This window comes from Pseudomonas sp. PA27(2017), from assembly GCF_001945445.1.
Classification (GTDB): Bacteria; Pseudomonadota; Gammaproteobacteria; order Pseudomonadales; family Pseudomonadaceae; genus Aquipseudomonas.
This window is the reverse complement of the sequence record NZ_MSXW01000011.1, coordinates 1-54,076: the sequence shown is the minus strand read 5'-3', so window position 1 is coordinate 54,076 and position 54,076 is coordinate 1. Positions and strand designations below refer to the sequence as shown.

58 protein-coding genes and 1 pseudogene (1 of these 59 cut by a window edge) are annotated in these 54,076 nt (G+C 62.5%); 24 read left to right on the top strand and 35 right to left on the bottom strand.

The window, feature by feature from the left end; all coding sequences use genetic code 11:
• Both BVH06_RS04950 and BVH06_RS04945 read right to left on the bottom strand, forming a co-directional pair.
• On the bottom strand, nucleotides 1-468 hold the 5' portion of the coding sequence (locus tag BVH06_RS04950) for an alkaline phosphatase family protein (RefSeq protein ID WP_075933402.1). It extends 339 nt beyond the left edge of the window; the window shows 468 of its 807 coding nt (coding positions 1-468); the start codon lies at nucleotides 466-468; its stop codon lies beyond the left edge, outside the window.
• A gap of 114 nt (nucleotides 469-582) precedes the next feature.
• The gene (locus tag BVH06_RS04945; RefSeq protein WP_027904654.1) at nucleotides 583-1,641 is read right to left on the bottom strand and encodes an ABC transporter substrate-binding protein; all 1,059 of its coding nucleotides are present in this window, start codon (nucleotides 1,639-1,641) and stop codon (nucleotides 583-585) included.
• 294 nt (nucleotides 1,642-1,935) lie between these two features.
• Here BVH06_RS04945 and BVH06_RS04940 point away from each other — a divergent pair, with 294 nt between their 5' ends.
• Both BVH06_RS04940 and BVH06_RS04935 read left to right on the top strand, forming a co-directional pair.
• Nucleotides 1,936-2,652 (top strand): UTRA domain-containing protein, encoded by a 717-nt coding sequence (locus BVH06_RS04940; protein ID WP_075931888.1) that lies wholly within the window; start codon nucleotides 1,936-1,938, stop codon nucleotides 2,650-2,652.
• 494 nt (nucleotides 2,653-3,146) lie between these two features.
• Nucleotides 3,147-4,337, top strand: coding sequence for a sugar transporter (locus tag BVH06_RS04935; RefSeq protein WP_075931887.1), 1,191 nt, complete (start codon nucleotides 3,147-3,149; stop codon nucleotides 4,335-4,337).
• A 17-nt stretch (nucleotides 4,338-4,354) separates the two neighbouring features.
• On the opposite strand, the gene BVH06_RS04930 is transcribed toward BVH06_RS04935, so the two are convergent.
• A complete protein-coding gene (locus tag BVH06_RS04930; protein WP_075933401.1) occupies nucleotides 4,355-4,900 on the bottom strand; it encodes a GNAT family N-acetyltransferase in 546 nt (181 codons plus the stop codon).
• 66 nt (nucleotides 4,901-4,966) lie between these two features.
• Complete coding sequence (locus BVH06_RS04925) at nucleotides 4,967-5,554, bottom strand: NAD(P)H-dependent oxidoreductase (RefSeq protein WP_075933400.1); 588 nt, start codon at nucleotides 5,552-5,554, stop codon at nucleotides 4,967-4,969.
• 153 nt (nucleotides 5,555-5,707) lie between these two features.
• On the opposite strand from BVH06_RS04925, the gene BVH06_RS04920 reads away from it, so the two are divergent.
• Both BVH06_RS04920 and BVH06_RS04915 read left to right on the top strand, forming a co-directional pair.
• Nucleotides 5,708-6,013 (top strand): putative quinol monooxygenase, encoded by a 306-nt coding sequence (locus BVH06_RS04920; protein ID WP_075933454.1) that lies wholly within the window; start codon nucleotides 5,708-5,710, stop codon nucleotides 6,011-6,013.
• Between the two features lie 83 nt (nucleotides 6,014-6,096).
• On the top strand, nucleotides 6,097-6,681 hold the full coding sequence (locus tag BVH06_RS04915) for a DUF4157 domain-containing protein (protein ID WP_075933399.1): 585 nt from the start codon (nucleotides 6,097-6,099) through the stop codon (nucleotides 6,679-6,681).
• A 7-nt stretch (nucleotides 6,682-6,688) separates the two neighbouring features.
• On the opposite strand, the gene BVH06_RS04910 is transcribed toward BVH06_RS04915, so the two are convergent.
• The 6 genes from BVH06_RS04910 to BVH06_RS25700 all read right to left on the bottom strand — a co-directional run bounded on the left by BVH06_RS04910 (nucleotide 6,689) and on the right by BVH06_RS25700 (nucleotide 9,670).
• Complete coding sequence (locus BVH06_RS04910; protein WP_075931883.1) at nucleotides 6,689-7,045, bottom strand: DoxX-like family protein; 357 nt, start codon at nucleotides 7,043-7,045, stop codon at nucleotides 6,689-6,691.
• Nucleotides 7,038-7,463 (bottom strand): thiol-disulfide oxidoreductase DCC family protein, encoded by a 426-nt coding sequence (locus BVH06_RS04905; protein ID WP_075933398.1) that lies wholly within the window; start codon nucleotides 7,461-7,463, stop codon nucleotides 7,038-7,040. Before BVH06_RS04905 ends, BVH06_RS04910 begins: the two co-directional genes overlap by 8 nt.
• Before the next feature lie 48 nt (nucleotides 7,464-7,511).
• Nucleotides 7,512-7,997 carry a hypothetical protein gene (locus BVH06_RS04900; RefSeq protein ID WP_075931881.1) on the bottom strand — a complete coding sequence of 162 codons (486 nt, stop codon included), beginning with the start codon at nucleotides 7,995-7,997 and terminating at the stop codon, nucleotides 7,512-7,514.
• A 67-nt stretch (nucleotides 7,998-8,064) separates the two neighbouring features.
• Nucleotides 8,065-8,643: a hypothetical protein gene (locus BVH06_RS04895; protein WP_075931880.1), complete on the bottom strand. Its 579-nt coding sequence runs from the start codon at nucleotides 8,641-8,643 to the stop codon at nucleotides 8,065-8,067.
• 14 nt (nucleotides 8,644-8,657) lie between these two features.
• Nucleotides 8,658-9,266 carry a hypothetical protein gene (locus BVH06_RS04890; protein ID WP_075933397.1) on the bottom strand — a complete coding sequence of 203 codons (609 nt, stop codon included), beginning with the start codon at nucleotides 9,264-9,266 and terminating at the stop codon, nucleotides 8,658-8,660.
• Nucleotides 9,263-9,670 (bottom strand): hypothetical protein, encoded by a 408-nt coding sequence (locus BVH06_RS25700; protein WP_168172885.1) that lies wholly within the window; start codon nucleotides 9,668-9,670, stop codon nucleotides 9,263-9,265. Before BVH06_RS25700 ends, BVH06_RS04890 begins: the two co-directional genes overlap by 4 nt.
• On the opposite strand from BVH06_RS25700, the pseudogene BVH06_RS26225 reads away from it, so the two are divergent.
• A pseudogene (locus BVH06_RS26225) lies at nucleotides 9,564-10,445 on the top strand (PAS domain-containing protein); the annotation flags it as partial. The gene BVH06_RS25700 and the pseudogene BVH06_RS26225 sit on opposite strands and share 107 nt — an antisense overlap.
• Nucleotides 10,425-10,982: a methyl-accepting chemotaxis protein gene (locus BVH06_RS26220; RefSeq protein WP_371915266.1), complete on the top strand. Its 558-nt coding sequence runs from the start codon at nucleotides 10,425-10,427 to the stop codon at nucleotides 10,980-10,982. The pseudogene BVH06_RS26225 and the gene BVH06_RS26220, both read left to right, overlap by 21 nt.
• 36 nt (nucleotides 10,983-11,018) lie before the next feature.
• Here BVH06_RS26220 and BVH06_RS04880 read toward each other — a convergent pair whose 3' ends face one another.
• Nucleotides 11,019-11,456, bottom strand: coding sequence for an Lrp/AsnC family transcriptional regulator (locus tag BVH06_RS04880; RefSeq protein ID WP_075933396.1), 438 nt, complete (start codon nucleotides 11,454-11,456; stop codon nucleotides 11,019-11,021).
• Between the two features lie 130 nt (nucleotides 11,457-11,586).
• Between BVH06_RS04880 and BVH06_RS04875 the strand changes: the two genes are divergently transcribed.
• The gene (locus BVH06_RS04875; RefSeq protein ID WP_075933395.1) at nucleotides 11,587-12,486 is read left to right on the top strand and encodes a DMT family transporter; all 900 of its coding nucleotides are present in this window, start codon (nucleotides 11,587-11,589) and stop codon (nucleotides 12,484-12,486) included.
• A 24-nt stretch (nucleotides 12,487-12,510) separates the two neighbouring features.
• On the opposite strand, the gene BVH06_RS04870 is transcribed toward BVH06_RS04875, so the two are convergent.
• Nucleotides 12,511-14,514: a U32 family peptidase gene (locus BVH06_RS04870; protein ID WP_075933394.1), complete on the bottom strand. Its 2,004-nt coding sequence runs from the start codon at nucleotides 14,512-14,514 to the stop codon at nucleotides 12,511-12,513.
• Nucleotides 14,515-14,697: 183 nt separating this feature from the next.
• Here BVH06_RS04870 and BVH06_RS04865 point away from each other — a divergent pair, with 183 nt between their 5' ends.
• Nucleotides 14,698-15,345, top strand: a complete 648-nt coding sequence (locus tag BVH06_RS04865) for a YecA family protein (protein ID WP_075931874.1) — start codon at nucleotides 14,698-14,700, stop codon at nucleotides 15,343-15,345.
• A 90-nt stretch (nucleotides 15,346-15,435) separates the two neighbouring features.
• On the opposite strand, the gene BVH06_RS04860 is transcribed toward BVH06_RS04865, so the two are convergent.
• From BVH06_RS04860 to BVH06_RS04840, 5 genes are all read right to left on the bottom strand, one after another.
• A complete protein-coding gene (locus tag BVH06_RS04860; RefSeq protein WP_075933393.1) occupies nucleotides 15,436-16,257 on the bottom strand; it encodes an HDOD domain-containing protein in 822 nt (273 codons plus the stop codon).
• Between the two features lie 149 nt (nucleotides 16,258-16,406).
• Nucleotides 16,407-17,441 (bottom strand): GGDEF domain-containing protein, encoded by a 1,035-nt coding sequence (locus tag BVH06_RS04855; RefSeq protein ID WP_075933392.1) that lies wholly within the window; start codon nucleotides 17,439-17,441, stop codon nucleotides 16,407-16,409.
• Between the two features lie 217 nt (nucleotides 17,442-17,658).
• On the bottom strand, nucleotides 17,659-18,747 hold the full coding sequence (locus BVH06_RS04850; protein WP_075933391.1) for an SMP-30/gluconolactonase/LRE family protein: 1,089 nt from the start codon (nucleotides 18,745-18,747) through the stop codon (nucleotides 17,659-17,661).
• Between the two features lie 238 nt (nucleotides 18,748-18,985).
• Nucleotides 18,986-19,333, bottom strand: coding sequence for a cupin domain-containing protein (locus tag BVH06_RS04845; RefSeq protein ID WP_070886495.1), 348 nt, complete (start codon nucleotides 19,331-19,333; stop codon nucleotides 18,986-18,988).
• 101 nt (nucleotides 19,334-19,434) lie between these two features.
• Nucleotides 19,435-20,292: a DMT family transporter gene (locus BVH06_RS04840; RefSeq protein WP_075931871.1), complete on the bottom strand. Its 858-nt coding sequence runs from the start codon at nucleotides 20,290-20,292 to the stop codon at nucleotides 19,435-19,437.
• A 274-nt stretch (nucleotides 20,293-20,566) separates the two neighbouring features.
• On the opposite strand from BVH06_RS04840, the gene BVH06_RS04835 reads away from it, so the two are divergent.
• Nucleotides 20,567-21,232 carry a DUF2076 domain-containing protein gene (locus BVH06_RS04835; RefSeq protein WP_075933390.1) on the top strand — a complete coding sequence of 222 codons (666 nt, stop codon included), beginning with the start codon at nucleotides 20,567-20,569 and terminating at the stop codon, nucleotides 21,230-21,232.
• Here the strand turns inward: BVH06_RS04835 and BVH06_RS04830 are convergent.
• The gene (locus tag BVH06_RS04830; protein WP_075931869.1) at nucleotides 21,229-22,401 is read right to left on the bottom strand and encodes a GGDEF domain-containing protein; all 1,173 of its coding nucleotides are present in this window, start codon (nucleotides 22,399-22,401) and stop codon (nucleotides 21,229-21,231) included. The genes BVH06_RS04835 and BVH06_RS04830 overlap by 4 nt on opposite strands.
• 164 nt (nucleotides 22,402-22,565) lie before the next feature.
• On the bottom strand, nucleotides 22,566-23,228 hold the full coding sequence (locus BVH06_RS04825; protein WP_075931868.1) for an ion channel: 663 nt from the start codon (nucleotides 23,226-23,228) through the stop codon (nucleotides 22,566-22,568).
• A 250-nt stretch (nucleotides 23,229-23,478) separates the two neighbouring features.
• On the opposite strand from BVH06_RS04825, the gene BVH06_RS04820 reads away from it, so the two are divergent.
• A complete protein-coding gene (locus tag BVH06_RS04820) occupies nucleotides 23,479-24,222 on the top strand; it encodes a class I SAM-dependent methyltransferase (protein WP_075933389.1) in 744 nt (247 codons plus the stop codon).
• Between the two features lie 123 nt (nucleotides 24,223-24,345).
• Here BVH06_RS04820 and BVH06_RS04815 read toward each other — a convergent pair whose 3' ends face one another.
• The 3 genes from BVH06_RS04815 to BVH06_RS04805 form a co-directional block, all read right to left on the bottom strand.
• Complete coding sequence (locus BVH06_RS04815) at nucleotides 24,346-25,374, bottom strand: hypothetical protein (protein WP_075933453.1); 1,029 nt, start codon at nucleotides 25,372-25,374, stop codon at nucleotides 24,346-24,348.
• A 266-nt stretch (nucleotides 25,375-25,640) separates the two neighbouring features.
• Complete coding sequence (locus BVH06_RS04810; RefSeq protein WP_075933388.1) at nucleotides 25,641-26,159, bottom strand: hypothetical protein; 519 nt, start codon at nucleotides 26,157-26,159, stop codon at nucleotides 25,641-25,643.
• Nucleotides 26,160-26,340: 181 nt separating this feature from the next.
• Entirely contained in the window at nucleotides 26,341-27,033 is a 693-nt protein-coding gene (locus BVH06_RS04805; RefSeq protein ID WP_075933387.1) for a GNAT family N-acetyltransferase, read from the bottom strand.
• 132 nt (nucleotides 27,034-27,165) lie between these two features.
• On the opposite strand from BVH06_RS04805, the gene BVH06_RS04800 reads away from it, so the two are divergent.
• Together BVH06_RS04800 and BVH06_RS04795 are read left to right on the top strand one after the other, a co-directional pair.
• On the top strand, nucleotides 27,166-27,501 hold the full coding sequence (locus tag BVH06_RS04800) for a hypothetical protein (RefSeq protein ID WP_075931864.1): 336 nt from the start codon (nucleotides 27,166-27,168) through the stop codon (nucleotides 27,499-27,501).
• A complete protein-coding gene (locus BVH06_RS04795; protein ID WP_027911249.1) occupies nucleotides 27,485-27,685 on the top strand; it encodes a DUF1289 domain-containing protein in 201 nt (66 codons plus the stop codon). Before BVH06_RS04800 ends, BVH06_RS04795 begins: the two co-directional genes overlap by 17 nt.
• A 99-nt stretch (nucleotides 27,686-27,784) precedes the next feature.
• Here BVH06_RS04795 and BVH06_RS04790 read toward each other — a convergent pair whose 3' ends face one another.
• On the bottom strand, nucleotides 27,785-28,315 hold the full coding sequence (locus BVH06_RS04790; protein ID WP_075931863.1) for a transposase: 531 nt from the start codon (nucleotides 28,313-28,315) through the stop codon (nucleotides 27,785-27,787).
• Nucleotides 28,316-28,480: 165 nt separating this feature from the next.
• On the opposite strand from BVH06_RS04790, the gene BVH06_RS04785 reads away from it, so the two are divergent.
• Entirely contained in the window at nucleotides 28,481-29,446 is a 966-nt protein-coding gene (locus tag BVH06_RS04785; RefSeq protein ID WP_075933386.1) for a lipopolysaccharide assembly protein LapB, read from the top strand.
• Nucleotides 29,447-30,404: 958 nt separating this feature from the next.
• On the opposite strand, the gene BVH06_RS04780 is transcribed toward BVH06_RS04785, so the two are convergent.
• The 11 genes from BVH06_RS04780 to minC all read right to left on the bottom strand — a co-directional run bounded on the left by BVH06_RS04780 (nucleotide 30,405) and on the right by minC (nucleotide 43,727).
• A complete protein-coding gene (locus BVH06_RS04780) occupies nucleotides 30,405-31,517 on the bottom strand; it encodes a protein kinase family protein (RefSeq protein WP_075933385.1) in 1,113 nt (370 codons plus the stop codon).
• Between the two features lie 2 nt (nucleotides 31,518-31,519).
• Nucleotides 31,520-31,933: a DUF3010 family protein gene (locus BVH06_RS26215; RefSeq protein WP_075933384.1), complete on the bottom strand. Its 414-nt coding sequence runs from the start codon at nucleotides 31,931-31,933 to the stop codon at nucleotides 31,520-31,522.
• Between the two features lie 123 nt (nucleotides 31,934-32,056).
• On the bottom strand, nucleotides 32,057-33,319 hold the full coding sequence (locus BVH06_RS04770; protein ID WP_075933383.1) for a ribonucleotide-diphosphate reductase subunit beta: 1,263 nt from the start codon (nucleotides 33,317-33,319) through the stop codon (nucleotides 32,057-32,059).
• Between the two features lie 172 nt (nucleotides 33,320-33,491).
• Entirely contained in the window at nucleotides 33,492-36,401 is a 2,910-nt protein-coding gene (locus tag BVH06_RS04765) for a ribonucleoside-diphosphate reductase subunit alpha (RefSeq protein WP_075929387.1), read from the bottom strand.
• A 709-nt stretch (nucleotides 36,402-37,110) separates the two neighbouring features.
• Nucleotides 37,111-37,911 carry a 5'-nucleotidase, lipoprotein e(P4) family gene (locus BVH06_RS04760; RefSeq protein WP_139315573.1) on the bottom strand — a complete coding sequence of 267 codons (801 nt, stop codon included), beginning with the start codon at nucleotides 37,909-37,911 and terminating at the stop codon, nucleotides 37,111-37,113.
• A gap of 168 nt (nucleotides 37,912-38,079) precedes the next feature.
• Nucleotides 38,080-40,227: a TonB-dependent siderophore receptor gene (locus tag BVH06_RS04755; protein WP_075933381.1), complete on the bottom strand. Its 2,148-nt coding sequence runs from the start codon at nucleotides 40,225-40,227 to the stop codon at nucleotides 38,080-38,082.
• Between the two features lie 129 nt (nucleotides 40,228-40,356).
• Entirely contained in the window at nucleotides 40,357-40,884 is a 528-nt protein-coding gene (locus BVH06_RS04750) for a bifunctional 2-polyprenyl-6-hydroxyphenol methylase/3-demethylubiquinol 3-O-methyltransferase UbiG (protein WP_256575127.1), read from the bottom strand.
• 44 nt (nucleotides 40,885-40,928) lie between these two features.
• The gene (locus BVH06_RS04745) at nucleotides 40,929-41,564 is read right to left on the bottom strand and encodes an RluA family pseudouridine synthase (protein ID WP_075929384.1); all 636 of its coding nucleotides are present in this window, start codon (nucleotides 41,562-41,564) and stop codon (nucleotides 40,929-40,931) included.
• A gap of 184 nt (nucleotides 41,565-41,748) precedes the next feature.
• Entirely contained in the window at nucleotides 41,749-42,003 is a 255-nt protein-coding gene (gene minE, locus BVH06_RS04740; protein ID WP_013790888.1) for a cell division topological specificity factor MinE, read from the bottom strand.
• Nucleotides 42,000-42,815 (bottom strand): septum site-determining protein MinD, encoded by an 816-nt coding sequence (minD, locus tag BVH06_RS04735; RefSeq protein WP_013790889.1) that lies wholly within the window; start codon nucleotides 42,813-42,815, stop codon nucleotides 42,000-42,002. The genes minE and minD overlap by 4 nt, the downstream gene beginning before the upstream one ends.
• 180 nt (nucleotides 42,816-42,995) lie before the next feature.
• Entirely contained in the window at nucleotides 42,996-43,727 is a 732-nt protein-coding gene (minC, locus tag BVH06_RS04730) for a septum site-determining protein MinC (RefSeq protein WP_075933379.1), read from the bottom strand.
• Nucleotides 43,728-44,015: 288 nt separating this feature from the next.
• Between minC and BVH06_RS04720 the strand changes: the two genes are divergently transcribed.
• From BVH06_RS04720 to BVH06_RS04710, 3 genes are all read left to right on the top strand, one after another.
• On the top strand, nucleotides 44,016-44,462 hold the full coding sequence (locus BVH06_RS04720) for a GNAT family N-acetyltransferase (protein WP_371915265.1): 447 nt from the start codon (nucleotides 44,016-44,018) through the stop codon (nucleotides 44,460-44,462).
• A gap of 365 nt (nucleotides 44,463-44,827) precedes the next feature.
• Complete coding sequence (locus BVH06_RS04715; RefSeq protein WP_075933376.1) at nucleotides 44,828-46,042, top strand: MFS transporter; 1,215 nt, start codon at nucleotides 44,828-44,830, stop codon at nucleotides 46,040-46,042.
• A gap of 212 nt (nucleotides 46,043-46,254) precedes the next feature.
• A complete protein-coding gene (locus tag BVH06_RS04710; RefSeq protein ID WP_075933375.1) occupies nucleotides 46,255-46,923 on the top strand; it encodes a TIGR04211 family SH3 domain-containing protein in 669 nt (222 codons plus the stop codon).
• Nucleotides 46,924-47,139: 216 nt separating this feature from the next.
• Here the strand turns inward: BVH06_RS04710 and BVH06_RS04705 are convergent, their stop codons facing one another.
• Entirely contained in the window at nucleotides 47,140-48,003 is an 864-nt protein-coding gene (locus BVH06_RS04705) for a LysR family transcriptional regulator (RefSeq protein WP_075933374.1), read from the bottom strand.
• 125 nt (nucleotides 48,004-48,128) lie between these two features.
• Here BVH06_RS04705 and BVH06_RS04700 point away from each other — a divergent pair, with 125 nt between their 5' ends.
• The 8 genes from BVH06_RS04700 to BVH06_RS25280 all read left to right on the top strand — a co-directional run.
• Entirely contained in the window at nucleotides 48,129-48,554 is a 426-nt protein-coding gene (locus BVH06_RS04700; RefSeq protein WP_075929378.1) for a VOC family protein, read from the top strand.
• Nucleotides 48,555-48,747: 193 nt separating this feature from the next.
• Nucleotides 48,748-49,518: a 5-oxoprolinase subunit PxpB gene (gene pxpB, locus BVH06_RS04695; protein WP_075933373.1), complete on the top strand. Its 771-nt coding sequence runs from the start codon at nucleotides 48,748-48,750 to the stop codon at nucleotides 49,516-49,518.
• Complete coding sequence (locus tag BVH06_RS04690; RefSeq protein ID WP_075933372.1) at nucleotides 49,515-50,456, top strand: biotin-dependent carboxyltransferase family protein; 942 nt, start codon at nucleotides 49,515-49,517, stop codon at nucleotides 50,454-50,456. The genes pxpB and BVH06_RS04690 overlap by 4 nt, the downstream gene beginning before the upstream one ends.
• A complete protein-coding gene (locus tag BVH06_RS04685) occupies nucleotides 50,446-51,213 on the top strand; it encodes a LamB/YcsF family protein (protein ID WP_075933371.1) in 768 nt (255 codons plus the stop codon). The genes BVH06_RS04690 and BVH06_RS04685 overlap by 11 nt, the downstream gene beginning before the upstream one ends.
• A 207-nt stretch (nucleotides 51,214-51,420) precedes the next feature.
• Nucleotides 51,421-52,746, top strand: coding sequence for an MFS transporter (locus BVH06_RS04680; protein ID WP_075933370.1), 1,326 nt, complete (start codon nucleotides 51,421-51,423; stop codon nucleotides 52,744-52,746).
• Nucleotides 52,743-53,537 (top strand): D-glutamate cyclase family protein, encoded by a 795-nt coding sequence (locus tag BVH06_RS04675; protein ID WP_083651870.1) that lies wholly within the window; start codon nucleotides 52,743-52,745, stop codon nucleotides 53,535-53,537. Before BVH06_RS04680 ends, BVH06_RS04675 begins: the two co-directional genes overlap by 4 nt.
• 17 nt (nucleotides 53,538-53,554) lie before the next feature.
• Nucleotides 53,555-53,980, top strand: coding sequence for an acetyl-CoA carboxylase biotin carboxyl carrier protein (gene accB, locus BVH06_RS04670; protein WP_075933369.1), 426 nt, complete (start codon nucleotides 53,555-53,557; stop codon nucleotides 53,978-53,980).
• A gap of 17 nt (nucleotides 53,981-53,997) precedes the next feature.
• A partial coding sequence (locus BVH06_RS25280; protein ID WP_139315579.1) for a biotin carboxylase N-terminal domain-containing protein occupies nucleotides 53,998-54,076 on the top strand: 79 nt, incomplete at its 3' end.

The window sequence follows — 54,076 nt, the reverse complement described above, 5'->3', positions numbered from 1 at the left end:
CACCAGCAGGAAGTCCGGCGCATGGGCGAGGCGCAGGCTCTCGGCATCGTCGAACAGGTGCGAGTCCGGGTAATGGTCGACGTAATAGAAGTGCCCGTGCTGGATCGGCAGCTCGGGCTCAACGGTATGTCGATCACGAGCGGCCACGAAGGGCGCGCGGTTGTACAGCTCGCTGACCCAGTGGTAAGCGGCAGCCGCGGTGCTCAGCCCGGCGGCGCGGGCGTAATGGAACACGCTGCGCTCGCTGCTCAGGCGCACCACGTTGTTGTGCACGATGCCGCTGTCGATGGGCGCGACGCCAGTAAGAATGCACTCGTAGAGCGGACGCGACAGTGACGGCAGTTCGCACTCGAGCTTGTACAGCGCGACACGGCCTGCGGCGCGATAGGCCTGCAGGTGGCCGAGCGCATGCCGGGCGACCTCGAAATTGAGGCCGTCGAGCAGGACGAGGATGACCTTGGACGGCATGGGTGATCCTGGGTTGAGAAAAACGTAGAGACGTAGCCTGGGTTGAGCGAAGCGATACCCAGGGCAGGTTTCCCGGGTGTCGCTGCGCTCGACCCGGGCTACAGATCGCCTGGATCACTCCATATTGATGATCACGTTTTCCTGCCACTGCTGCGGCAGGGCCTTGGAGGTCGCTTCCCAGGCGGCGGCATCCTTGATCGGCTTGACCTTGGCGTACTGTTCGTTGGGCAGCAGCTTGGCCTGGACCTCGGCCGGCAGGGTCAGGTGCTCGGCGCGAATCGGCCGGGCGTTGCCCTTGGCCAGGTTGATCTGCCCGGCATCGCTGAAGATGTATTCGCGGGTCAGCTTGGCGGCGTTGGGGTGCTTGGCGTATTTGTTGATGATGGTGGTGTAGCCGGAGATCACCGAACCATCGGACGGGATCAGCACCTCGAAGCGGTTCGGGTCGATCTGGTCGCGGTAGGACAGGCCGTTGAAGTCCCAGACGATACCGACTTCCACTTCACCCTTCTCGAGGGTCTGGATGGTCGGGTTGGCCAGCGACAGGCGACCCTGCTCGGCGATTTCGGCGAAGAAATCCAGGCCCGGCTGGATGTTCTTTTCGTCGCCGCCATTGGCGATGGCCGCGGCCAGCACACCGTTGACCGCCTGGGCGGCGGCGCTGACGTCGCCGATTGCCACGCGGTACTTGCCGGTTTTGAGGTCGGCCCAGCTTTTCGGCACGTCCTTGACCAGCTGCTTGTTGACGATGAAGGCGATCGAGCCGGTGTAGGCGAGCGCCCAGTGGCCGTCCTTGTCCTTGGCCCACTCGGGTACCTGGTCCCAGGTGCTCGGCTTGTAGGGCTGGGTCACGCCCTGCTGCACGGCGATGGGGCCGAATGCGGCGCCCACGTCACCGATGTCGGCGGTGGCGTTGTCCTTCTCGGCCGCGAACTTGGCGATTTCCTGGGCCGAGCTCATGTCGGTGTCCATGTGCTTGAGGCCGTACTTGTCGGCCAGATCCTGCCAGGTGTCCTTCCAGTTGGCCCAACTGTCCGGCATGCCGACGCTGTTCACGGCGCCTTCTTTGCGTGCGGCCTGTTCCAGTGCAGTTAAATCCGTCTCGGCGGCCATGGCGTGGGAGGCCAGAGCGATGGCGCTGCCCATCAGCGATGCCAGTAGCAGTTGTTTCATCGGGAAACTCCTTTGCATTGAGAGGTTGGTCTAGATCAGCAAGAGCCAAGCCAATGTAGGCGCTGCCAATGACAGTTTTGTGTCGACGGGATCGGCCATCCGGCATCGGCGTTGCGCCTAGAGAGCGTAGACCAGCTCAAGCCGTTGAATTGTCTGGCATGAGCCCTGCTTGCAGCCTGGCTGTCATCTGCCGGTCATGGTGCGTGCCTAGGCTTGCCGGGCCAGAGGCAGCCGCTCAGATGGCTGCGACATGCCCCGTAATAGGGCTGGTCTAGTCCAAAAGGAATCAAGGTGATGCGCGATGACACGCCGCGGGCCGTTACCACCATCTGCCGCGCGTTGCAGGAGCAAATCGAACACGGTTTGTTGCTCGCCGGCTGCAAGCTGCCGGCCGAGCGCCGGCTGAGCGAGCTGTTCGATACCACCCGCATTACCCTGCGTGAAGCGTTGGGGCAGCTGGAGGCCCAGGGGCTGGTGTACCGCGAGGAGCGCCGCGGCTGGTTTGTGTCGCCCGCGCGGGTGGCCTACAACCCATCGGTGCGCACCCACTTCCATGCCATGGTCGCCGAGCAGGGACGGGTGCCGGCCACCGAAGTGCTGAGCGCCCGGCTGATGCCGGCCAATGCGCAGATCTGCCAGGTGCTGGGCCTGTCGGGGCTGTCGAGCGTCTATCAGATCCGCCGTGCGCGGCGCATCGACGGGCGCCTGGTGCTGTACGTCGAGCATTACCTGAACCCAAGTTACTTTCCCGGCATTCTTGACTTCGACCTGACCCGTTCGCTGACCGAGCTGTACGCCAGCGAATACGACGTGCGCTACGGCCGCGTGCGCTTCGACATGGTACCCACCGCGCTGCACGCCGATGCCGCTGCGGCGCTCAAGGTCGCCGCCGGCAGCCCGGCACTGCGCATCACCCGGGTCAACCGCGACCAGCATGGCCGGCTGATCGACTGCGACCTGGAGTACTGGCGCCATGATGCGATTCATATCAGTGTGGAAGTGCCGGATTAGGGCAGGGGAGTGGCGGGAGCGGCCGTTACCCGATCCTCTGTGGAAGCCGCGACCTCGCGGCGATTCGCTCAGGCGCCGCCGATAGGTAACTAGGCTGCAATCGTTTCGCCCCGAGGTCGGGGCTCCCATAGGTTGGTTTTTAGTGGCTGCTTCTGCCTTGAACCTGCCTCTCCCCATATTCGTAAACGACAGTCGATGCTCGTTCTGAAGACCGGCCGTCGCCCATCCAAATAACGCTTTCTCGAGCATATTGTTCAGCCACCAGGCCGCGCGTAGAATCGCCGCCGCAGACCATCCCATACCTATAATTTTCCGCTCTCCGCATCGCCACTCCCAGCGTTCATCGCCATTGGGAGCGCGAGCTGCCGTGTGCGTGTTCGTCAGGAATGGGGTTTACATTTTTTCCGTTCGCTTCCTACCGCGCTCGTTGCCATCCGGCTTCGGGCGATTGGCCGTTGTAGCCGAGGCGTTCCCCAAGGGCGGATATCAGCCGAATGAACACACCGGAACAAGCGCACAGCGGTAGCTGGCTGAGCGTGATCGCCTTGGCGCTGGGCGCCTTCATCTTCAATACCACCGAGTTCGTGCCGGTCGGCTTGCTGAGCCAGATCGGCCACAGCTTCGAGATGACCACCGCCAGCGTCGGCCTGATGCTGACCATCTATGCCTGGGTGGTGGCGTTGGCCTCGTTGCCGCTGATGCTGCTGACCCGCAATATCGAGCGGCGCAAGCTGTTGGCCTTCGTGTTCGTGCTGTTCATCGCCAGCCATGTGCTGTCCGGCATCGCCTGGAATTTCACCGTGCTGGTGATCAGCCGCATCGGCATCGCCCTGGCCCACGCGCTGTTCTGGGCGATCACCGCGTCCCTGGCGGTGCGGGTGGCGCCGCCAGGCAAACAGGCGCAAGCCCTTGGCCTGCTGGCGACCGGCAGTGCGCTGGCCATGGTGCTGGGCATTCCCCTGGGCCGGGTGATCGGCGAAGTGCTGGGCTGGCGCACGACCTTCACCACCATCGCCGTGGTGGCTGGTGTGGTGGTGCTGTGCCTGATAAAGAGCCTGCCGCTGCTGCCGAGCCAGAACTCCGGCTCGTTGCGCAGCCTGCCGGTGCTGTTCAAGCGCCCGGCGCTGGTCACCGTGTACGTGCTTACCGCCCTGGTGATCACCGCCCACTTCACCGCGTACACCTACATCGAGCCGTTCGCGCTGGAAGTCGCCGGTATTGCGGCGGATATGGTCACCGTGCTGCTGTTGCTGTTCGGCTGCGCGGGGATCATCGGTTCGATTCTGTTCAGCCGTTACAGCACGCGCTTTCCACGAGGGTTCGTGATCACCGCGATCGGCACGCTGAGCCTGTGCATGCTGCTCCTGCTGCCGGTGGCCCGCGAGCACGCTTTGCTGGCCACACTGAGCGTGATCTGGGGCGTCGCCATGATGTGCTTCGGCCTGGCACTGCAGGCCAAGGTGCTCAACCTCGCCTCGGACGCCACCGACGTGGCCATGGCGCTGTTCTCGGGCATCTTCAACGTCGGCATCGGCGGTGGCGCCTTGCTCGGCAGCCTGGTGAGCAGCCAATTGGGCGTGGCCAATGTGGGCATCGTCGGCGGCCTACTTGGCATCGCTGGCCTGCTGCTGTGCGGGGTGACCACCTACCGCTTTTCCCGGCCGCTCAAGCCGCAGCCGCTGTGATGCAGCACCGGCAGATTTCAGGTCTGCCGGTTTAGCCATTCCTCGCGGCTGAGCGCCCAGGTCTGGGAGGGCAACCGGCCGCACACGTAATCGCTCTCGCCGGTCGCCACCAGGCGCATGCCTTCGCGCTCGGACAGCCGCTGCGAGGCGATGTTGGCCAGCGCCTTGGGCACCTCCATCAGCGGGCGCTGCAACACCTCGAACCAGTAGCGGTTGACCGCCACGCAGGCCTCGCTCATCAGGCCCTGGCGTTGCCAGCTTGGCGCTATCCAGAAGCCGCGGTTGTTGCCCGGCGTATCCATCAGGCTGACCACACCGATTACCCGCTCGGGCTCGGCCATGGGCCGTAGCGTCCAGTGCCATTCCTGGCCGGCAGCCATGGCGGGCAGGGCGACATCACGCAGGTAGCCCAGCGCGCCATCGGCCGGGTAGGGCCAGGGCACTTGGGCATTGAGGTAGCGCACCACCTCCCATTGGCCGAACAGCGGCTGGATCTGCTCGGCGTCTGCCAGTTGCAGGGGCTGCAACAGCAGGCGTGGCGTATGGAGGCTGGGGAGGGGCATTGGGGCAATCCATGGCGAGGCGGAGCGACCGATAGTGCCGGTCGCGGCCCCGTTTGTCATGCCGTGTCAGGCGCTCTGCAGCACGCGGGCCAGGTGTTCGCGGTAGCGCTGCACGTCACGCTCGACATCCGGGCGTTTCATCACGTCCACGCACAGGAAGGTCGGCAGGGCGCTCATGCCCAGGAACTGCTGGGACTTGTGGAAGGGGAAGTAGACCGCGTCTACGCCCTTGCCCTCGAAGAAATCACTGGGGTCGTCGAAGGCCTGCTGCGGCGCGTTCCAGGTCAGCGACAGCATGTACTGCTTGCCGTGGATCAGGCCGCCGCTGCCATATTTCTGCGAGGCGTCGGAGCGGGTACGGCCGTCGTTGGCGTAAAGGCTGCCATGGCCTTCGGTGAACACCTCGTCGATGTACTTCTTGACGATCCACGGCGCACCCATCCACCAGCCCGGCATCTGGTAGATCACCACATCGGCCCAGAGAATCTTCTGCACTTCCTCGGCGACGTCATAGCCGGCGTCGATCTCGGTGGTCTTGAATTCGCTACCGGCCTGGTCGAGAAACGCGGCGGCGGTTTCGTGCAGCGTGCGGTTAAGGCGGCCGTCGGAATGGGCGAATTGTTTGCCGCCGTTGAGGAGCAGGATCTTTTTCATGGGGCGTCTCCGTAACTGATTGAATGAACTTAGGTTACGGCTTCACGCGCAGGCGAAAAATGCCGGCAAGGGCAAATTACTTTTGCCTTGAATGCATGAATGCTCAGCTTTTACCTGCGGTACGGTGCAGCAGTATTCAACACGGAGATCCCCATGTACGGCTTCATTCTTCACGCCCATACCCGCCCGGAGCGGGCCGATGCCTTCGAGCAACTGTTTCGCGCTTATGTCGAGCCCAGCCGTGCCGAGTCTGGCTGCATCGAATACCACATGCTGCGCGATGCCAAGGATCCGACCCTGTTCATCTTCTTCGAGGTCTGGCAGTCCCGCGAGCACCTGGCGGTGCACACGGCGCTGCCGCACATGCGCGACTTTCACGAGCGGCGCATGGAGTACCTGAGTCGCGATTTCGATATCCGCGAAATCGAGATGCTCAGCTCTTCATCGTCCGGCGCGTAGACAGCGGCTTTACCCGGCGGCAGGGCTGGACATTCGTAGCGGCTGGCGCCATGGTCGCCTCTTTGGTCGATCGAGAGCGGCGCATGTCCAAACGCGTTCTGTTGTATGTGCTGTTGACGGTTTTGCCGGTGCCTGCCGCATTGGCCTGCGCGCCGGGTGAAACCCAGGTGTGCCTGGGTGGTTGCATTTGCGTGCCGGACCCTAACGGCGTGCTCGGGCCGATGCAGGAGCGCGCCGGCACCATCACCGCCGGCGCGCTGGAAGGCTGGATCCTGCGTTCGCGCGATTCGGCGGCGCGCCAGGGCACCCTGCCGATCCCGCCGCAGATTCGCCAGCAGCTGCTGCCGTTCTACGCCGCCGAACTGCTCGATGCGGTGCGTTACAAGGTGGGGGATCTGGACGAGCTGAGCGCCGCCCGAAACGTCATGCAGAACCCGGACATCCAGGCGGTCACCCTGATCGACATCATCGTCTTTCGCGATGCGCGGATGGCCGAGCAAGACGCCGCGCTGTGGGCCCATGAACTGCTCCATGTGCAACAGTATCGGGAGTGGGGCACGGCTGGCTTCGCGGCGCGCTACAGCCGCGACTTCAACGCCGTCGAGGCACCGGCCTACCGTCGCCAGGCCGAGATCGCGCGGCTGCTACGGGAGCAGGCCGGCCAGTGATGCGGCCTTAGGCGTGCGGCCTGCCGCGCAGTGCGATCATGCCGAGCACCAGCGCGGCGAGGTTCAACGTCAGCGGATTGAAGGCCTGGGTCAGCAGCGCTGGCGCGAAGATCGCCACATCCACCAGCAGCACCAGCAACGCAGCCTGCGCCACGTAGAGCGGCCAGCGCTGCCGGTGCAGCAGGACGATGAGCAGCCCCAGCAGCAATTCACCGGCACCCGCCATAGCCAGCAAACCGTGTGGCAGGCCGTGGGCATCGAGCAACTGCAGTTCGGTGGCGTCTCGCATCAGCAGCTTGGGCACCAGCCCGTGGTAGATGAAGATCGCGGCCACTGTCAGGCGCGCCAGACGGGCGTCAGTCATGCAGGAAACGCTCGCGGTCTTCTGGGCGTGGCACCTGGCAATAGTCGTGGCGACCGAACAGATGGTAGCGATTGCGGGCGATGGGATCGTACATCCAGTCGCGCAAGCGGCGTGGTATGACGCGTGCCACCGTCGCCCAGCGCCAGGGTGCCGGCAACTGGCCGAGGATGGCCAGAATGGCGTCGCTGCGTTGCAGGGCCTTGTCGCCTTCGACATACAGGAGCGTGTCGAAGCGATCCAGCGGCATGCCGAACCACGCCAGAATCGCCTGGCCCTGAGGCGACTGCACACTGCACAGCTTGAGTTTGCCGGCGCGGTCATGGCGAATCAGAAAGCGGCTCCAGCCGTTGCACAGCTTGCACACGCCATCGAACAGCACGACGCGATCACCGGCCTGCAGGTGGGGTGGGTAAGCCATGGATGTGCTCCGTGCCGAGGACGGGCTCAGGGTAACCCAGTTGGCGGATCAGTAATGCAGATCTTCACGTGCGTGGGAGCACTGTTTTACCAGCGCGTAGATCGATACGGCGAGCAGCAGGAGAATTGCCGCGATGCAGAACGAGAACACCAGGAAGTTCATGCGGCTGTTTTCGTAGATATCTCGCGGCAGGTAGAAGCGTGGCAGCAGCGCAGACTGCACGATCTCGATTTGCTGGCCCTCGCGGTAGGCCTGGGTAGACGGCGCCCGGCGCTGTTCGGCCGAGCCGCTGAGCTGAGTGCCGTTTGCAGCCTGGAAACTGTACTCGTAAAGCTCGACGCTGCTGTTGCCCTCGATGGCGGTCACGGCGGTGACCACGCCTTCTGCGCTGGTCGACCACAGTTTGATGACCGCGATGCTCGCGCCGCTCTGCGCCAGAAAGGCGATGAAGGCGAAGGCCGGGATCATCCAGATCGAAAGCGAGGACAGCGTGAACAGGAAGTCACGCTGCTCTTCCCTGGGGTAGTACACCATTTTCATTCCCTCGAAAGCATGGTTCGGTCCATCAGTGGGGGCGAGCCATCGCGCGCCCCGCGGGATGTCAGATGAGCTTCTGGCGTGCAGCTTCTTCCAAGGTGCTGCGGGTCAGCTGTACCAGCACGTTATCCGAGGATTCATTGAACGGTACGGCGAAGATCAGCAGCAATTGCATCCAGGTGGTGACGGTCTCGCTCTTCTCTACCGTTCCCAGCACCTTGCCGTCGGCGTCCTTGAACTGCGCTTGCAGGGTGAACTCGTTCTTGAAGCGGCCAGGGACGATGAAGAGCGTGAACCCGGTTATGAATGCGCTGGCCATGCTGCCGCGTTCATGATTGATCACACGCACGTTCACATAGACGTCCGAGCGCTCCTTGGCGGTGGTCACTGCACTGAAGCGCCCGCTGTCCTTGAACTCCTTAACCAGCAGCTTTTCCAGGTTGTCCTGATTGAAGCCACCGGCCCGGTTCTGGTCATTGAACAGGTAGCCGCTCTCTACCTTCAGTTGCGCGCTGGGTTTGGCTTCGGCGGGTGCTGCCAACGGCCACTGGCCAACCTCCGGCAGGCTGTGATTCGAGTAAGACGCACAACCTGTCAGCGTGAGCAGGGCGGTGGCGAGAATGGCGGTAAACAACTTTTTCATGAGCTACGTCCTTGTCAGGGTTTGGCGAGTTTGCCGGTGGCGTCTTGCAGCAATTGCTCGACCAACTGGTTCAACTGGTCGGCGCCGAGCGAAGGGTTGAAGTAATCGTTGTCCCACAGGCCGGTGTTCTGGTTGAGCTTGACGGCCTGCTCGCTACTGCTGAGCAGCTTGCCCTGGGCATCGGTGATCTGCAGGTTGCCGGCGACGTCGTACTTGTCGACATAGATCGGGCCGTTGACCCAGATCCACACGGTCAGCGTCAGCAGGGCGCCGGGAAAGTAGGCTGGGTGCGGTGTACGTTTGGCTTTCAGCGAGGTGAAGGTGAACTTGAGTGCTACGTCGTCCTTGCCGAGGGTGGCGGGAAAACTGATCACTTCCTCGAAGTACTCGCCACGCTCCACACGGCGAGCCAGCTGCGCGGTGAACTGGGCACTGAGCGTCTTGCGCAGGGCTTCACGTACTTTGGGGTCGGTAATCACCACGTCGTCGATCATCGCGGCGCGCGGTTGGGTCGATGTGGCTTTCTGCGCGGGGTCGCCGATCGGGCCGGCCGGTACCATGGACACGCAACCGGCCAGCATCAGCAATAGGGAAAGGGTGCCGAGATAAAGCAGCTTTTTCATGCTTCTTCCTTGAAAAACAGAGAGTTGAAACGCGGGCGTGCTCGCAGAGCGCGGCGCTCCCCCTTCAAGCGGGGCGCCATCTTAGGCATCGCGTAGAGACAAGGCCAGCGCTGATCAGATGGTTTTGTGAGGCAGTACCAATCCGTGGGGATGTTTCTGACGTAACTGTCTGTTTTCAAATTATTTTTTATCAAACTTCGCCCGTATGTTTCTGGTCTGTTCGAGTACGCGACTTTTCGCCGACGGCGAGCGGCAATTTTCCAGCGCAAAACCCCGATGACCGTGTGCCTACCTTCTATGCTTGATGGCAGATCGGCATCCAATTGCGCCGATGGTCGGCCCCTCAACAAATCGGCAGGGCAGCCGATGACCTTCCACATCGTTGCTTTTTGGAGAAAGAGCATGTTCGGTAGTCACCTCAAGAAAGAACTGCAGGCCAAGGATGCCGAACTGTCGCTGCTCCGACAGCTGTACAAAGGCATCGATAACGAGATGATCACGCTGACCATCGATCCCGATTTTCGAATCATCGAGGCCAACGCCAACTTCTCACGTTTCATCGGCCACGCCCCCGAGCAGTTGGCCAACCGGCCGATGAGCGACATCGTGCCGGCGTACGTGAAGAACCTGCCGTGCTTCAAGAAACTAAGCGAGGCGGTGCGTACCGGGCGTTCGGTCAGCGATCGCTACCGGTTCACCCGCGCCGATGGTGCCCTGGTGTGGATCCAGGCCTGCTGGCAGCCGGTTGTCGACGAAAGTGGCAAGGTGCGCCGCGCGCAGTGCTTCGGTACCGAGGTCACCGAAAGCATGAACCGTGCGCGGGAAAACGAGGATTTCATCAATGCCTTGCTGCGTTCCACGGCGGTGATCGAGTTCGATCTGGCTGGCAACGTACTGACTGCCAACGACCAGTTCCTGCACGGCATGGGCTACAGCCTGGATCGCATCAAGGGCAAGCACCACAGCATGTTCTGCGATTCCCAGGAAACCCATTCGCCCGAGTACAAGCAGTTCTGGGAGCGCCTCAATCGTGGCGAGTTCGTGGCAGGGCGCTTCAAGCGCATCGACAGCCACGGCCATGTGGTCTGGCTGGAGGCGACCTACAACCCGGTCCACGACACCCAGGACAAGCTCTACAAGGTGGTCAAGTTCGCCACCGTGATCACCGATCAGGTCAACCGCGAGGAAGAGGTCAACGATGCGGCGGGAATCGCCTATGGCATTTCCCAGCAGACCGACACCACCGCCCAGCGCGGCGCACAGGTGGTCACCGATACGGTGCAGACCATGCAGCGCATCTCCGAACAGATGGGCTCGGCCTCCGAAGGGATCGAGGCGCTGGGCAAGCAGTCGGTGCTGATCAGCACCATGGTGCAGACCATCGGCAGCATCGCCCAGCAGACCAACCTGCTGGCGCTCAACGCCGCGATCGAGGCAGCGCGTGCCGGCGAGCAGGGGCGGGGGTTTGCGGTGGTCGCCGATGAGGTTCGGCAGCTGGCCAGCCGCACCAGCAAGGCTACCGAGGAGATCGTTGGTGTAGTTCAGGAAAACCAGAAGCTGGTCGACACCACCGTGCGCGATATGGCCAGCAGCCGGCAGCAGGCGGAAGCCGGCCTGGAGCTGGCCAATCAGGCGGGCGAGGTGATCGTCGAGATTCGTCAGGGCGCCAAGCAGGTGCTCGGTGCGGTAGAGCGTTTTGCCAGCCAGTTGAAGTGAAGCCGGGGACGATGGCGAGCCATCTCGCCATTTTGATCACGCCATCGGCGGCAGCCGTCGTTTTACCGTGGTCTTCTTGACGATGGCGGTGTTGGTCAGGGCGTAGACGTTGATGTGATCGAGTATCTCGTCCAGCTGCTCCATCGAGCGCACGTGAAGGCGGGCGATGAAGCAGTCCTCGCCAGTGACCTTGTCGCATTCGGTGAATTGCGGCGTGGCCTGGATCTGCCGTTCCACCTCATGCAACTGGCCGGGTAGCGGGCGGATGCGCACGATCGCCTGCAGCTGGTAGCCGAAGGCGCGTGGGTCGATGTCCACGCCGTAGCCTTTCAACACCCCTTTATCTTCGAGCTTGCGCAGCCGCTCCGCCACGCTTGGCGAGGACAGGCCGCTGATCTGCGCCAGCGCTTTCAGCGAGCGACGCGAGTCTTCGGTCAGGGCGATGATCAGTTGCTGGTCGATTTCATCGATCATGTTGGCTCCAAAGGCAACTATGCGTTTTGGCCTTGATAGTAAAGCCGGATGGCTTCTTTTGCCTGCCTTTCGCCATGGAGCACTGCTGCGCCGATTGCCATAATTTGTGCCTCACTCAAGGAGCACGATGATGGACAAGCAGATTCATAGAGGCACGCTGGAAATGGTCGCCGCCATGCTCATTTCCGGCACCATCGGCTGGTTCGTTCTGCTCGCCGGCCTGCCGGTACTCGAGGTGGTGTTCTGGCGCTGCGTGTTCGGTGCGCTGACCCTGCTGGTGGTTTGCGCCATGCTGGGCTTTCTGCGCCCGGGTCTGCTCAGCCGCTATACGGCGATGCTGGCGGTGGTCAGCGGGGTGGCCATCGTCGGCAACTGGCTGCTGCTGTTCGCCTCCTATTCCCGCGCCTCGATCGCCATCGGCACCGCGGTCTACAACGTCCAGCCATTCATGCTGGTGATTCTGGCGGCGTTGTTTCTCGGCGAAAAACTCACTCTGCAGAAGCTCGCCTGGCTGTCGATCTCGTTTCTCGGCATGCTGGCCATCGTCAGCGCCCACGGCAGCGCCGGGCAGGGCGGCGGCGACTACCTGACGGGCATCGCCTTCGCCCTGGGCGCGGCCTTTCTGTACGCCGTGGCTGCACTGATCATCAAGAAGCTCAAGGGCGTTCCGCCGCACCTGATCGCGCTGATCCAGGTGAGCGTTGGCGTGCTGATGCTGGCGCCGCTGGCCGACTTCACCACGCTGCCTCTGGGCCAGCAGACCTGGTCGATCCTGCTCACCCTGGGCGTGGTGCATACCGGCGGCATGTACGTGCTGCTCTACGGCGCCATTCAGAAGCTGCCCACGGCGCTGACCGGCGCGCTGTCCTTCATCTACCCGATCGCGGCGATTGCCGTCGACTGGATCGCCTTCGACCACCAGCTCAGTGCGCTACAGTGGCTGGGCGTTGCGGCCATCCTGCTGGCGGCGGCGGGGATGCAGCAGGGGTGGAGTTTGCGCGCCTGGAGGTGGCGAAGCGTCAGCCAGTGAAGGCTGACGCTCGCGCCATCTGCCTCAGTGCGGCGCCTGGCGCCGCGCCGTTTTCAGCAGGTCTTCCGGGCTGATGTGACCGACTACCTGGGTGGCGGCGCTGCCGGGTTGGGGCAGGTCGAGGATGTGGCCCTTCATCTTGCCGATCACGTGCATCTCGCACGGCTTGCAATCGAACTTCAGGGTCAGCACTTCATCGCCATGTACCAGTTGCATCGGCGCGACCTTGGTCTTCACGCCAGTGACGCCCTTGGCCTGTTTGGGGCACAGGTTGAAGGAGAAGCGCAGGCAGTGCTTGGTGATCATCACCGGCACTTCGCCTTCTTCTTCGTGGGCCTCGTAGGCGGCGTCGATCAGTTGCACGCCGTGGCGGTGATAGAACTCGCGGGCCTTGTGGTTGTAGACGTTGGCCAGGAACGACAGGTGCGATTCCGGGTACACCGGCGGCGGGTTGCTCTCGGCCTTGCGCCCACCACGTGGGTGCGCGGCGACGCGGGCCGCGGTCAGCGCCTCGATGGCCTCGCGCCGCAGGCTTTTCAGCTGCGAGTTGGGCACGAAGAATGCCTGCGGTGCATCGAGGGCGACGCCTTGGGCGTGGTAGATGGTGGTGCCCAACTGGGTCAGCAGGTCACGCAGGCCATCGAGCGCCTGCTCTGGCTTGTTGGCCGCGCCGAAGGGGCCGTCCAAGCTGACGTTGGCGCTGATGCCTTCCTCGCTGGTGGCGGTCAGGCTGAGGCGCTCTTCGCGCAGCTCGGCTTTCCAGCTCACGCCGATGCGTCGTTCTGCCGAGGTCTTCTGCAACGCCTGCTGCCAGTTATGGTCGAGGTTGCGCGACAGCGGATGATTGGGGCGCAGACGGAACAGCCCTTCGGGCATCTCGTTGGGCTCGACGCGGTAGCGATAGCGCTTCTCGCCATCTTCCTCGAACTCGCCTTTCAGCTCGGCGATGTTGGCGCGGAAGCCGACGACCTCGCGTTTGACCAACACGTTGAGGCCATCGCCGTTGGACAGCGGTTCGAAGGTGACGGCGATCAGGTCGCGCTTGTTCACCTTCTCGACATGGCCGACGGAAAGCCCGGTGAAGGTCGGCGAGTCGAAGGCGCCGATGTCCACCTTGCGCTCGGTGACGAAGTAATCGGTGCTGCCGCGGTGGAAGGTCTTGTCCGGATCGGGCACGAAGAAGTGCGCGGTGTGGCCGCTGGAGGCGCGGGCCAGGTCCGGGCGGTCTTCGAGAATCGCGTCGAGCTCGCGGCGGTAGTGGGCGGTGATGTTCTTCACGTAGGCCACGTCCTTGTAGCGACCCTCGATCTTGAACGAGCGCACGCCGGCCTCGACCAGGGCGCGCAGGTTGGCGCTCTGGTTGTTGTCCTTCATGGACAGCAGGTGTTTCTCGTAGGCGATCACGCCGCCTTTTTCATCCTTGAGGGTGTAGGGCAGGCGGCACGCCTGGGAGCAGTCGCCGCGGTTGGCGCTGCGCCCGGTCTGGGCGTGGGAGATGTTGCATTGGCCGGAGAACGCCACGCACAGCGCGCCGTGAATGAAGAACTCGATGGCAGCATCGGTTTCATCGGCGATAGCGCGGATTTCCTGCAGGTTCAGCTCGCGGGCGAGCACCAGCTGGGAGAAGCCGGCCTGGTCGAGGAATTTTGCGCGGCCCAGGGTGCGGATGTCGGTCTGGGTGCTGGCATGCAGCTCGATCGGCGGAATGTCCAGGTCCAGCACGCCGAGATCCTGCACGATCAGCGCGTCCACGCCCGCGTCGTAGAGCTGGTGGATCAGCGTGCGCGCCGGCTCCAGCTCGTCGTCATGCAGGATGGTGTTGATGGTGGTGAAAATGCGTGCGTGATAGCGACGGGCGAACTCCACCAGCCTGGCGATATCGGCCACCTCGTTGCAGGCGTTGTGCCGGGCACCGAAGCTCGGGCCGCCGATATAAACGGCGTCGGCGCCATGCAGAATGGCCTCGCGAGCGATCTCGACATCGCGGGCAGGGCTGAGCAGTTCCAGATGGTTCTTGGGCAAGGACATGGTTTTTCTTTATAGGCAGCGAGGGGCTGCAGGCGCTGCAGCGTTCCTCTGGGGCACGGTTTGGCGCGCATTGTACCGGGCCATAGCCGCCTCGGCACCCGTGATGTGCCGGACGGCTGGTCAGGCTGTCGGCGGCCGGCCATCTGTGGGAAAGTAGCGGCCTTTTTTCGGAGGGCGTTTGCGATGGATAACAGAGGGCTCGAAAAACTCGATCAGTTGTTGCTCAAGTATGGCAACGACGACTCGATTCTTTCCGCCAGCGAACTGGACGGTTATTTCGCGGCCATCGTGTCCGGGCCTCGGCAGATCGATCCCGGCATCTGGTATCCGCACATCTGGGCCGAGCAGTTGCCCAAATGGGCCAATGACAAGGAAGGCGAGCGCTTCACCAAGCTGGCTGTCGAGCTGATGAGCGAAGCCGCCTACATGCTCGGCGAGGAGCCGGACGACTACGAGGCCATCTTCCTGGCCGACGACAATGGCCAGGGCGAGAAACTCATCGTCTCGCAGTGGTGCGCCGGTTATCTGCGCGGCGCCCAGGTGGCGGGCTGGATCGATGCCGAGCTGCCCGAGGCGCAGCAGACAGCACTGGCGAACATCACCCTGCACGGCAGCGAAGAGGGCGTGGATACGCTCAACGCCATGTCCGATGGGCAATACGACGCCTCGGTCGCCACCGTCGAGCCAGCGGCCCTGGCACTTTACGACTACTGGCAGCAGCACCTAGAACCGGTGCTGCCGGTTCGCCGCGACGAGGCGAAGGTTGGCCGTAACGACCCATGCACCTGTGGCAGTGGCAAGAAGTACAAGCAGTGCTGCATGAACGCGTGAGCGATATGTAGCCCGTATTGAGCGCTGCGATACCAGGGGAAGGAATGCTGCAAGGCGGGCCGCTCGGATGGGGCCCGCCGTGACGCCAGGTCAGTTCAACAGGTCGCCAAACGCCTTGTCCGCTTCCAGTACGGCGGGCAGCGCTTCGAACAGTTTGTTGAGGTCCACGCCTTCGAACAGCGGGCCTTCCAGATCCTGTTTGGCTGCATCGCTCAGCCCATGAGCCTCGAGGCTTTCCTCGACGTGAATAGCCTGCGCCACCAGGCGCGCATACTGGCCGTCGCCCGGCGCCTGGGTGGGTTTGTTCTGGTAGGCGATGGCGTTCTGGATCAGTGCCGGCAACTGCCAGCGGCGCGCCAGTTCGGCGCCGACTTCCGGGTAGCCGAAGCCCAGTTGCAGGGTTTCCTCGGCGGCCTGGGCCGCGGCCTCACGTTGCGGGTGGCGGTTGAGGCGGCGGGCGAAGTCCGGGGCGCCGGTCTGGATCAGCAGCTCACCGATGTTGTGCATCATGCCGCAGGTAAAGGCGGCATCCGAGTCGAGCTTCGACTGTTTGGCCAGGGTGCGGGCGATGCTCGCCACGCGGAAACTGCGCAGCCAGAATTTCTTCAGGTTGAAGCCGGTATCGACCTTGAAGGCGCCGGTCATGGCAGAAGCCAGTACCAGGGTGCGCAGGGTGTTGAAGCCCAGGCGCATGGCGGCATCCTCTACGCTGCTGGCATCGCGCGAGCCGCGAAAGCGCGCCGAATTGGCCAGGCGCAGCACCTTGGCGGCGATCACCGGGTCACGCTCGATATTGCGCGCCACGCTTTCCAGGCTGGTGGAGGGATTGTCGAACTGCTGGATCAGATCCTGGGCGACCTTCGGCACGGTGGGCAGGGTGTGCAATTCGGCAAACAGGCTGGCGATATCCATATGAAACTCCTGGGAACGATCCGGGGGACGATATGGAGTTTCAGCATAGTCGCGCTGATGACGCTTGCCAGGCCTCGAGCCTGCTTTTTCGCCGCGCCGGACCTCGCTTCGTCAGGAAAAAAGCCCGGTTTTTCAACGCCAACCCGTGATCAGCCGAGGGCGAGTGCCTCATCGCTGACCACTCGGTTGCGACCTGCACGTTTGGCCGCATAGGTGCGCTTGTCGGCCGCGTTCATTAGCTCGTCCAGGCGCTCGCCGTCCTGGCCCAGGTTGGCCACGCCGGCGCTGAGGGTCATCTGCATGGGCGTGCCATTGACCAACATCGGCGTGCTGGCCAGACGCTCGCGCAGCTCCTCGGCGATTGCGCTGGCCTGGGCGGCCGTGGTGTTGGGCAGCAGGGCAGCGAATTCCTCGCCGCCGAGCCGGCACAGCAGGTCGGTGGCGCGCAGGCGCTGGGACAGAACGCTGGCGAAATGGCGCAGCGCCTGGTCGCCGGTTTCATGGCCGAAGCGGTCGTTGATCTGCTTGAAGTGATCGATATCCAGGTAAACCAGGGCCAGCGGCGTGTCGTTGCGCTGGGCGTGGGCACGCTCGCGGGCGAAGATCTCGGTCAGCTTGGAGCGGTTCGCCAGGCCGGTGAGGTAATCGGTGCTGATCAGCTCCATCAGGCGCTTCTCGGTCTGCGCGCGGGTGTGTTCGTAGGTGTGCGAGAAGATGGTGATCGCCAGGGTCGCCATACCGATGTCGAGCAGAAAGCCCAGGCTGTCGCTGGGGTTCTTCTCGGCGTAATGCTGGGTGTACAGATACAGGCCCAGGCTGACGAACAGGATCGAGCCGATCAGCCCCAGGCGCAGGCCCAGCAGCAGGTAGAGAATGATCGGGATGGTCTGGATCCAGGCGAAGATGCCCACCGAGGTGTTCGGGTTGGCCAGGGTGGCCATCATCACGCCCAGAAAGGGAATCAGGTAGACGATGGTCAGGGCGCGCAGGTGGCGGGTGCGCTCGACCACCACCAGCATGTACAGCGACAGCAGCGTGTAGATGACCTCGATGCCCACCAGCAACCACAGCCCGCGGGTGGCGTTGAATACCGAAAACAGCACACCGAAGCACATGGTCACCCAGAGCAGAGTTTTGAACATCCTGCGCCGGGACTGATCACTGTGATCGACTGAAGCCAGCATTTGAAACGTCCTTCGGGCCACCTTGGCGCACGAGATTGCCAGCGCGTCCTGGCGATTGCGCCGTTTGGTTTGGGGGAGGAGATGAATATGCGGGCAATTTTGCCCGAAGCTGGCCCCGTGCTACTAGGGATATTTTGTAGTGCACGGGCAGTGCGCCGGCATTGCGCCGACGCAACCTTGCGATCATGCCGGATTGGCCGGGCATGATCGGCGTTTTTCACACCAGGTTAGCGCCCCGGGCGTTCACGAAGATCGAGTAGATCGCATGGCTGCTGGCCATGAACAGGCGGTTGCCTTTCTCGCCGCCGAAGCACAGGTTGGCGCAGCGCTCAGGCAGTGAGATATGGCCGATGGCCTTGCCTTCGCTATTGAACACCCGCACCCCGTCGAGCTTTTCCGGCTCGCTTTCTGGTGTGCCGTTGCTGCCCCAGCCGCACCAGAGGTTGCCGAACTCATCGCATTTGATGCCGTCCAGCGCGCCGGTGTCGGTGGCTTCGATGTGCTTGCGGCGTTGGCCGAGGGTGCCGTCGTCGTTCACCGCATAGGCCCAGACCAGGCGGTTGGGCTTGGCGCGCCCTTCGACGATGTACAGGGTCTTTTCGTCCGGCGAAAAGCACAGGCCGTTGGGGCCACCCAGGTCGTCGGCCACGCGGGTGACCTGGCCGGTTTCGCCATCGATGCGGTAGACGCCATGGGGCAACTCGGGCTCGATCTTGTAGCCCTCGTAGAAATTGCCGGTCTGGAAGGGCGGGTCGGTGAACCACACCGAGCCGTCACGCTTGACCACCACGTCGTTCGGCGAGTTGAAGCGCTTGCCCTCGAATTTGTCGGCCAGCACGGTGATGCGCCCGTCGTGTTCGGTGCGGGTGATGCGCCGCCCCAGCTCCTGGGTGGTGGAACCTTCACAGGCGATCAGCCGGCCCTGGGTGTCGCGCACCAGGCCGTTAGCGTAGTTGGAGGGCTGGCGATAGACGGCGAGCGACTGGCTGATCTCGTCCCAACGCATGATGCGGTTGTTGGGGATATCGCTGACCAGCAGGTAACGGCCATCACCGAACCATACCGGGCCTTCTGCCCAGCGCAGGCCGTCGGCGAGTTTTTCCACGCTGGCGTTGAACAGGCGCAGTTGCAGGAAGCTGTCATCGAGCACCTGCACGGCGCTGTCAGGGTAGCGCAGGCCGAGCGGCTGGGCGGCGCCCGCCAATTGTGGCAGCAGCGAGCCGGCGCTGGCGGCAGCGGCGGAGCAGATCAGCGAGTGCTTGAGGAAGCGGCGGCGCGAGCTTCCAGTTGGCTGGTTGTCGTTCATGTCATGTCCCTTCTTGTCTTTGTCGGGCCGAAACGGCCTGAACAAGCTACAAGATGTACGATGACTGCGAAAGATTTATCGCGACGGAATAACGGCGTCGCCGAGATTGATTTCTATCTCGTTGATATTTAGCTGTTTTACTTGGAGTTGTCTTGGGGTGCATGGCGGGGGCGAGATTGGTTGTCTGATGACGTGATAATCGGCCACCGCGACAGCGATGGCCGATCACTGAAAGAAGTCAGGCGAACACGAAGTACTTGCGCACCGTCTCGACCACTTCCCAGGTGCCTTTCATGCCCGGCTCGACGACGAAGATATCGCCGGCCTTGAGGTGGATCGGTGCCATGCCGTCCGGGGTGATGATGCAGTAGCCTTCCTGAAAGTGGCAGTACTCCCACTTCACGTATTCGACCCGCCATTTACCGGGCGTGCAGATCCAGGTGCCCATGATCTTGCTGCCGTCGTCGCTGGTGTAGGCGTTGAGGTTGACCGTGTGCGGCTCGCCCTCGATGCGCTCCCACTTGCAGGCATCGACCACGGGCATGGGCTGGGTGTCGCGCAGAACGGTAATCGGTTTGTTGGCCATGAACGGCTCCTGATGTTGGACGAAAGTGGTTCACCTTAGGCGGCGTTTGAATCGCTCAGTTGTCTGGGGTCGACATGGGCGTGCGTATTCGCGCTGCCTGGTCATGCCGCAAGAGCGGGGCGGGCGCGCAGGGTGATGCCGGCATGCACCACCAGCGTGGCGATCACCAGCGCGCCGCCGTACAGCGTGGCTCGGGCTGGTTCCTCACTCAGGAAGTACCAGACCCACAAGGTGCCCAGCACGCTTTCCAGCAGGTAGAACAGCGCCACCTCGGCGGATGGCAGGTAGCGCGTCGCGCTGTTGATCAGCAAGGTGGCCACTGGCATCTGCATCAGCCCCATGATGCCCAGCGCCAGGTAGCTGGCCGGGTCCAGGCCCAGGGGCTGCGCCTTGGGCAGGGCGATCAGCGCGGCCACCAGCCCGCCAAGGGCGATCAGCGGCATGCGGGCAAGGCTGGAATGGCGGCGCAGCAAGGTGAGGTTGGCGCCCAGCGCCGCCGAGGACAGCAGCGCGTAACCGTTGCCCAGCAGGTCGCTGGCGCTGAAGGAGCCGGCGAACACCAGCACGATGCCCAACGTCGCCACGCCGATCGCCAGCCAGGTGCGCACGGCCACCGCCTCGTGCAGGAAGAAGCGCGTGAACAAGGCTGCGAACAGCGGCGCGGTACTGAGGATGACCACCACATTGGCCACCGTGGTTTGAATGATCGCCAGCACGAAAAAGATCGAGATCAAGGCCAGCAGTACAGCCGATATGGCGCTCGGCAGCGGTTTGGCCAGCAGGCTCGCCCGGCTGCGGGCCGACAGCGAGAAGGCGCTCAGGGCGATGAACATCAGCAACCCGCGCCAGAACACGATGCTCCAGCCATCGGCCTGCACCAGGCGCACCAGCAGGCCATCGAAACTGAGCAGCACGATACCGCTGGTAACCAGCAGCAGGCCGCGCGCCGAGTCGTTCATCGCGGCTTTCCTTGTTGTTATGGATTGCCCCGATGATTGCTCCAAATTGGTGCGTCATCCTGCCCAGATACGCCGCTTGGGAAGGCGTTTACGACCTGGCGGCCGGCCGTTTCGAGGCCAGCGTGGGCAGGCCATGGGCGACGCCAGGTTTAGTGGGCCGGCCCGGAACTTGTAATTTTGTCGTTCACTCCAATGTATCGCTCAAGCGACGCCAGACGCCGCCTGGCACCTTGAACAGGGACGTGCATTTCTCCATGGCTCAAGCGAGGCACCCATGAATTCCGAAGAGCAAACCCTGATCGATGGCCTGTTCACCCGCCTGCAAGAAGCCGAGCACGAGGGCGGGCTGCGCGATAGCGAGGCCGAGGCGCAGATCAAGAACCATCTGGCCCGGCAGCCTGCAGCGCCGTACTACATGGCCCAGGCGCTGTTGATTCAGGAAGCGGCCATCAAGCGCCTGGACCAGCGCGTGCGTGAACTGGAAGCCCAGGCGACTGACGCGCAGCGCCAGCGCGCGGGCAGCGGCGGCTTTCTTTCCGGGTTGTTCGGTGGCGGGCAGCCGGCCAGCGCGCCGCAGCCGAGCCAGCGCCCGGCTGGCTGGGGTGAAACACGCTTTTCCCAGAATGCCCCAGCCGCACCTGCAGCGCCCGCGGCCATGCCCGGCGCGGCGCCGGCAGCCCAGGGTGGTGGCTTCATGCGCGGCGCGCTGCAGACGGCGGCGGGCGTGGCCGGCGGGGTGATGGTGGCGGATCTGCTCACCAACATGTTCCATCACAACCAGCCCCAGGAAATCGTCGAAGTCATCCGCGAAGACGCGCCCATGCAGGACAGTTTCGCCAATGACGCCCCTTACGCGGGCAACAGCGACATGAGCAACGACATCGATACCGATGCCTTCGACAGCTCGGATTTCTTCGACGACGACAGCATGTTCAGTTAGCCCGCCAGCGGTTCGGCGTTGGCGGTGCGATCGACCAGCCGAATACTGTCGCGCCCGCCGCGTTTGGACTGATACAGCGCCACGTCGCCCTGTTCGATCAGCGCTGCCAGGCTGGCAGGCGGCTGGTCGAACAGACTGGCGCCGATGCTCAGGGTCACCGCTTCGGGAGTGGCGAACGTCTGCGCGGTGGTGCTCTGAAATTGCTGGCGCAGCAGGTCACCGAGGCTGGTGATACGCGCTGGTGACGCATCCCTGAGCAGAATCACGAACTCGTCACCGCCCAGCCGTGCCGCCAGCGAGCCCTCAGGCAGCACCCGGCGAATCATCTCGCCAAGTGCGATCAATAGCTTGTCGCCAGCGGTATGGCCGTGCAGGTCGTTGACCTGTTTGAAGTTGTCGATATCGATCAGCAGCAGCGCGCCAGGGTGCTTCGGCGAAACCCCGTCGAGCAGTTTGGGCGCTCGCGCTTCCAGGGCGCGGCGGTTGTACATGGCGGTCAGCGGGTCGCGGGCGGCCAGGCGTTCGATACGTTTCTCCCGGCGATAACGCACGGTCCCGGTCATCGACAGGGCGATCAGCATCAGCGCCATCACGCCCTCCACCAGCGAGATCTGGATGATCTCGCCGCGAAATGCCGCGAGGTCGATCAGCGTGCCCGGCACCAGTACCGGAAAGGTCTTGGCGACGTAGAACAGCCCGTGGCCCAGCAGTACGAAGCGCAACTGGGCAGCGCCGGCGCCCAGGGATTTACCGCGAGGGCGCAGCAGGAAACTGGCCCTGATGGTGATCAGCGCGATCAGCAGCGAATTGACCACGAGCATGATCTTCGACCACTCCGGCCCTTCCGGCAGCAGTAGCATCGCGAACCAGACCACGGCCACCAGGACCCAGGCCAGCGACAGCCGCGTTTCGGTAAAGCGCGCCACCCCGGCGAAGAACAGCCAGTGCGAGGTTATCAGCAGGCCGTTGGCGAACCAGATACCGATCAGCAGCAGGCCGCTGCTGCGCAGCAAGGCAAGGGTGCAGCCTACGCTGATCAATGCAAAACCGGCGCTCCAGAACAGCAGCGAAGGCTCGCGTACGGTTTGCCATTCGATGGCCATATACAACGCGGCCGCCAACGCCAGGGCGATGGTGATCGTCAGTATGGTTAGGGGGTCGAACGCCATGGTCTGCTGGGCCTGCGGGTAGAAGAATCGAGAGCGAGCTGCGCCGCTGGATTCGAGCGGCGGCGATCGTGTGTTTGAGCGTAGCCGTCATGGGCGAAACCGGGTGGCTGGCAGGCTTTTCCCGAGCCATGAATACCCACCCGTTCAGTCCTGCAACCACGGGTTCAGCTGTGTTTCGGCCTGACCGTCAGGCTGACCAGGCGGGTGACCACCAGGCCGATGTACATGACCCCGGCGAATTGCTCGAGCATCACCAGAGCGCGGGCGAAGGGCCGCAGCGGAATGATGTCGCTCAGGCCGACGCCCGACAGGGTGGTGAAACTCAGGAACAGCAGCTCCACCCAGGTGCGCTGCGCCTCGGGGTTGATCGCCGCCGTGAAGCTGCCGGGGCTGAGCAACTGGCATACATGAAACGCATGGGCGAAGGCCCAGGCCAGCAGCGTGAAGGTGGCGCCGACGGCGAACAGCTCGTCGGTGCTCGCGCGCTGGTCTTCCATCATGTAGGCGATCAGGCCGCCGGCTGCGTAGAAATAGAAGCTCGACTCCAGCGCCGCGAGGAGGATCGACAGCGCGGTGTTGTACTCGAACTCCAGGGCCACGGTCAGCATCAGGATGCACGCAGCCTGGGTGAAGGCGATCCACTGGATGGTCGGGCTGCTGCGCACCATGCGCAACGACATTGCCAGCACCACGATGCCAAAGGCGCCGACGATGGCCCGCCCCTCGGACAGGCGTTCCATGAACGGGTAGAGCACGATGCCCAGCAACTGCACGAACAGCAGGCTGGCGGACGGGTAGCGGAGCAGGTAGGTGTGAGCCTTGGGCATCGGAGTCGACCGGGCGAGGGGAGGTGTGCAGCGGGGCGCCATTTTGCCGGGCAGTCTAATGGATCGCCAGCGCCGCGTAAGCTGCCGTTCGCCGTCTGGCAGGCTGCATGGCGTTTCGCGCGGGGCGGCCATCAGCCGGGCTTATCCGCCCGCGGCCTGCTGCAGCCGCACAGCGAATAGTGGCAGCGCCACGCGGGTTTTCGGCTATGATCCGCCACCCTCGAAAACACCCCGTCATGGTCAGGTTCCGATGCCCGTCAATGCCCTCTATACGGACCTGTCCGATTACTACGACCTGATGTGCGCCGATATCGACTATCAGGCGCAAAGCCACGCCGTGCAGCGCCTGCAGCAGTTGTTCGGCAACGGCTGCACGCAGCATCTGGACCTGGCCTGTGGCACCGGGCCCCACGTGCGGCATTTTCTCGATGCCGGCTTTCGGAGCAGCGGGCTGGACATCAACCAGCCGATGCTCGACAAGGCCGCCATCCGCTGCCCCGAAGCGCACTTCGCGGTACAGGACATGTGCGCGTTCAGCGTCGACGAACCGGTCGACCTGATCACCTGCTTTCTTTATTCCATCCACTACAGCGCCAGCATCGAGCGCCTCGCCGCCTGCATCGCCAGCGTGCACCGCGCCCTGCAGCCCGGCGGGCTGTTCTGTTTCAATGCGGTCGACCGCACCCGCATCGACAATCGCCTGTTCGCCTCGCACACCGTGCAGGTCGAAGCGGGGCGCTTCACCTTCAGCTCTGGCTGGCACTACATCGGGACGGGGGAACGGCAGGCGCTGCGCTTACGCATCGAAAAGATCACGGGCGATGAAACCCTGACCTGGCACGACGAACACCCCATGGTCGCGGTCAGCTTCGCTGAGCTGCAGGCGCTGCTCGAGCCGCACTTCGAGGTGCACGTGCTCGAGCACGACTATCAGAAAATCCTGCCGATCAGCGAGAACGCCGGCAACGCGCTGTTCGTCTGCGTGAAGCGCTGATACCTCTTGCAGGGATGGTCAGGTTTTCCCTGCCAGCCACTTGTCCGGAAACCACCGCGCCCGCAAGGCTCTAGGCCAATGCGGGCACGGTGGTTCGGCCGGTCGGCAGTTACCACAAATCGATCAAACCGCAGCGACTGCCTTGGCTGGTGGCTGAGTGCGACGCCCCAGTGCACCAGCCCCAGCAGCTACCAGACCAGATATGATCAAGGTGATCAGTACGATCCATGCGCCTTGGGAAACGCGTTTGGCGGCCACTTCTGCTGCTTCACGAGCTTTTTGCTCGGCCTGTGCCTTGAGCTCTTGATACTTGGTATAGGCCTCGCGGTAGCTGGCCTCAGCCTGATCGACGATCTGATTGGCCTCGGCGTCCGTCTTGTTTCCACGCGCTTTGATCAAGTTGACCAGGGCTTCACGATCAGCCGCGTCCCACACCTGATCGCCTTTGTCCTTGATACGGTCTAGCAAACCGCTCAGTTGCTCGTCAGCCTGTTGTGGATTTTCCACGCTGCGTCGTGCGGTTTCCTGCGCATCCTGCTGGGTGGCCTGGGCGTCCTCACTAAGGTTTTCCGGATCCAGTTCAGCCTTGCCGGTCTGGCGCATGGCTTTTTCGAGTTCGCCCTGAATGTCGTCCAGATTGAAATCGATCCCTTGTTCGCGCAGCTCTTCCTGAATCTTGCCGCCTAGCGCCGGCGCCACCTGAGCGATGCCGCTACCCAAGGCCGAAATCCCGCTGCCAGCCAGATTCATGCCGCCGCGCACCACACCGGTAATGGCGTTGGACAGCAGGTAGACGGTGATCAGCGATACGCTCGCCCATACCAGCAGGCCGTGAAAGGCGCCCTCGCGTTGTGCCAGGCGGCCAGCTGCCCAGCCACCTACCGATAGCGAAATTACCGAGCTGATCACCACCCAGGCGGCTGCGCCAAAACCCATGCCCGCAGTAGGATTGGTTTCTTGAAGCGGGTCGATGCTGGCGCTTTCGATGGCGGTGCCCAGCACGCTGAGCAGCAGGGAAACCATCATGGCAAGCACTACGCCGGCGAGTACCGCACTCCAGGAAATGCGTTTGAGCAGCGGTGCTGCTGCAGTTACGTTGTGGGGAGCTGGGTCGGTGTAGCTGGTTGGAGCACTACGATCATTGCGAGTCATGTTGGCAGTCCCGTTATGGAATGGCGATACGAGCCCATCGCTCGTAATCCACATGACCGAGGCGGCGCTGATAAAGTTTTGACTCTCCTTTTGCGACTTGTGTCTCGTTATGCGCCAGCCCCATGGATGGCCCGTAGCAGCCGAGATACTTCTGGCGGGTTGTCGTGTTGCCGACCATTGGAGCTCACAGTGGGTATTCGCTTCGCGCGCCATTGACCTTGCTTGTCGCCGTTATCCAAGCTTTCGGCGTAGGCCTGCAGCGCCGGCTACCTGGCCAGCGCTGCAGCGCTGTCAGCCGCTGCGCTTTTCACCTTGGCCGACAACACGGCGGCCTGGATCGCCGCCAGGCTGCGCTTGGCCGCTGGCGATTCGAACACCGCACTTTCGGCCAGCGTGTAAAGGCGCTCGCCGTTGTGCAGGGTGAATTCCACGAACGCCAGATGCTCGGTCCATGAGCGATAGCGCCGCACCATGAACAGGCTGTGCTTGGTGGTGACGGCGCGTACGCTGCTCAGCGGTATCTGCCGGTGATTGCTTTCGCTGGCAATGACCAGTTCATCGTTGTGAATAGAGGCCGGCCCGGCCTTGTTCAGGCGGCGCCATTCCACAGCGAACCGCCAGCCCATCAGCAACAAACAGCCGCCGACCAGCAGCAGTTCGGGCAGCCGCATGGCCGATGCCTTGAACAGCACCAGGCCGCCAATCGCCATCAGAATCGCCAGGGTGATGGCGCGGTAGAAATACACGCTGTGAAAGTCGGGGAAGGTCAGAAAGCGGATGTCCATAGGCGCATTCTCGTCCAGAGGTCTGACTACTGGGTGTTCCCAGGGCCGTGGGCGCATAGCATTGAAAGGCTTTGCGCCGACTTCCTGCCCATAACTGCTCGGCAATCTCGGCAGGTTATGGCATCTGTTCGTCATGCTGCGTGATCCGGCACGCAAATCGGTAGCGTCCCCGACTATGTGATCAGTGCAGCGTCGGCGTAAGCCTTTCAGCAACCAGCTGACGAGCCTGATGGGCGAGCTGATCCAGGTGATAGTCACGCTGTTTCTCGGCCTCGCTCATGGCCTTCTTGCCATGCTGCTTGAGCAGGTAGGCGTGGATCTGTCGCACTTCGGTGGACTGAAACACCGGCGCCAGGTCCTGCACGGCCACCAGGCCATCGGAGCGCTGGTCGCGGGTGTTCATCAGCACCTGTGGCCCTTGGGCGGCGAGCACCTGCAGGCCCATGGCCTCGAAGGTCGGCACCTTGCCGGCGACGCAGGCCAGCTCCAGATGAGGATGCCGCTCGGTGATGCGCTGCAGCATGGCGCGAGCGATACCGCGACGGCGGTGGCTGGCGGCCACGGCCATGTAGGCGAGGGTGCAGGCCTCGGCGTCGTCCTGGCTGGGCAGGTACAGGGCGAAACCCAGCACCACGACCGGGTCCTGATCGTCCAGGGCCAGCAGCAACTGTGTCGGGCTATCGGCTTCGCCATTCATGGCCTGCAGATACAGGTGCACCTCGTAGCCGATCACGTACTGGTACAGCTGGAACAGCGGGTTGCTGGGCGTCAGCGGCACTGGGCTGATATCGCTGAAGTAGTCCACCACCATCTGCAGCACCTGGGCTTTGAGGGACTCGGGTGGCGGGGCGTCGAGGTGGGTGAGGGTGAACATCGGGCGGGCTCTTGATAAAACGGCGGGCGGCATTGTAACCCGTGGGGCCGACGGGCGTTGGCGCCGAGGGCCTATGGGGGTGCCGTCTCGGGTAACATGGCGCCGCATCGAGCATTGATTCAGAAGGGCCTTATGGCAGCGTCGAAACGAAAATATGCAGGTATCGAGCGCGAGTTGATTCGCACCCTGACCGACGCCTGCGAGACGGCCAAGAGCGAAATCGTCGGTTTCCAGTGGCTCACCCACGACGTCGATTACCAGCGCTTTCCCGAGAGCCTGCTGGTTACCTGGATGTTCGACAGCGAAGCCAACAGAGCGCGGGCTTTAGCAGGCGCGGAAAAGGCCAGGATGCTGGCGTTGACCCTGGCCGCGTTCGAGGCAGTAGGCATCAGCGTGGCCCGCATCAATGAGCACGTGGCGTTTTCGGTCGAGCAGCCGGCAAGGGGCAAACGTGGCCAAGGACATTGAAAATCCCTGCGTGTCGCTGTGTCAGCTCAACAGCGAAATGTGCGTCAGCTGTGGGCGCACGCGGGAGGAAATCCGCAAGTGGCGAGGCATGAAGCGGCCGGAGAAGATGGCCACGGTGCAGAAGGCTGCGGCGCGGATGAAGGCGATTGCCAAGAAGAAGGGCAAAGGGCAGAAGTCCGAGTGATCGTTCCACGCTCCGCGTAGGGGCGCGGTCACGTAGGGTGGATCGGGGCGCGTAGCCGACGCTCTTTTCATCCACCATAGCGATATAACGTCGAACCCCTTACTCACCATAATTTCTGTCCGACCGCTCGGGCTCTACACACCAGCCAGCGGGATAGACGCCCATCGCCACTGCACGGTGAAAACTCGAATACGGCCAATCCGCCAGCTGCTCGACATAGCCATGTTTTAGTGGATTGATGTGGATGTAATCGAAGTGCTGCTGGTAATCCCGTTCATCCCGGATCAGATGTTCCCAATAGCGTCGTTGCCAGATACCACGCTCGCCGCGGCGCTGCTGATTATCTGTGCGAGTCTCGGTGACGGGGAGGCGTTTGGCGAAGGCGAACTTGATGACCTTCCAGCGCAGGGTGAAGCCGGCATCGCCTGGCGGTAGCGTCCACATACAATGCATATGGTCGGGCAGCACCACCCAGGCGTCGATATGAAAGGGATGCCGAGCCCGTGTTGCGCGCACGGTCTCGCGCAGCAGATCTATCTCGCGGATCAGCAGATCGCTGCGGCGATCTTGCAGGTTGACGGTGAAGAAGTAGGTAGCGCCGGGAACGCGGGCACGGCGGTAATTGGGCATGGCGGTTCATTCTTGAACGTCGTGTAGCTTGAACCATGGTGGACAAGCTTCGCGTTGTCCACCCTACAAGCTTGCACGGCCCGAACCCGCACGTTAGAGCCATTGCCTTGTTTGGTTTCTACACGCTCCTTTAAGATGGCCGGCCCTTGCAAGGCAGGAAACACCATGTGGTTCACGAAGAAAGAAACGCTCAGTGACGAGCAGGCGACGGCGCTCAATGAGCAGGCATGGGCGGCGTTTCGCGAGCAGGATCTGGACACCGCGCTGGAGCATTTCCAGACCCTTGCCAAGGCGTGTCCTGCCGACCCGCGCTGGATGAACGGCGTTGGCGCGGTGAGCCTGGCACGTGAAGATCGCGCCGGCGCCCGTCGACACTTCCAGATGGCCGCTGCTCACGATTATCCCGGCAGCCACTACAACCTCGGCATCATGGCCTATCAGGAAGATGACCTCGACGCCGCCCGCCGGCACTTCCAGAAAGCTGCCGAGCACGATTATCCGGGCAGCCATTACAACCTTGGCACCATGGCCTTCCAGGAAGGCGATCATGATGCTGCCCGCCATTATTTCCAGCAGGCCGCCAAGTACGATTGCCCCCGCAGCCACTTCTACCTTGGCAGCATGGCCTACCAGGACGGCGATCACGATACCGCCGTCGAGCACCTCGACAACGCCGTGCGCCACGATCATGCGGAAGCGTTGAATCTGCTCGGTGATATTCACCTGCACGCCGAGCGCTACCCGCAGGCCGAGCAGGCCTACCGGCGCGCCGCTGAACTGGGGCATGTCGACGGCTACAACAATCTCGGCCTGTTGTATCTGCAGCTCGAGGACTACCAGCAGGCCAAGCAGGCGCTGTTGCAGGCCCTGCAATCCGACCACGTCTACGCCCAGCACAATCTGGCGGTGGCCTATCATCGTCTGGGCGAGCTGGAGGCGGCCGAGCGCTGGTATCTGATTTCCTTCTCGCAGCACGGCAACCTGCAGTCGCTGGAGAACCTTGGGCATGTGTATTGCGACAGTGGGCAGGAAGTCGAGGGGCGGGCGCTGGTCGCGGCCTCAGACAAGCTCTATGAGGATCAGCCTCTTAATGATTATGAGCAGGCATTGATTGATCGTTTGTTAGCCTGAAGCACTGTGACCTCGCGGAGATCTTCAGCGGCTTTTTTATAAAGGTGCTGCGGATTGAAGCGGCACACATGTAGGGTGGATGGCGCTCTTTTCATCCACCATTACGGTGGCGGGACGAAGACATTCTTTCGGCGTGAACTCGCCGCTTTTGTAGCGTGGCAAATAATGGTTCCGCTCTTACAGCGGCTCACTTTTGGCAGACGCCCCAAAAGTAAGCAAAAGGTCTTGCCCCTGGCATCCGGCCCGACTTCGTCGGGTTCCCTCGTTACATCGCTGTTCCAGGGGCACGCCGCGAAGGGCCATCCCTGGCCCATCGCGGCTCTCGCGGCATCCATGCCGCTCAACCCCTTACACAACGACTCCACTCGGCCTCCTGACGGGGGCGTCTGGCGTCGCCTATGAGATTTGTATTTTATAAACAGAGCCAGAGCATTGCGGCTCGGCCGCAATGCTCTGGCTTTAAGCTCTGCTTTGATTGTTGCTTTGCCTTCCACATAACGCTCAGACACCGCGATCCCCGAACCCCGTCAGGAGGCCGAGTGGAGGTGCTGTGGAGAGGGGCGTTTGGCATGGATGCCAAACGAGGAACGATGGGCCAGGGATGGCCCACCGTGACGACCCTCGGAACAGTGCCGGAGCGAGGGGAGTTGAGCGTAGCGAAACCCGGATGTCGGGCGCGCTTTCTCTTTGGTTACTTTCTCTTTCGCGCGAGCAAAGAGAAAGTAACTCGCCGTAAGGGCGAAAACGGTAGAAGAGGGCGACGGAGAAAATAAATCTGTCCCCCTGGATCTGGCGTTGGTCGGCGCAGAGCGTCGAGAGCTACGTCCCACGCGGAACGTGGGAACGATCAAAAAAGGGGGAAAGCAGCGAATCAAGTGACTCGCCGTAAGGCCGAAATCAGTAGTCACAGGTTAATGAACTTGTCCTCTTTTTAAATTTAGATGCTGACTTGTCATGCTTAAGGCAGTCCAATCTGCTCTTTAAGTAATGCATGTGCGGAATTGTAATTATCGCCGCAAATGCTGTTGTCTGTTCTGTAGTTTTTTGTTCCATGTTTCCTTTTCTTGAGAATTATTTTGTCGTTATCTTCTGTCAATAGGTAATCGTTTTTATTCCAATTTTCTAGTTCGTAGCCATTCTCTGTTCTTATCCAGTCTGGCAGCGTTGACTTTGATCTAGATAGGTCGAGAAGGAATTCGCTGGTGTTTTTGTATCTGTTGTCAATTTTTGATGTGGCTGTTTTCAAGGTCTTTTTTATTTTTGCAGGTACATAGAATGGAAAGCTTTCCCAGTCTAGTATTTTTCCGGAGGCTGTTCTTTTTTCTATGCACTTGTCTATGAATAAAGACGCATCGCAAGGGTGGGCAGTTCTTTCTATTTCTCGTAGTTCTTTTATTTCTGCCTTGCTTAGTTGTTTGAGTAAGTCGTTGCTTAATTTTCCTCCAAATAATAAGAAGCCAATCATTCCTGCTTGATATGTGTCAGACGAAAAGTCGAAGTAAGCATTTTCTCCAAATGCTTCGGGTGGCCTGTAAAGTATGCTGTGCTTGGATGCGGGTGCTCGCCCGGTGTCGTCGTTTATTCTTCGTACTGAACCAAAATCAGCTATTACGATAGTGTCGTTGTGAACTAGTAAGTTTTCTGGTTTCAAGTCGCGATGAACAATTTTATTTTTTGAAGAGTGGAGTTCAGATAGCCCGGATAGAAGTTGGCAAAGTAGTTTGTGTGCGAGGCCTAGCGAGATATCGTATCGTGTTAGAAAACTGTGTAGGTCACCATCATTTGCTACTTGCATCATATAGTAGGAGCAGGTTTCCTCAATTTTTCTTGCGTCATACACTTTAAGGATATGGTCGTGATTGATTGCTGAGATAATTGAAGGCTCTTGGTCAATTTCATCTTTTGGGTGGAAGTATATTTTAATGGCCACCTCTTTTCTAAGTACGTTATGTCGTCCTATTAGAATGTATCCGTTTGCGCCAGAGTCGTTGAAATCTGATATCTGAAATTCAGGGAATTTTGCAAGAACCGCTTGCGCTTGCACAGGTAGTTTTAGAATGTCTACCGGCATTTTTATTCTAGTCCTTCGTATGCTATGTCATAAGCCATAGCTAGGTCAGCAGTGGCCGGACGATTGCTCTTTCTTTTTTGCTCTCGACGATTTGTGGCGTTTATTGTGAGCGAATGTACGAAGTCTATGGGCGCAGGCGATATTGCTAAGATTATGCCTTCCAAGATAAAGGTCCCAGCGCCGCCAGCACCATGCCCCGTAGTCGCTCGGCGATTAATTACTATTTTATCTACGCGGTTGTCTGCACAGTACGCTTTTAATGTCTGAGTAAATACCTCTACATCATCTTGTGTCGGATTTTTGGAGAGGCCTAGTTTGTGGAATTTAATAGCGACAGGGGAGTGCGAATCTTTTGTGCCTGTTAGCGTCACTATTCGTGCTTCGTTAGCTTTTAGGTATATTCCAGTTACTACCATGAATAAATTTCCTTATGTTTTAAGCTTAATAAAAAGCCCCGCACTAGGCGGGGCTCTTTATTAAGCTTCAACCCAACATCCATGGCAGGTGTTGGGTGAATCTAGCGTGATTTCAAATTGACATCAATCCCAGCTTAACGCCCCACCCGTCTGATACTCGATCACACGGGTCTCGAAGAAGTTTTTCTCCTTCTTGAGGTCCATGATCTCGCTCATCCATGGGAACGGGTTGGTGGTGCCTGGGTATTCTTCCTTCAGGCCGATCTGGGTCAGGCGGCGGTTGGCGATGAATTTGAGGTAGTCCTCCATCATCGCGGCGTTCATGCCCAGTACGCCGCGCGGCATGGTATCGCGTGCGTATTCGATTTCCAGCTGGGCGCCCTGCAGGATCATCTGGGTCGCCTCGTCCTTCATGGTGGCGTCCCACAGGCTCGGGTTCTCGATCTTGATCTGGTTGATCATGTCGATGCCGAAGTTCAGGTGCATGGACTCGTCACGCAGGATGTACTGGAACTGCTCGGCGGTGCCGGTCATCTTGTTGCGGCGGCCCATGGAGAGGATCTGGGTGAAGCCGCAGTAGAAGAAGATGCCTTCGAGTACGCAGTAGTAGGCGATCAGGTTCTTGAGGAACTGGCGATCGGTTTCCGGGGTGCCGGTTTCGAACTTGGGATCGGAGATCGAGCGGGTGTACTTGAGGCCCCAGGAGGCTTTCTTCGCGACGCTCGGGATCTCGTGGTACATGTTGAAGATTTCGCCTTCATCCATGCCCAGCGATTCGATGCAGTACTGATAGGCGTGGGTGTGGATCGCTTCCTCGAAGGCCTGGCGCAGGATGTACTGGCGGCACTCGGGGTTGGTGATCAGGCGGTACACGGCCAGTACCAAGTTGTTGGCGACCAGGCTGTCGGCGGTGGAGAAGAAGCCCAGGTTGCGCTTGACGATGCGGCGCTCGTCTTCGGTCAGGCCGTCGGCGGACTTCCACAGGGCGATGTCCGCGGTCATGTTCACTTCCTGGGGCATCCAGTGGTTGGCACAACCATCCAGATACTTCTGCCAGGCCCAGTCGTACTTGAAGGGTACGAGCTGGTTGAGGTCGGCGCGGGCGTTGATCATCTGCTTGTCGCCGACTTCCACGCGCGCGGAGCTGCCTTCGAGCTCGTCCAGGCCTTCCTGGATGTCGAGGTCGTTGAGGGCTTGTTTGGCGCGGGCTACGGCAGCGGAGTCGTTGGCGTCGACGGCGCGGGCTTCGAGGGCGGCATTGCCGCCGACCTGGTTGAGTTTCTCCAGGCTCATGTCGGCACCGGCCTGGGCCTGTGCAGCGGTGTTCTTGGCGGGGGAGGCGGCTTCGGTGCCGTCTTCCTTGTCGAATTCATCCCAGCTCAGCATGGTGGGGCTCCTGCTCGAGAGGCCGGCTAAGGGCCAGCCTGTGTGGATAGTGGCTAATCGTCGGTAGCTCGCGGTGCACGCAGAGCGCTACGGCTGATTATCAGAGGCCGGGGTTGTACCCCGGCTCTTGGGTTATTTGCGCCGGCTGCAGGGGCTGCAGCCGGCTGGGCCATTACTGGCAGGCTTCGCAGTCCGGCTCGTCGATGGCGCAAGCCTTCGGAACCGGAGCCGGGCCAGGGGAGGCCTGGGTGGCCGGCGCGGCAGCCGGGGCTGCGCTGAGGCCTTCGTCGCCACCACTGGACACGGCGTTGAGCTTGCCGGTGTTGATGGTGGACTTCTCGGTGCTGGTGGCGGCCAGGGCACGGAGGTAGTAGGTGGTTTTCAGGCCACGGTACCAGGCCATGCGGTAGGTCACGTCGAGCTTCTTGCCCGAAGCGCCAGCGATGTACAGGTTGAGCGATTGCGCCTGGTCGATCCACTTCTGGCGACGGCTGGCAGCATCGACGATCCACTTGGTGTCGACTTCGAAGGCCGTGGCGTACAGGTCTTTCAGGTCTTGCGGGATGCGCTCGATCTGCTGCACGGAGCCGTCGTAGTACTTCAGGTCGTTGACCATGACCGGGTCCCACAGGCCGCGGTTCTTGAGGTCGCGAACCAGGTAGGGGTTGATCACGGTGAATTCGCCGGAGAGGTTCGACTTCACGTAGAGGTTCTGGTACGTCGGCTCGATGGACTGCGACACGCCAATGATGTTGGAGATGGTCGCGGTGGGCGCAATGGCCATGATGTTGGAGTTGCGCACGCCTTTCTTGACGCGCTCGCGCACCGGTGCCCAGTCCAGGGTTTCGTCCAGGTTGACGTCGATGTACTTGGCGCCACGGGCTTCGATGAGGATCTGCTGAGAGTCCAGCGGCAGGATGCCCTTGCTCCACAGCGAACCGTCGAAGGTTTCGTAGGCGCCGCGCTCGTCGGCCAGGTCACAGGAAGCCTGGATGGCGTAGTAGCTGATCGCTTCCATGGAGCGGTCGGCGAATTCCACCGCGGCGTCGGAGCCGTAGGCGATGTGCTGCAGGTACAGGGCGTCCTGGAAGCCCATCAGGCCGAGGCCGACCGGACGGTGCTTGAGGTTGGAGTTACGGGCCTGCGGCACGCTGTAGTAGTTGATGTCGATGACGTTGTCGAGCATGCGCACGGCGGTCTTCACGGTGCGACCGAGCTTGGCGGTGTCCAGCTTGCCGTCGACGATGTGGTTGACCATGTTGATCGAGCCCAGGTTGCAGACCGCGATCTCGTCCTTGTTGGTGTTCAGGGTGATCTCGGTGCACAGGTTGGAGCTGTGGACCACGCCCACGTGCTGCTGCGGGCTGCGCAGGTTGCATGGGTCCTTGAAGGTCAGCCACGGGTGGCCGGTCTCGAACAGCATCGAGAGCATCTTGCGCCACAGGTCCTTGGCCTGGATGGTCTTGTACAGCTTGATCTTGCCGTACTCGATCAGGGCTTCGTAGTACTCGTAGCGCTCTTCGAAAGCCTTGCCGGTCAGGTCGTGCAGGTCCGGCACTTCGCTCGGGCTGAACAGGGTCCACTTGCCGTCTTCGAAGACGCGCTTCATGAACAGGTCCGGAATCCAGTTGGCGGTGTTCATGTCGTGGGTACGACGACGGTCGTCACCGGTGTTCTTGCGCAGCTCGAGGAATTCCTCGATGTCCATGTGCCAGGTTTCCAGGTATGCGCACACGGCGCCCTTGCGCTTGCCGCCCTGGTTGACCGCCACGGCGGTGTCGTTGACCACTTTGAGGAACGGCACGACGCCCTGGGATTTGCCGTTGGTGCCCTTGATGTAGGAGCCCAGCGCGCGCACCGGGGTCCAGTCGTTGCCCAGGCCGCCGGCGAATTTGCTCAGCATGGCGTTGTCGTGGATGGCGCCGTAGATGCCCGACAGGTCGTCCGGCACGGTGGTCAGGTAGCACGACGACAGCTGCGGGCGCAGGGTGCCGGCGTTGAACAGGGTCGGGGTCGACGCCATGTAGTCGAACGAGGAGAGCAGGTTGTAGAACTCGATGGCGCGCTCTTCACGGTTCTTCGGCTCTTCGATGGCCAGGCCCATGGCCACGCGCATGAAGAATACCTGGGGCAGCTCGAAGCGCACGCCATCCTTGTGGATGAAGTAGCGGTCGAACAGGGTTTGCAGGCCCAGGTAGGTGAACTGCTGGTCGCGCTCGTGGTTCAGCGCCTTGCCCAGCTTCTCCAGGTCGTATTCCTTGAGTTTCGGGTCGAGCAGCTCGAATTGCGCGCCGGCTTCGACGTAGGCCGGCAGGGCCTTGGCGTACAGCTCGGCCATCTCGTGGTGAGTGGCGCTGGCGGCGATGTTGAGGAAGCTCAGGGCCTCGGCGCGGATGTTGTCCATCAGCAGGCGGGCGGTGACGTAGCTGTAGTTCGGCTCACGCTCGACCAGGGTACGGGCGGTCATCACCAGGGCGGTGTTGACGTCCTTCTGGTTCACGCCGTCGTACAGGTTCTTCAGGGTTTCTTTCTGGATCAGCGCGCCGTCGACTTCCAGCAGGCCTTCGCAGGCTTCGGAAATGATGGTGTTCAGGCGGCCCATGTCCAGCGGCTCCAGGCTGCCGTCGGCGAGGGTCACGCGGATGCTCGGGTGTGGCTCGGCGATGCCGCTGCCGGCATCGGCGCTCTTGCGCTTGTTGGCCTGGGCTTCGCGGTAGATCACGTAGTCACGGGCGACTTTCTGCTCGCCGGCGCGCATCAGGGCCAGTTCGACCTGGTCCTGGATCTCTTCGATGTGGATGGTGCCGCCGGACGGCATGCGACGCTTGAAGGTCGCGGTGACCTGCTCGGTCAGGCGTGCGACGGTGTCATGGATGCGCGACGAAGCGGCAGCGGTGCCGCCTTCCACTGCGAGGAACGCCTTGGTGATGGCAACGGTGATCTTGTCACCGGTGTAAGGCACCACGGTGCCGTTACGCTTGATCACACGCAGTTGGCCCGGCGCGGTAGCGGCCAGATCCTGAGGGGCGTCGCCCTGAGGCACATTGGCCTGAGGGTTCTCACGAGTGGTGTCGGTGTGCATGAAGGTCTCCATGATCAATGAAATTTTCGGGGCGAAGCGTTGTGTCGTTGATCGACGTGGTACCTGGCGTTCATTCCAATCGACAAAGCCTGCGCCCGCACGAGGCTGGCAGCAGGGTGTTGCAAAAAGGCGGTGATGGACCGGTCGAGGCTCTGCTCGGCGGCGGTCGGTACTGTTCGATGCCGGAACGCTTCATCCCTGGCGTTTACTGGTGCTTCCTGCTGCGTGGGGCCACTAGATGTTGTGGTGGCCGCTACGGGCGCAGCGTCTGGTGTCGCATCGGGCGCTAACGATCGGCTCGTTCGCTGCCACTGTTTCTCGGTTTGCCACGGCCTCTGCAAAAAGGGCTTGAGGCATGGACTTTTTCAGCACATCTGTGCTTGGGGTCTTTCCGGCCAAAACCCAACATATAGGGGTCTGGCGAACTGGGGATACAAGATAGTGCGGTGTGGGCGTCAAGGCAAGCCCTTCGCGCTGTGGATAAATCTGTGGGTTATGGCGGGGTAAGTGGCGCAAATGCCCATGGTTGCTGGCGCTCGCCCGGGCATGGGCATTAATGCCGCAGGTAGATTTTTTTCCGGCTGCGGCGGGGATGCTTCACTGGCTCACACAAACACAACATATGGGATTATTTACTGAACTTTTTAATCAAAGTGCCATCACGTCGTGCGTGCTGGGCTCATAGCGCACGAGCGTGACCGCTGGTCGCTCAGGGCAGGATCAGTGCGCGCTGCTTGAAGGCGCGTTTTTCGCCATCCGGCAGCTCGTTTCGATCAGCGTAGGGCGCTGTGTACCAGCCGCCGTAGGTGGGGTTGGGCAGCAGGAACCAGCGCTGGCCGAACCAGTTCTGGTAGGGCATCGCGGCCTGGCGCTGCGCACTCAGGCGATTGGGCGCGGCGATGAAGTCGCCGTAGCTGTCGCCGACCATCAACAATACCCGCGCGTGTTCGCCGACCCATTGGCGACGGCAGGTCTTGTCCGAGCCCGCTTGCTGGCAACCGCCAATGGCCGTGCCGGCGGTGAGGATCTGCCCGATATCATTGATGGGAAAGCCCGCCTGGCGCAGGTTGCGCAGGGTATCGGCTTCCTGCCCTGGTTCGCGGTTGGTCAGGTAATAGGCGGTGATGCCCAGCCGGTCAGCCGCCTGCATGAAGGCCACCGAGCCGGGCAGGGCGCGGGCCTCGGCCTTCTCGACCCAGCGGTACCACTCGGCGTAGTCGTAGGCGCCGCCATCGACAACGGACTTGGCATTCACCGGCGTGTTGTCGAGCAGGGTTTCGTCGATGTCGACGATCAGCGCCGGTGGCAAGCCATCGAACTCGCGCGGCGCCTGGGCAAGGGCATCCCACTGCGGGTCGGCCAGCGCGGGCTGCAGCTGGCGGGTCGCGGCGGCGTAGATCTGCTGGTAGATCACCTCGTGCTCGATGGAGGTCTGCGTCCACAGCACGGCATCGAGCTGGTCGTGCTCTTTGGGAGCTTGCTGGCAGCCCGTCAGCAGAGCGCTCAGCATGCCAAAAGCCAAAGTAGGTGCTGGGCTACGCATTGAGATGATCCTTGCAGTGGGGCGGCGATGGTTAATGGGCAAAGCCGCCGGCGATCAATTGTGGGAGCGGGCCGTGCCCGCGAAAATCACGGGCATGAACTAGGCGTCCCCGCCCGTTCCCACAGGGTGTGGTGATCAGAAGTTCACCGTGGCGGACAGCCGCGCCGTACGCGGGTCACCCGGGAACAGGTAGCCGTCGCCTTGGTAGGCGCCGGCATCACGCCAGTAGCGTTTGTCGAACAGGTTGTCGACGCTCAGGCGCAGCACGGTCTCATAGCCTTCGATGCGCGTGGTGTAGCGGCTGCCGAGGTTGAACACCGTGTAGTCGCCGACCTTCACCGTGCCGCTGGGGTCGGCGTACTTGCTGGCGCTGTATTGCAGGCCGCCGAGCAGCGACAGGCCCTGGATGCCGGGGATCTGGTAATCGGCGGCCAGGCTGGCGCGCACTTTGGGCACGTTGACCGCCTGGTGGCCTTCGAAGGCCTCGGTGCCGCTGTCGATGGCCCGGGCGCGGATCACCGCGGTGCTGGCCGACAGCTGCAGGTTACGGCTGGCCTGGCCGCTGGCAGAGAGTTCCAGGCCGATATTGCGCTGTTTGCCCTGCTGAATATAGGTGAGCGAGCCGTCGTCGTTCGGGCGGCTGTATTGCAGCGCCTGGTCGATGCGAAACAGCGCAGCGCCCAGGCTCAGGCCCTGCCAGTCACGCTTGAAGCCAGCTTCCAGCTGGCGGGAAGTGGTTGGGGCGAGTATGTCGCCGTCGTTGGTGGTGAACCAGGGCGCTTCGCCGCCCAGAGACAGGCCCTTGCTGTAGCTCAGGTACAGGGTGGTATCGGCCTGGGGCTTGTAGAGCAGGGCGGCGTTGGGCAGGAATTCGCTGCGCCGGGTACGGCGATCACTGACGCCGCTGCTGTAGGCTTGCTCATCCAGGCGCACCTGCCGCCCGCCCAGCAGCACCTGCCAGTGTTCGTCGAAGCTGATGCGGTCGCTGAGGAACAGCCCGTACTGACGGCTGTCCAGGCGCCGTTGCTTGGGGTTGAGCGGCAGGTCGGTCGGGGCGAAGTCGCTTGGGTCTTCGTGGATATTGCCGGTGCCGATCCACTCGTTGACCGAGCTGCGGCGATCCACGGTGCGGCGCAGTGCGCTGCTGCCAAGGGTCAGCTCGTGGTCAATGGTGCCGGTGGTGAAGGCGCCGGATAGAGTTGCCTGCAGCTCGTCATGGCGGCGGGTGTCGTCCGGGCTGCGGTAATCGTAGATGTCGTAGCCACCCTCAGGGCTGAACTGGGTAAGCCAGTCGCTGCATCCCGAGGCAGGGCTACAGCCATAAGGAAAGCTGCTGTAGTCGTCGATCACCACTTCGCTGCGCGAGGCATCGATGGCTGCCTTCCAGTTGTCATCGAAGCGGTATTCGAAACGCCCGCCGAGGTTTAGCGAATCGATGCCCACGGGCTTCGACCAGCTCTGATGGCCCAGGCGCTTGTCCGGGTCGACGCCGCTTGGCACCTGGGTGCCGCCGAGCAGTTGGTAGCCTGCTACGGACGGCTGTTCGCGGGTCTGGTATTCGGCGTCCAGCTGCAGGGTGGCGTCCGGCGAGATATTCCAGTCCAGCGCCAGGGAAATGAAGTCGCGCTTGCCGTCGGCATGTTCGACGAACGAGCGGATGTCCTCGTGAGCCATGTTCAGGCGCACGCCAACCTGCTGCTCGGCGCCGAACCAGTGGCCAAGATCGGCGGCCAGGTAACGCTCGCCGTCCTGATTGCTGGCCACGCTGAGCGAGCGCACGTTCTCGGCACGCTTGGTCACGTAGTTGATCAGCCCGCCCGGCTCGGTCACGCCGCTCTGCAGGCCGGACAACCCCTTGAGCAGCTCGACCTGCTGCTTGTTTTCCAGCGCTACGTTCTGCTCGCCCACCACGCTACGGCCGTTGACCCGGTAGCTGTTGGCGGCATTGAGGGAAAAGCCGCGCACCACGAAGTTCTCGTAGTAGCCGATGGGCGCGTAGGCCTCGCCCACCGAGGCATCGTTCTTCAGCACGTCGCTGAGCAGGCGCGCCTGCTGGTCGTCGATCAATTGCCGGCTGACCACCGAAACGGAAGCAGGTGTGTCGAGCAGTTCGGCGTCAGCGAAGCCGCCCACTGCGGCGCTGCGCGCCCGGTAACCGTCGTCAGCCCGTTCCTCGATGGTGGTGGCATCGAGCACCATGGCCGACTCGGCGGCCCAACAGAAGGTCGGGCTCAGCGCCAGGGCGAGCAGGCTCGGAGCAAAGCGCGGGCAAGGCAGGGCCATGCAAAATCCTTGATTGCAGAGGTGGGCGGTTGGCTATCCGGCGTGCGTGCGATTTATCGGCTGCTCGGCAGTCATCGCTTGGCGGGGCGGCATTGTCGCTTATCGGGGCGGCGGTTGCCATGGTGGATATCAGCGCCGGGCGACCACCGCGAACAGGTGCCAGTGCTTGCTGTTGCCGACGGCGGTTTGCCCCGGGCGATCGATTTCCTGCAGATCGATGATGTGCCACTCCTGAAACAGGCGCTCCACTTCACTGCGGGTATGGATGGTCAGGCCGTCTTTTGCCCAGCTGTCGCGCTCGCCGAAAAAGTGCCCGGCAAACAGCCCGCTCGGTTTGAGCGCTTGCTCGATAAGTTGCCACAAGGCGGCGAACTCACTAGGTGGGCAGAAGGGCAGGGAGAAGCTGGCATTGATCAGCTCGGCCGGCGCCAGCTCGGCATCCTGAAATGAGGTGCATTGGGTTTGCAAGCGTGCTTTGTGATCCGTTGGCACCAATGCGTTCAGGTACTCGAAGGCCAGCGGTTCTGCGTCGATGGCCGTCACCCGCCAGCCGCGACGCAGTAATTCCAGCGTATCGCGACCTGCACCGCAGCCCAGGTCGATGGCGTGAGCCGGAGCTGCCATCCAGTGATCCAGAGCCAGCAGTAATGATGGCATTGCCGGAGCGCCTTTGGTGTTCTCGTAAAAGCGCCTGGGATTCATCAGAACGGCGCCGGACACTCGAAGCGTAGGCGTTCGCCGCTTTGCGGGTGGGTGAGGGTGAGCATGCTGGCGTGCAGGCACAGGCGCGGGTAGGCGGCCAGGGCCTGTTCGTGGGCATAGAGGCCGTCACCGAGCAGTGGATGGCCGATGGACAGCATGTGCACGCGCAGTTGGTGGGAGCGGCCGGTGATCGGTGTCAGCTCGACGCGGGCATGCTCGGCGTGGCGTTCCAGTACGCGCCAGAAGGTCAGGGCATGCTTGCCGTGTTCGTGGCACACCACGTGGCGCGGTTTGGTCGGCGGGTCGTAGCGCAGGGGCAGGTCGATACTGCCGCTGTCGCCCTCGGGCGAGCCCCAGCACAGGGCTGTGTAAGCCTTTTCGGTTTCCCGGTCGTGAAACTGGCGCGACAGCTCGCGGTGGCTGTCGGCGTCACGTGCCAGCACGATCAGCCCCGAGGTTTCCCAGTCCAGGCGATGCACGATGCGCGCCTCGGGGTAGCCGTTTTCCTGCAGGCGGGTAACCAGGCAATCCTTGTTGTCGTCGGCGCGGCCGGGCACCGAGAGCAGCAGGGTGGGCTTGTTGATCACCAGCAGGGCGGCATCCTGATGGACGATTTCGATTTGGCTGAGCGGCATGGGCGTTCTTTGGGTTGGGCGATAAAAGCGAATGGCGGCCATCGGGGCCGCCATTCGTGGAGCTGAGTAACGCAGAGGTCGATGTCTTCTCCGGCATCGCTTGGTGGGTTACGCAGTGCGCTGAGTCTGACTGCGATGCGACTGTCACCACCAGGCGCCGCTAACCCACCCTACGGTACACGGATCAGCGGTCGGGCAGGGTAATGTTCAGTTCCAGAATCGAACAGCTGCCCTGGTTTTCCAGGGCGACCTGCACCTGGTCCGAGTCGATGGCCACGTACTTGCGGATCACCTCGACCAGCTCCTGCTGCAGGGCAGGCAGGTAGTCGGGCTGGGTGCGCTGGCCACGTTCGTGGGCAACGATGATCTGCAGGCGCTCTTTGGCGATGGAGGCTGTGGTTTCCTTCTTGCGCGAACGCAAGAAGTCGAAAATATTCATTCGCGACCTCCGAATAGGCGTTGCAGGAAGCCCTGCTTCTTCACATCAAGGAAACGGTGCGCCACTTCCTTGCCGAGCAGGCGATCCACGGCGTCGCTGTACGCCTGGCCGGCATCGCTCTGGTCATCGAGGATCACCGGCACGCCCTGGTTGGAAGCCTTGAGCACCGCCTGGGATTCGGGGATCACGCCGAGCAGGCGGATGGCGAGGATTTCCTCGACGTCTTCCACGCCGAGCATTTCGCCCTTGGTGACGCGCTCCGGGTTGTAGCGGGTCAGCAGCAGGTGTTCCTTGATCGGCTCGCCACCCTGTTCGGCGCGGCGCGACTTGCTGGCCAAGAGGCCGAGCATGCGGTCCGAGTCACGTACCGAGGAAACTTCCGGGTTGGTGACCACGATGGCTTCGTCGGCGAAGTACATGGCCAGGTGGGCGCCTTTTTCGATACCGGCCGGCGAGTCGCAGACCACGTATTCGAAGTTCTGCGACAGCTCGGCGATGACCTTCTCGACGCCTTCCTGGGTCAGGGCGTCCTTGTCACGGGTCTGGCTGGCGGCCAGCACGTAGAGGTTCTCGAGACGCTTGTCCTTGATCAGGGCCTGGGTGAGGGTGGCTTCGCCGTTGACGACGTTGACGAAGTCGTACACCACGCGGCGTTCGCAGCCCATGATCAGGTCGAGGTTACGCAGGCCGACGTCGAAGTCGACGATGACGGTCTTGTGGCCGCGCAAGGCGAGACCGGTACCGATGGCAGCGCTGGTGGTGGTTTTACCGACGCCACCTTTGCCGGAAGTGACTACGAGGATCTTGGCCAAGGTGATTCACCCTAAAAATGAATAAAAGCAGGAACCTGCCGCGATTGGCGGTCTGTCGAAAGAATCGCTCGGCTGCGGCGTGCGCGGTGCTCGCCAGGGGTGACCGATGATTGTTTTGACAGCCCGCCCAGAGGCGTTCGAGGGCCCTGTGTGACAGTTAAAAGTGCCGGGCAGTATCCGTTAAAGACGGGTGATGTTCAACACGTCGCCCATCAGGCTGACTTGCACGGCCCGGCCCCAGTTCGGGTCGCGGCGCAGGTCTTCGGCAACCTTGTACTGGCCGGCGATGGAGAGCAGTTCGGCGCCCATCTGCTGGCAGAAGATCCGTGCTTGCCGGTTGCCCTTGACGCCGGCCAGCGCCCGGCCACGCATGGGCGCGTAGACATGGATATTGCCGTCGGCGAGAAGTTCCGCACCGGCACTCACCGGGGCCAGCACCACCAGGTCGCAGCCCTGGGCGTAGATCTGTTGGCCGCCGCGCACCGGGGTGGTGATGACGCGGGTCGGCTTGACCTCGGGTTCCACCGGCTTGGACGGCTCGACCGGTTTGGGTGCCGGGTCGATGACCCGCTCGCGGGCACCGGACGGTGGCAGCACCGGCAGGTCCAGGGCATTGGCGGCGGCGATGTCTTCCTCGCGGCTGGCGCGCACGGCCAGGGTGCGCAGGCCGTGCTTGCGGCACAAGGCCATGAGTTCGCCCAGATCGAGATCACCTTCCTCGCGCGGCAGTTTGTCGAGGGCCAGGACCAGCGGTGTGTTGCTGAAGAAGTTCGGCGCCTGGGCGACCTTCTCGGCAAGTTGCGCATCGAGGCGGGCCAGGTCGTTGTGCGCCAGCTCCATCACGGTGATGGCCAGCATGCTGCCTTTGAGCTGGAACACGGGGTCTTGGTCGAGGAGATCAGCTTGGCTCATGGTCTGCCTGATGGGCCTTGGAAAATTAGCGGGACTTATAACGAGAACGGCGGCAGGGCTCAAGGATAAATGTCGCGTCCATTTCCTTCGCCAGGTTTGCACTGACAAGCTGGTGGCCGATTGGTGCCCCGATGGCCCATGCGACTTGGCGGGCTTTTACTTGCGCGTTATGTTGCGCACCTTTTAAAGCAAGCGACCGAGTGCTCCATCGATCCCATGACGGCGACTTCTCTCGTACACATAGCCCAGGCGACGACAGAGGATATCGACGAAGCGATCGGCTTCGTGATGGCCGCCCGCGCCGAGACCTTCCCGATGCTCGACGCCACGCTGCTGCCGGCCGACCTGCAGCGCTTCGCCCAGGTGTACGTGCAGGGCGAGGCGGGCGCCTTCTGGCTGGCGCGCTGCGCCGGGGAGATCGTCGCGGCCGTCGGCTATCTGCCCTACGACCACCGCTTCGCCCAGCTCGATTACCAGGGTGTACGTACGGTGGAAATCGTGCGCCTGTTCGTGGCGCCGGCCTTAAGGCGCTCCGGCCTGGCGGCGAGGCTGTGCAGCGTGCTGCGCGAACATGCCCTCGGCCAGGGTGTCGAGGTGCTTTACCTGCACACCCATCCCTTCCTGCCGGGCGCGATTCGTTTCTGGGAAAGGCAGGGCTTCACGGTCACCGATGCGGAAAACGACCCGGTGTGGCAGACGACGCATATGCACTGCCGGCTGACGGACTTGCGCTAGGGGCTGTTAACACTTCCGCACGACCGCGCCGGAGCCCGTTTTGCCGCAAGGCAAGGCACGAGCCGCGAAGTTTAGCGGGCTAAATGAGCCGGCGAGAAACGCCGCATTGCGGCAAAACGGGCACGGCCCTTCGGGTTGCGCGAGAAATCTCGCCATGCCGGGCGGCAACCCGCGAGGCGGAGGATGCAGGGAGTGGGTCAGCCACCGCCTTTCCTTTTTCAAGTCCTCCAACGACCCAGGGCGAGATTTCTCGCGCAACCCAGGCAGCCCGCCTCGTGCTGGTGAAGCCACGGCACATTCGGGCATCCTACCCGCTTCCTGTTCCGACGAGCCGCTCGTGCCGGGCGGCTCATCGCGAGGTCATCATGAGTACATCCACGTCCACCCCGTCGCACAGCCTTTCCCCGGCGCTGGTGCTGCTGTTCGCCTTCTGCTGCGGCGCCATCGTCGCCAATCTTTATTACGCCCAGCCGATCATCGAACTGATCGCCCCGGCGGTCGGCCTGTCCATGCATCAGGCCAGCCTGATCGTCTCCTTGACGCAGATCGGCTACGCTCTGGGCCTGCTGTTTCTGGTGCCGCTGGCGGATCTGCTGGAGAGCCGGCGGCTGATGCTGCTGACCACCCTGGCGGCCATGGTCTGCCTGCTGGCCGCTGCCTTCTCCAGCGCGCCCGGCGTATTTCTCGGCATGTCGCTGCTGATCGGCCTCAGCTCTGTGTCGGTGCAGATGTTGATTCCGCTCGCCGCGCACCTGGCACCGGAGGCGAGTCGGGGCAGGGTGGTGGGCAACATCATGGCCGGGCTGCTGCTGGGCATTCTCCTGGCAAGGCCGGTGGCCAGCCTGATCGCCGAGTATTTCGGCTGGCGTGCGGTGTACGTCATGGCCGCGGCGCTGATGCTCGGTATCGTGGTGGTGATCGCCACCACCATTCCGCGCCATGCACCGGACAACCGCGGCCATTACGGGCACCTGTTGCTGTCGCTGTTCGGCCTGCTGCGCCGCTACTCGACGCTGCGTCAGCGGGCGTTGTACCAGGGCCTGATGTTCGCCTCGTTCAGCCTGTTCTGGACGGTTGCGCCGATGGAACTGGTGCGCCACTACGGGTTCAGCCAGACCCACGTGGCACTGTTCGCCCTGGTCGGTGCCATCGGCGCCATCGCTGCGCCGATCGCCGGGCGCCTGGCCGATGCCGGGCACACCCGGCGCGCCACCCGAGTGGCGCTGGTGCTGGCACCGCTGGCCTTCGCGCTGACCCTGGCTGGCCCTCTGGGCGGCGTGATCGGTTTGGTGCTGTGCGCCGTGCTGCTGAATTTCGCCGTGCAGCTGAACATGGTGCTCGGCCAGCGCGAAGTCTATGGGCTGGAGCAGAACAGCCGGGCGCGTCTCAACGCGCTGTACATGACCAGCATCTTCATCGGTGGTGCCAGCGGCTCGGCCATCGCCAGCCCGATCTACGAAAGCTTCGGCTGGCAGGGCGCGGCGCTGGCAGGCGCAGCGTTTCCGGCGTTGGCTCTGCTGCTCGCGCTGTGGCACGGGCGGCGCGCTGCGGGTGAACAGGGGCTGGCCGTCGGCAAGTAAGGGGCGAGGGCGGCGCGCCGATCATCAGTTGGAGCGCCGCCAATCTGCCGGGCGCTGAGGAACCCGACCGATCTGCTGCGGTCTTTCAGCAGTCGGCCAAACCGGCGAAAGGCATGGCGTTGCGCCACTTTCGCGCCGGTTACAACAATTCGCCTGGTCGACGTTCGCGCGCTACGTCGCATTGTGTTCCACGCCGAGTGAAGATGGTTTTTATGTCCCTAGCCCGCCCTTTTTCTGCTTCCTTTTCCCTGTCGCCGCTTCGCGCATTGGGGACTTGCGTTCTATCCGGCCTGCTGCTGATCGCCGCGCCGGCCCACGCCCAACAGGCCAGCGACAACGTGCGCTGGGTCAGTGACAGCCTCAACACCTACGTGCGCAGCGGCCCCACCGAGGGCTATCGCATCGTCGGCACCCTGAGCTCCGGCACCCGCGTGCAACTGCTGCGCACCCAGAGCGACTACAGCCAGGTGCGCGGCGAGAACGGCGACGCGGTGTGGATCCCCAACCGCGACCTGCAGGAAGTACCCGGCCAGGCCGAGCGGCTGCCGGCGCTGGAGCAGAAGGTCACCGAGCTGAGCACCGAGCTCAAGGGCATCAACGAAACCTGGGAAACCCGCGTGCAAGGCATGCAGGAGACCCTCGACTCGCGCAAGACCCTGATCGACGAGCTCGAAGCCAGCCGCAGCGCCCTGGACATCGAACTCAACCAGGCTCGCTCGGAGTTGCGCGAAGCCCAGGCCCAGCTGGGCGACGAGCAGAAGCAGGTGCTGATGCGCTACATGGTCTACGGCGGCAGCATCGCCGGCGCCGGCCTGCTGCTCGGGCTGATCCTGCCGACCATGCTGCGCGTGCGCCGCAAGCGTAATGATCAGTGGATCTGAGGCTGTCGGTGATGTTCTTGTGGTTCAGGTGAGGTCGCTGGAAGGCAAAAGCGGCCACTCGAACCAACCTGTGGGAGCCCCGACCTCGGGGCGAAACGATTGCAGCCTGACTGCCTATCGGCGGTGCCTGAGCGAATCGTCGCGAGGTCGCGACTCCCACAGTGGATTGGATAACGACCGCTCCCGCCACGTTGCCGCCACTCCTTGCTCGTGCACTCAAACCTGCTCCATCACGCATTCGCGGAACAGTTTCTGGGGCGGCGACTGCCGTGAGCCGTAGCGGGAAATCAGCACCAGATCGCGATAGAACACCTTGTCGCCAAGGTCGATGATCTGCACCCGGGGCTTGTTTTCGACCCACAGGCCGGCCTCTGGGATCAGCGCGATGCCCAGGCCGCTTTCGACCATCTTGACGATGGCATCCAGCTCGTCCAGCTCCAGCACCTGGCGGGGCTGGATATGTTGCTTGCGCATGAACTGGGTGACCAGGCGGCCGCCGAAGGAGCTGCGGTCGTAGCGTATGAAGGGATGCTCGGCGAGCATCTTCAGAGGATCTTTCGCCTCCATGCCGGTGGGTGCCACCAGCACGAAGGGTTCGCTACGCACCAGCTCGAGTTCCAGCTCCTTGGGTAGCTGGAAGGGCGGGCGGATAGTGATCGCCAGGTCGATTTCGCCGCTGTCCACCTGATTGAGCAGATCCAGCGAGACGCCGGGCACCAGTTTGGTCTCGATGCCGGGTGCCTGTTCGCGCAGCTTCAGCAGCATCGCCGGCATCAGGCAGGATTGAACGGTACCGATGGCGCCGATGCGCAATTCCCCCCGGTAATCCTCGAGCCGCTCGGGAGTGCTCATCAAGCTGAATTGCTCGAGGATCTTTTCTGCCAGCGGTACCGCTCGTGCGCCGGCCTGGTTGAGGGTGGCGGTACGCCCGGTACGGTCGAACAGCGACTGGCCAACGGTATCTTCGAGGTTTCTGATCTGCGCACTGACCGCCGACTGGGTCAGGCCGATCTGCTTGCCGGCAGCGGCGAAGGTGCCGCAGCGGACGACGGTCAGAAAGGTTTTCAGTTCACGAAGCATGGCGCTCTTTCTGCGGTCGATTGATCGAAATTATTTGAGCTCGAATCAAAAGATATCCGCTTTTCTGCGCGGGCGGCAAGTTGCACCATGGGCAACAGAAAAAACACCGCACAGGATGACTTACCGTGAGCCTTTCGCCTTTCCACCTTGCTATTCCCGTCTACGACCTGGCCGCTGCGCGCGCTTTCTATGGTGATGTGTTCGGCCTGCCCGAAGGCCGCTCGTCCGACCATTGGGTCGACTTCGATTTCTACGGCCACCAACTGGTGATCCACGAGCACCCGAAAACCGCGTCCCAGGAATCCGCTCACACCAACGCTGTCGATGGCCACAACGTGCCGGTGCCGCACTTCGGCATCATCCTGCATTGGGAAGAGTGGGAAGCCCTGGCCGACCGCCTGCGCGCCCGTGAAACCCAGTTCGTGATCGAGCCCTACGTGCGCTTCAAGGGGCAGGTCGGCGAGCAGGCCACCATGTTCCTCTTCGACCCGTGCGGCAACGCGCTGGAGTTCAAGGCATTCAAGGACATGAGTCAGCTGTTCGCCAAGTAATGCGCTAACGCAGACCGCCAACACAGAGTGGCGGCTCGACAAAAATGCTTTGCGGCATCTCCCTTCCGTGGGCCTGGCTTGATGAGAATAACAATCGATAATGATCGATTTTATTTGTCAATCCGCTGGCCCTTGGTGGGTGGGTGTATCCGTCGAGCGCTTCATTTCATCTGCCAAAGACGATGAAGACGCCATGGGCCAGCCAGCAACCGTTGATTCCTCCGTTATCCACCAGGCACAGCATGCCTGGCAGATCGTCCCTTGCGGCGATGCCTGCCTGATCATCCAGTTCGCCGCACAGTTCAGCCTTGCGGCCAACCGCCATGCTGCTGCCGTTGCCCGGCAGATCGAGGCGCAGCGCAGCCGGGGTTCGCTCGCGGGCATTACCGATGTCGTGCCGGGCATGGTTTCCATCGGCCTGCATTATCGTGCCGAGCACGTTCACTGCCTGGCCGCAGAGTTGCCGTATCGCAGCCTGACCCGCCAGCTGGAAGCACTGCTCGGCAGCCTGGAACTCGGGGCCGGGGAGACCACTTCGATGGAGATTACCCTGCCGGTGTGCTACGGCGGCGAGCATGGCCCCGACCTCGATGAGGTGGCCCGCGCCTGCGGCCTGACACCCAGTGAAGTGATCGAGCTGCACACCCGCACGCCCATGGACGTGCTGATGCTCGGGTTCGCGCCCGGCCATGCTTATATCGGCGAGTTCGATGCGCGCCTGGCCATACCGCGCCGCAGCACGCCACGCACCCTGGTGGCCAGGGGCAGCATCGGCGTGGCGAACCGCCAGAGCGTCATCTATCCCACGGATTTGCCAGGGGGCTGGAACCTGATCGGCCGTACGCCGCTCAACGTATTCGAGCTCGCCAACGCCTCACCCTGCCTGCTGCAGGCCGGTGACCGGGTGCGTTTCGTCGCAATCGACGCTGAACAGTTCCAGGCTCTGGCCGAGGTGCGCCCATGACGCTTCGTGTACTCAAGCCCGGTCTGGCCTGCACCTTTCAGGACCTGGGTCGCAGTGGTTTTCAGCATCTTGGCGTGCCGGCCAACGGCGTGATGGACGAGAATGCTCATCGCCTGGCTAACCTGCTGGTGGGCAATGGGGCCGAACAGGCCACTCTGGAAATCACCTTGCAGGGCCCGGAGCTGGTCTTTCAGGCCGGTACCGTGATTGCGCTGGCCGGGGCCGATCTGGCCGCGACGCTGGACGGCCAGCCCCTTGAACCGCTACGAGCCGTGCGCGTGCGCTCGGGTGCCGTCCTGGCTTTCGGTAAGCGGGTTCGTGGTGCCCGTGCCTATCTGGCGGTGCGCGATGGCTATCGGCTGCCGACCACACTGGGCAGCACCAGCACCTATGGTCGCGGCGCCTATGGTGGTTTTGCCGGCCGGGCGTTACGCAGTGGCGACGTGATTGGCATCGCTTCCGGCTTCGCCAATCCACCGCGGGTGCTGCTGCCTCGTGAATCGGCCTTGCTGGGGTACGAAGATGGGCCGATCCGCGTTGTCGCCGGTCGCCAGTGGGCGCTCTTAGAGCCCGCCGCCCAGTCGCGTTTCCTGTCCAGCGCCTATCGCATCGAGAACGATTCGGAGCGCATGGGCTATCGCCTCAAGGGCGAGCCCATCGAGCTGATCGAGCCGGCCAACCTGCTGTCGGAGGCGGTCGTTTTCGGCACCGTTCAGGTACCGCCCGATGGCCAGCCGATCGTGTTGATGGCTGATCGGCAGACCACCGGCGGCTACCCGAAAATCGCCAGTGTGATCAGTGTCGACCTGCCGCGCCTGGCGCAGAAGCTGCCCGGTGAGGAAATCCGCTTCGAGCAGGTCAGCCTGGATCGGGCCCAACAACTGAGCCTGGCGCGCAGCGCGTTGTTCGCCGAGCTGGAGGCCGCCCATGCAGATTGATTTCAACAGCGACCTGGGCGAAAGCTTTGGCCTTTACTCGGCCGGCAACGACGCCAACGTGCTGCCTTACATCACCTCGGCGAATATTGCTTGTGGTTTCCATGCCGGCGATGCGCCGACCATGCGCAAGACCGTGGCTCGCGCCAAGGCGCTTGGCGTTGCTGTGGGCGCTCATCCCGGCCTGCCGGATCTGCAGGGTTTCGGTCGCCGGGAAATGCAGCTGTCGATGGACGAAGCCTATGCATTCGTCGTCTATCAGGTCGGTGCGTTGAAGGGCTTCACTGCCGCTGCCGGCGTCGAGCTTCGGCATGTCAAACCCCATGGCGCGCTCTACAACATGGCGGCCCGTGACCGCGAGCTGGCCACGGCGATCTGCCAGGCGATCAGGGATGTCGACGCGACACTGATTCTCTTCGGCCTGGCCAACAGCGAACTGACCCACGCCGGTGAGGCGCTGGGCCTGCAGGTCGCCCACGAAGTATTCGCCGACCGTTCCTACCAGGCGGACGGCACCCTGACTCGCCGGGGCACGCTCGGCGCGATGATCGAAGATCCCGAAGTCGCTACCGCGCAGATATTGACGATGCTCCACGAGGGCAGAGTGCGCAGCCAGCAGGGCACCTGGGTGTCCGTGCGTGCGGACAGCGTCTGTATCCACGGTGATCAGCCTGGCGCGCCGCAATTCGCCCGGGCGATTCGTCAGGCACTGGAGAAACAGGGCGTGCTGCTGCAGGCACCCTGCACGAACAAGCCATGACGCGGCCCGGGTAACAATAACAACGCCGTGTCAGTCACACCCCACGCCCACTGGAGACGGGCCGCGACACCCCTATCACTGCCGGGATTCACCAAACCAATAAAAAGCAAGAGGGCCGTGGCCGCAGCCGCGCTGCGTTACGGACGACAAGAAACAGCCAGCCCGACTGGCCAACACTGCCTCCATAAATCGACATAAAGGTGAGATATGTCTCGCGTGCTCAGTCCTGATTATTCGGGAGCGGCTTCGGCCGCCCCGCAAAAAGCTTCATCGGTCGCCAAACGTGCCGCTACCGCTTCGGCAACGGGTACCGCGGTCGAGTATTACGAGTTCGGTGTGTACGGTTACATGGCCGTGATCATCGGCCCGCTGTTCTTCCCCGGCGACAACCCGACCGCTTCGCTGCTCGCCGCATTGGCGGTGTTCGGCAGCTCGTTTCTGATCCGGCCGCTGGGCGGGGTGTTGCTCGGCCGCCTCGGCGACAGGATCGGCCGGCGCAAGGTGCTGCTCACCACAGTGATCGGCATGGGCATGGCGACGGCAGCGATCGGCTTGCTGCCCACCGCGGCTCAGGTGGGCATCCTCGCGCCGACTCTGCTGGTGCTGATGCGCCTGACCCAGGGCTTCTTCGCGGGTGCCGAAGTAATCGGCGCGGCGGCCTTCGTCGCCGAGTCCTCGCCGACCGGTCGGCGCGGCTTTTTCGGGGCCTTCACCCCGGTTGGCGTCGCGCTGGGAGGCGGCATGGCGGCAATCGTCTGCGCCACCACCACTGGCCTGCTCAGCGATGAGCAGCTGCGTGAGTGGGGCTGGCGCATACCGTTTCTGCTGGCCATTCCGTTGGTGCTGATCTCCTGCAAGATGCGCCACAACGTTGAGGAAACCCCGGAGTTCAAGGCCTTTCTCGAGAAGGAGCAGCCGCCCAAGGCGCCGATCAGGGAAGTGTTGAGCACGCAACTGGGCCCGGTGGGCCGGGTGATTCTGCTCACCTTCGGGCAGAACGCCGGTTACTGGATCGGCCTGGTGTTCATGAACGTCTACCTGACCACTTACCTGGGCTTCGACAAGTCCAAGGTATTCTGGGTGATCGCCTGTATCAGCCTGTGCATGGCGGCGATGATGCCATTCTGGGGCGGGCTTTCCGATCGCCTGGGCCGTCGCAAGGTGTTGACCATCGGCTTTGTCGGCTACATCACCCTGGTCATCCCGATGATGCTGCTGATGGATAGCGGCTCGCTATGGATCGCAGCACTGGCCATGTTCATCGCCACGCTGCCGATGCCGATCATCCAGTCGGTGGGCTACCCGACCTACGCCGAGCAGTTCCCGACCCGGGTGCGCTACACGGCGATGGCGATCAGCTTCAACATCGGCGCGATTCTCGGCGGTGGCCTCACGCCGTATGTGGTGACCTGGATCATCGCCAAGACCGATTTCCTGCTGACCCCTGGCATCTTCATGGCCGGTGCAGCGTTCTGTGCACTGCTGGCATTGCTGACCCTGCGCGAAACCGCACACACGGAGCTGTCACGATGAAACTGGACGCCACCGCTGTGCCGGGCACGCCCCATCAATTGCGCGAAATGATCGCCCGAGGCGAATGGGCGCGTCCCACCTCGGGCGTGCTCGACGACTACCAGCAGGCCAACCTGGCGGTAGTGCCGCGTGCCCATGCCTACGACTTTCTGTTGTTCTGCACGCGCAATCCGAAGAGCTGCCCATTGATCGCCGTTACCGAGCCGGGTAGCCCGTTCGTCGACGGCCGCAATGGGCCCATCGACCTGCGCAGCATGCTGCCGCGTTATCGGGTGTGGAAGGAGGGCGTGCTGGTCGACGAACCCACCGACCTGAGTGGCTATTGGCAGGACGACGCCGTGGGCTTTCTGCTCGGTTGCAGCCATACCTTCGATGCACCGCTGCGCCGCGCCGGCATCCCGGTTTCCGGCGCGGCGCCGGCGGTGTACCGCACGACGCTGCCGTGTCGCGAGGCCGGCGGCCTGTCCGGGCCGCTGGTGGTCAGCATGCGCCCGGTACCGGCCAGCAAGGTGTCGCTGGCCGTGGAGGTGACGGCGCGCTATCCGACCGGTCACGGCGCGCCGGTGCACGTCGGTGACCCGGCCAGGCTGGGCATCACCGACCTCAACACGCCGGACTTCGGCGTGCTGCCGTCGATGGACGACGACAGCGTGCCGGTGTTCTGGGCCTGCGGGGTGACGCCCCAACTGGTGCTGCCTGCCCTGGGCGCGCCTTATGTGTTTTCCCACTATCCCGGGCACATGCTGGTGCTCGACTGGCGCGTCGACGAAATGGCCGCGCGGCTGAACTGAAACCGAGAGGAATCGAGTTGGACATTCAACGCATCGAAAAACTGGCCGAACTGGTCGAGCGCACCGGTCTGGACGAACTCGAAGTTCGCGAAGGCGACTTCCATCTGCGCCTGTCGAACAAGGGCCAATCGCGGGTCGCTGGCGAAGCGCCGCGACGCTCGGCCGAGCAGGCAACGGCTGGCACCCGCGCCAACAAGGCAAGCAGCGGGGGGCGCAACATCTGTGCGCCGATGGTCGGCATCTTCTATCGCAGCGAGTCGCCAGAGGCGCCGCCACTGGTCGAGGTCGGGCAGACGGTCAACAAGGGCGATCTGTTGTGCATCATCGAGGCGATGAAGATGATGAATCACGTCGAGGCCGAGGTGAGCGGCACCATCGCGTCCATCCTGGTCGAGAACGGCCAGCCGGTGGAATACGATCAACCGCTGTTCACCATCGTCTGATGCACGGGGAACCCGTAATGCAGAAGCTGGAAAAAGTTCTGATCGCCAACCGCGGCGAGATCGCCCTGCGCATCCTGCGTGCCTGCAAGGAGCTGG

Coding starts and splice junctions, on each gene's coding strand:
- BVH06_RS04875 (WP_075933395.1), top strand. CDS start 11,587: ATGGACAAGCAGATTCATAGAGGCACGCTGGAAATGGTCGCCGCCATG.
- BVH06_RS04680 (WP_075933370.1), top strand. CDS start 51,421: ATGTCTCGCGTGCTCAGTCCTGATTATTCGGGAGCGGCTTCGGCCGCC.
- BVH06_RS04855 (WP_075933392.1), bottom strand. CDS start 17,441: ATGCTGGCTTCAGTCGATCACAGTGATCAGTCCCGGCGCAGGATGTTC.
- BVH06_RS04790 (WP_075931863.1), bottom strand. CDS start 28,315: ATGCCCAATTACCGCCGTGCCCGCGTTCCCGGCGCTACCTACTTCTTC.
- BVH06_RS04930 (WP_075933401.1), bottom strand. CDS start 4,900: ATGCCCCTCCCCAGCCTCCATACGCCACGCCTGCTGTTGCAGCCCCTG.
- BVH06_RS04805 (WP_075933387.1), bottom strand. CDS start 27,033: ATGTTCACCCTCACCCACCTCGACGCCCCGCCACCCGAGTCCCTCAAA.
- BVH06_RS04890 (WP_075933397.1), bottom strand. CDS start 9,266: ATGAAAAAGCTGCTTTATCTCGGCACCCTTTCCCTATTGCTGATGCTG.
- BVH06_RS04690 (WP_075933372.1), top strand. CDS start 49,515: ATGACGCTTCGTGTACTCAAGCCCGGTCTGGCCTGCACCTTTCAGGAC.
- BVH06_RS04830 (WP_075931869.1), bottom strand. CDS start 22,401: ATGGCGTTCGACCCCCTAACCATACTGACGATCACCATCGCCCTGGCG.
- BVH06_RS04925 (WP_075933400.1), bottom strand. CDS start 5,554: ATGAAAAAGATCCTGCTCCTCAACGGCGGCAAACAATTCGCCCATTCC.
- BVH06_RS04705 (WP_075933374.1), bottom strand. CDS start 48,003: ATGCTTCGTGAACTGAAAACCTTTCTGACCGTCGTCCGCTGCGGCACC.
- BVH06_RS04825 (WP_075931868.1), bottom strand. CDS start 23,228: ATGCCCAAGGCTCACACCTACCTGCTCCGCTACCCGTCCGCCAGCCTG.
- BVH06_RS04860 (WP_075933393.1), bottom strand. CDS start 16,257: ATGGATATCGCCAGCCTGTTTGCCGAATTGCACACCCTGCCCACCGTG.
- BVH06_RS04865 (WP_075931874.1), top strand. CDS start 14,698: ATGGATAACAGAGGGCTCGAAAAACTCGATCAGTTGTTGCTCAAGTAT.
- BVH06_RS04810 (WP_075933388.1), bottom strand. CDS start 26,159: ATGGACATCCGCTTTCTGACCTTCCCCGACTTTCACAGCGTGTATTTC.
- BVH06_RS04675 (WP_083651870.1), top strand. CDS start 52,743: ATGAAACTGGACGCCACCGCTGTGCCGGGCACGCCCCATCAATTGCGC.
- BVH06_RS04945 (WP_027904654.1), bottom strand. CDS start 1,641: ATGAAACAACTGCTACTGGCATCGCTGATGGGCAGCGCCATCGCTCTG.
- minC (WP_075933379.1), bottom strand. CDS start 43,727: ATGAGCCAAGCTGATCTCCTCGACCAAGACCCCGTGTTCCAGCTCAAA.
- BVH06_RS04840 (WP_075931871.1), bottom strand. CDS start 20,292: ATGAACGACTCGGCGCGCGGCCTGCTGCTGGTTACCAGCGGTATCGTG.
- BVH06_RS04900 (WP_075931881.1), bottom strand. CDS start 7,997: ATGGTGTACTACCCCAGGGAAGAGCAGCGTGACTTCCTGTTCACGCTG.
- BVH06_RS04765 (WP_075929387.1), bottom strand. CDS start 36,401: ATGCACACCGACACCACTCGTGAGAACCCTCAGGCCAATGTGCCTCAG.
- BVH06_RS04715 (WP_075933376.1), top strand. CDS start 44,828: ATGAGTACATCCACGTCCACCCCGTCGCACAGCCTTTCCCCGGCGCTG.
- BVH06_RS04870 (WP_075933394.1), bottom strand. CDS start 14,514: ATGTCCTTGCCCAAGAACCATCTGGAACTGCTCAGCCCTGCCCGCGAT.
- BVH06_RS04850 (WP_075933391.1), bottom strand. CDS start 18,747: ATGAACGACAACCAGCCAACTGGAAGCTCGCGCCGCCGCTTCCTCAAG.
- BVH06_RS04935 (WP_075931887.1), top strand. CDS start 3,147: ATGAACACACCGGAACAAGCGCACAGCGGTAGCTGGCTGAGCGTGATC.
- BVH06_RS04750 (WP_256575127.1), bottom strand. CDS start 40,884: ATGCCATCATTACTGCTGGCTCTGGATCACTGGATGGCAGCTCCGGCT.
- BVH06_RS04710 (WP_075933375.1), top strand. CDS start 46,255: ATGTCCCTAGCCCGCCCTTTTTCTGCTTCCTTTTCCCTGTCGCCGCTT.
- BVH06_RS04770 (WP_075933383.1), bottom strand. CDS start 33,319: ATGCTGAGCTGGGATGAATTCGACAAGGAAGACGGCACCGAAGCCGCC.
- pxpB (WP_075933373.1), top strand. CDS start 48,748: ATGGGCCAGCCAGCAACCGTTGATTCCTCCGTTATCCACCAGGCACAG.
- BVH06_RS04940 (WP_075931888.1), top strand. CDS start 1,936: ATGCGCGATGACACGCCGCGGGCCGTTACCACCATCTGCCGCGCGTTG.
- BVH06_RS04915 (WP_075933399.1), top strand. CDS start 6,097: ATGTCCAAACGCGTTCTGTTGTATGTGCTGTTGACGGTTTTGCCGGTG.
- BVH06_RS04685 (WP_075933371.1), top strand. CDS start 50,446: ATGCAGATTGATTTCAACAGCGACCTGGGCGAAAGCTTTGGCCTTTAC.
- BVH06_RS04785 (WP_075933386.1), top strand. CDS start 28,481: ATGTGGTTCACGAAGAAAGAAACGCTCAGTGACGAGCAGGCGACGGCG.
- BVH06_RS04920 (WP_075933454.1), top strand. CDS start 5,708: ATGTACGGCTTCATTCTTCACGCCCATACCCGCCCGGAGCGGGCCGAT.
- BVH06_RS04745 (WP_075929384.1), bottom strand. CDS start 41,564: ATGCCGCTCAGCCAAATCGAAATCGTCCATCAGGATGCCGCCCTGCTG.
- BVH06_RS04820 (WP_075933389.1), top strand. CDS start 23,479: ATGCCCGTCAATGCCCTCTATACGGACCTGTCCGATTACTACGACCTG.
- minE (WP_013790888.1), bottom strand. CDS start 42,003: ATGAATATTTTCGACTTCTTGCGTTCGCGCAAGAAGGAAACCACAGCC.
- BVH06_RS26215 (WP_075933384.1), bottom strand. CDS start 31,933: ATGGTAGTAACTGGAATATACCTAAAAGCTAACGAAGCACGAATAGTG.
- BVH06_RS04780 (WP_075933385.1), bottom strand. CDS start 31,517: ATGCCGGTAGACATTCTAAAACTACCTGTGCAAGCGCAAGCGGTTCTT.
- BVH06_RS25700 (WP_168172885.1), bottom strand. CDS start 9,670: ATGCTCTTTCTCCAAAAAGCAACGATGTGGAAGGTCATCGGCTGCCCT.
- BVH06_RS04845 (WP_070886495.1), bottom strand. CDS start 19,333: ATGGCCAACAAACCGATTACCGTTCTGCGCGACACCCAGCCCATGCCC.
- BVH06_RS04760 (WP_139315573.1), bottom strand. CDS start 37,911: ATGCTGAGCGCTCTGCTGACGGGCTGCCAGCAAGCTCCCAAAGAGCAC.
- BVH06_RS04800 (WP_075931864.1), top strand. CDS start 27,166: ATGGCAGCGTCGAAACGAAAATATGCAGGTATCGAGCGCGAGTTGATT.
- BVH06_RS04720 (WP_371915265.1), top strand. CDS start 44,016: ATGGCCGCCCGCGCCGAGACCTTCCCGATGCTCGACGCCACGCTGCTG.
- BVH06_RS04880 (WP_075933396.1), bottom strand. CDS start 11,456: ATGATCGATGAAATCGACCAGCAACTGATCATCGCCCTGACCGAAGAC.
- BVH06_RS04755 (WP_075933381.1), bottom strand. CDS start 40,227: ATGGCCCTGCCTTGCCCGCGCTTTGCTCCGAGCCTGCTCGCCCTGGCG.
- BVH06_RS04905 (WP_075933398.1), bottom strand. CDS start 7,463: ATGGCTTACCCACCCCACCTGCAGGCCGGTGATCGCGTCGTGCTGTTC.
- BVH06_RS04815 (WP_075933453.1), bottom strand. CDS start 25,374: ATGACTCGCAATGATCGTAGTGCTCCAACCAGCTACACCGACCCAGCT.
- BVH06_RS04910 (WP_075931883.1), bottom strand. CDS start 7,045: ATGACTGACGCCCGTCTGGCGCGCCTGACAGTGGCCGCGATCTTCATC.
- BVH06_RS04835 (WP_075933390.1), top strand. CDS start 20,567: ATGAATTCCGAAGAGCAAACCCTGATCGATGGCCTGTTCACCCGCCTG.
- BVH06_RS04895 (WP_075931880.1), bottom strand. CDS start 8,643: ATGAAAAAGTTGTTTACCGCCATTCTCGCCACCGCCCTGCTCACGCTG.